The organism is Hephaestia caeni, from assembly GCF_003550065.1.
Lineage (GTDB): Bacteria > Pseudomonadota > Alphaproteobacteria > Sphingomonadales > Sphingomonadaceae > Sphingomonas > Sphingomonas caeni_A.
In genome coordinates this window covers 776,334-831,532 of the sequence record NZ_QXDC01000002.1, presented here as the reverse complement: position 1 = coordinate 831,532, position 55,199 = coordinate 776,334, and the positions used below count along the sequence as shown (strand labels likewise).

The following is a 55,199-nucleotide window of genomic DNA, read 5'->3' as shown; positions in this document are numbered from 1 at the left end:
CGGTGAACGGAATGAACGTCATCAGGCATCCAGCTCAGGATTTGCCTTCTCCCAACAATTCGGGCTCCGCGCTCATCTCAGGAATGCCGAACGTTTTCTCCACTTGTTGCGAAGAAAGCCACTTCCGGCTAGCCAGCCTGTCTCACTGCCCCTCCCTGCAAAGCGTGGAAAGCCAGCAAAGCATGACCGAAGCGACCGAACGCGACAGCACACTCGTCACTTTGACCGCAGACATCGTGGCCGCGCATGTCACGAACAACAGTGTCGCCGTGGGCGATCTGCCATTGCTGATCCATAATGTGCACGATGCACTTAGTCGTCTCGGGAAAGCCGATGCAGTGCCGGAAGCAAAACAGGAGCCCGCCGTATCGATCCGTTCTTCGGTGAAGCCCGACTTCATCGTGTGTCTGGAGGATGGCAAAAAGCTCAAGATGCTGAAGCGGCACCTGATGACGCACTATCAACTCACGCCAGCCGACTATCGCGCGAAGTGGAACCTGCCTGCGGATTACCCGATGGTAGCGCCCAACTATGCCGAACAGCGCCGCTCACTTGCCAAAAAGATCGGTCTCGGCCGCAAGCCGAAGGTGGCGCCTGCCCAGCCGCCCAAGACGAGAAAGGCGCCAGCAAGCAAGAGTGCTACGCCAGAAAACGGTCAAGGCCGAGCGCCTCGTGCAAAGCGCTCGGGTCTCAAACCGACACCTACGCCAACGAGCGACGCCGACACGCAATAAACGAGGAGGTCTAGCCCAACAGCGGGCCGGGGCCATTTCATGGGCGACGGCGGCGGCGCCCGACATGTTCGGCTGATACCTCGAGATCGATCGAACGACGCGATCATCTCCGGGACGGACATTTCAACGACCCATATCGCGGGACGGCATGACCGGCCTCGACCTGCTGACAGGAGAGATCGCCATCCTTGTTCCAGCATTGCAGGATCGGCCGTCCGTAGCGGTCGGTGTCGAGCTGGCGACACATGACATCGCCCTTCGCAACCAGCGCGCGCAGATTGTCGCGGCTATCGTAGGGATCACCCGAGACGCATTTTCTGCCGGGCCGGCAGGAGCCCGGCATTTCCGGCGCGTCGATGCCGTAGAGCCGCGATCGACCGAACGGCTCACACCGGATATAGTCGCCATCGTGGACATATGGCCGGGTGCACGGCACGGCATTGGCCCTATCCCGCTCCGCCGCCTCGGCGCAGCCGGGTAGGATCGCTAGCCCTATCAGCAAGTTCAGGGCGAGACACCGGCCGGTCACAGGTCCAACCCCAATGTCCGCTCGGGCAGTGGGGGCAGGCTGTCAAAGTCGATCTCCTCGGGTTCGGGGGCCTTGAGGTCCGCGCCGGGCTTGGCGCGCTCGCCGTTCTTTTCCGGATTGGGATTGTCAGGCGCCCAGCCATCGAGCGGTGCGGCGAGATCATCGAGCGGGAAATCTCCCGGATCGAAATCCACAACCTCGTGCAACTGCCCTTTCCTGGCGTCGACGTCGATCTTCCCCGTCGTCTCCAGCGACGACGTCTTGTTGCCGGGCGTGTTTTCGATCTGGTTGATCAGCTTTTCCTTGTCATCGACCACGAGCGTGAGCGCGTCGCGCACACGGGTGACCATGACGTTGAACAGGCGCTGGTTCGACAGAAAGCGCTCAAAGGCGGACATTACGGCAATCGCTTTGTCAACGGTGATGCCCTGAGCCATATGCATATTCAGCGAATAGGCGAGGTCGAGACGCGACAGCATCGGATCGGTATGCGGCAGCACGACTTGCTCGCGTGACGCGGTTTCGACGGTCACGCCGTCAGCGTCTATCCCGACGATTTGGGCGAGCGCGCCGTTATCCAGCTTCCGGGGCTTGTCGGTGTCCGTCCAGCGGATCTTGTCGCCGGGATGGATCGCGATGTCCTTGGGCTCGGCGAGGCCGAGCCTGTCATCCTTGGCTTCAGGCGAGAGGCGCTGGGGATCGATCTTGATACGACGCCGGCCATCGGCGAGCTCGATCTTGCCGTTCTTGTAGACCTTCACGACGTCATATTGCCCCTTGTCCAACCCGAGTTCCTCCGTCCTGAACATCACGTCGAGCTTCAGCCCTTCCCGCCAGTTCTGGCTGTAGCGCAGCTCCTCGCGGGTCAGGTTGACTCTCTCGTAGATGGTGAGTGCCAGCTTTTCCGACCCGAGCGTCCCTTCCGCGGCGAGGCCCGCCTGGATCCGCGTGTTGATCTGCTCGCGCGCTTCGCGCCCCGATGCGAAGAGCGCGGTCTTCTCGCGTTCCTCGGGCTCCAGCGCGAGCCACATGTCGGCCGCCCGATCGATATGGTCCTTGTCCTCGATGACATTGTCGCCGAGCGTTTTGATCGCCTGGCCCGCCCGCCCGTGATCGGCGAGCCCCGCGACCGTGCGCAGGGTGTCGGTGCGCTGGCGAAGATTTTCGACCATCCTCGCCATGGCCACGCCGGCGGCCTGGAGTAGCGCGAACGCCTTGCCGGCATCGATCGAGGAAATCTGCTGCCGGTCTCCGATCAGGGCAAGCTTCTCGACGCCGAGGAGATTGGCGATCTGCTCGAGCTTGAGCGTTTGTTCGCTGGAAACCATCGAACTCTCGTCGACGAGGATGACCGTGTTCTTCATCTGCTCGCGCAGCGCCTCGAAGCGCGGCCCCTGGGGATGATGCAGGAAATGCTGATGGCGCAGGATGAAGGACGCGATGGTCTGGCTCTTCACGCCCGCCCCCTCCTCCAGATCGCGCACCATCTTGTTCTGGAACGCGAGCCCGATGACGTTGCGGCCCTCGGCCTTCGCCACGCCTGCGACCGACTGCGCGAGGTCGACCACCGCCTGCAGCATGGTCGATTTGCCCGACCCTGCGATCCCCTGAACCGCAACGATACGGTCGCGCGACGAGACGATCATCGCGGCTGCGGCGAGCTGTCCTGCATTGAGCGTCACCCGCGCTTCGGCCTGGAGCCGGCCGGGCGCGTCGGCCTCGGCGACCATCGGCTCGACCGCACCCTTGCCCTTTTCCATCTCGGAGATGATCGCTTCCTCGGTCCTGAGCGCCTCGGGTGTCGTCGCCATGGTGATCTGCCCGTCGTGGCGATCGGACTTGCCCGGAATGAGCGCGCCCTTGCCCAGCAAGCTCCCTATCCGGTTCTCGACATGCTCTATCGTCACACCCTTGAGGCGCAGGTCGAGTGCGGTCTTCGCCAGAACATTCAGCTCCCAGGCCGCCTCACGCTGAGAGAGGATCCGGACTGCCGAAGCCACGGCCAGCTGCGCACGGGCTTCGACAGGTGACTGGGTGAGACGCGCAAGCCCGCGATCGACCAATGGGTCGTTGGGGCGCAGGAAGTTGGCGACCAGGCCGCGCGCGGAGCTGATCGCCTCGCTGACGGCTTCATACCCCCGCGCCATGATGCCGCGGTCCGGATTGCGCGATACGCGCTCGATGGCCGCCGCCATCAGGTCCTTGCCGTCGAACCCGACCGCTGCGGCCTTGTCGATCCACTCCTGGCCGAGCGCCTGGCGATCGCCCACGCTGAGCTTCGGATCGCGGGTAGTCTTGGTGATTTCCCGCAGACCCTCGACCGTTCGTATACCAAGCTCGAGCGCCTTGCCGAGGATGACCGCACGCCGCTGGCTGAACAGTTCGAGAACCTGCTTGGGCACCCCGGCGATCTCGAATGTCCCGTGCTTTCCCGCCGGCGTGACTTCATAGCCGAGCTTCTCGATCCGCTCGCGAAAGAAGGCGTGGTAGATCGAGCCGATCACGCTGTTGTTCTTCCAGAGCGCGCTATTGTGGTGCGCCTGCCATTTGCCGTCGGCCATCTTCGTCAGGTTCGCGATCACGGCATGGATATGGCCTTGCGGGTCGAGCGCGCGGCTCGTGTCGTGCTGGAACAGCGCATAGACGAGATTGCCTGTCCGGATCGGCACCTTGCGCCCGTCGATGTCCTTTCGGCCCTCGGCGAGGTTCTTCTCGACCCAACTCATGGTTGCCTTGACCGCTTCCATGTGCGCCGCGAGGATTCGCTTGTCGCCGGCGATATAGGCCATGACCGATGCGGACTTCGGCATCGAGAAGGTCATGTCGAGACCGGGTCGACGGTTCTCGACCTGCCCGACCTTTTCGCCGTCGGGCAGCTCGCCGTTGAGGATCTTTTCGAAGGGCTCCTTGGCAACATCGCCGGCGAGGCCAAGGTCGGCACTGCCCTCCCCGGCCCATGCGCTCGCTTCGGAAGACTCCTCCAAAGTGTAGTAATTGTCCTTGGCGAAATAGCCGGCGGCTCCGCCGGCCGAGCGCACGGGCGCGATCGACAGCATGGCCTAAATTCCCATGTCCATATCGTCGCGATCAGCGGAGCGGTCAGGACCGTAGTCCTCACGCAACTCACGCAGCGTCTGATCCTCGATCTCGGGTCCGCGCGACCGCTCGGGCTCAGTGCGATCGCGCGGGCGCTGATCATTCGCGTCGCGTTCGTCGCGCTCTCCTGGAGACTGTCCCCGCCCTCGCGTACCATCGGGGCCGATAGGCCCCTGCCCTTCCGGCCTGGCACGGGCGAGATCGGGATCGCCGCGGTCGCGGCTATTGTCGGGGTCGACATCTTCGGGCGGAACGGAGAGGATGCCGGCAGCAAGGTCACGCGCTGGATTGGGCCGATCGACTTCCTCGATGACCTGCGCAGCGCCGTCACGGCCGCCCGCCTCGCCACCCTCTTCCTCGACCAGATCTTCACTGCGTCGGCGGCGGGTCGGCATGACGTTCTCGCGGATCTGGAACCCCTCCGCGACTGCCGGGTAGTCCTTCCATTCGAGCTTGATACGCGCGGCCGGGAAGCCATCCGCGAACTTTACGAAGCCGTGCATCGACGGCAGGTTGGTGATGTCGTCGGCGATCACCAGCGGCTCGACCTGCTTGCGCGGAGTCAGCGTCGAGGCATCGCGTGTCTGATTGTAGCCATAGCTATATGCCTCGTCCATTTGGCGTACCTCGCGGTTGCCAATGTAGCGTGCGCATTGTTCCGCGGTATCGAGATCGGCGGTTGCCAGAATGAGCTTGGTGCGCGCGAGCGAGGCGAGATTTTTTGCCCCCTGCTCACCATAGACTTCCACCAGCTTCTGGAAGCTGTGGAGGCCGAGGATCATCGCACCACCATAGTTACGGGCCGTCTGGAGGCCCTTTTCAATCGCGGGTATGCGATGAAGCGCACCGACTTCATCGAACATGAACCAAGTCCGCAGCGAGCGCGTGCGGGGCAGTGTCATGAGACTGGTGATCGCCAGGTTCATCCAGAGCGTAAGCAGGGGACGGTTCAGATCGAGATCATCATAGTGCGAAGTGACGAAGAGGATCGACCCGGGCTGCTTTTCGGCCGTGATCCACCGGCGTATCGAGAACGGCTCGCCCTCATCGGGCAGAAAGCGGAGAACCTGTGCGTTGGTATTGAACACCGCGCGGATCGATTCCGCCATACGCGCGGCCTCCGGCGCGGTGAGTGGGTCGGCGATCGTGTTGGCGAGAAAGCGATGCACGCGCTTCAGGTCCGCGGTCATCAGATTGTCCGCCAGATCGGCGTTGGTCGTCTGCCCGCGCCCCTGGAGCTTGATGCACATCTCGATAAAAAGCGTGCGCGCCGCCATCGCCCAGAAGGGCTCGGTCGATCCGCCATCGGACGGTATCAGCGCCGCGGCGGCAGAGGTGAAATTGCTGTAGCTCGAACAATCATTGAAGATCGACCAGGCCGGGCAACGCTCGTCCAACGGGTTCAAGATCGTGTCCCGAGTGGGATCGTAAAAGGCTTCGACATAGGCGCCGGTCAGATCGAAGATGACCGCAGTGTCCTGGCGCGCGCGCATCTGCGTCACGAGGTCCCGAAGCTCCGTGGTCTTGCCCGATCCGGTGGTGCCTATGAGCATCGTGTGCGACTGTTCGAGACGATGCGGATAAGGAATTCCGGCGAGGAAATAAGGGTGATGAATGCCCGCTTGCTTGCGCTCGGCGAACGGCATTGCGCGCACCTGGGTGGGCGTCGATCCAGGCAAGAGCAACGCGGCTTCGGTCTCGAATTCTCGCAGATTGTGGGCTACCACTTCTGCGTGAAGAACATCGCGCTCGACGAGCATGGCGCCCCGTTCGTGGCGTTCCTGAAGGATCGAGAGTCCGCGCTTGCGAGAGATATCGACGAACCAGAGCGCAAGCGGAATGGTGGCTAGGAGCGAGAGAAGGAAGGCCCCCAGAAGACCGCGCACCGCCTTTGCCCATGCTGCGATAATGGCGGGCACATCGGCAACCTGCGCCATCACGATCGCGCGAATGGATCCGTCCGGCAAGGTGACATTGACCCGCTTCATCGGGTCGAATTCCATGAAAGTCCAGAAGAACGAATAGAGCTTCATCCCGATGAGCTCGATCTCGTGTTCTCGCAGTGTCACGGTGAGGATGATCGTGTAAACGGCGGCGAAGCAGAACAGCCAGACGATGATCGGGATCTTCGCACCCGAGGTCCACATCAGAACCTCATGGGTGAGGAGCTGGCTACCCCGCGTGAAGTTGCCGCTGTTTCTCTGGACGGTACCACGAGCGGAGTGATGCCGCACGTGAACAGGTGAGCCGCTGAAGCGGATATCAGCGCGCCGCATGGTACTGCTCCACGCGCTTGTCGGTCTCGGCCAGGAGCTTGTCACGGACGTCCGGATATTGGTCGCGGATGATCACATCGAGCGCGAGCTGCGCATATTCGACGGTGCGGGCCATGCGCCTTTGGCTGGCGCCGGAACTCTCCGCATCGGTCGCGAACGAGCGCAGCGCATGGCGGATCATGGCGGAACGGGTGAGGCCGTTCCGGACAGCCAAGCGATCGATCCGATCACAGAGTGTGTGATCGAGACGAAGGGTTATCTGGGGGTCATTATTGTTCATGCCAGCCTCTCGATGCAGAGGCCGGTCGGGGCTGAGAAAGTGGCCTATACTAGGTCATATCTGTGCCCACGACAATGGTTTTGTATCCCGGCGAGCGCATTGCATTGCATTACAAGGGCATTACTTGAAACTGGCAGAAATCAGCCGCTTTTTGGGCGTGTATCCCGCCGCGATACATTTGCATTCCAATGGGATGCAAAGGTCGATGCCACTAAACCGCTGATATTGCTTGATCCCCATGCACCTTCAGGTGCGTTCGGTGTGCTTAAACGCTATGCTGTCCCCGCTTGCGTCGTTGGGGGTGCGGCTCGACGGTCCCGGAGGGGGACGTTGCCGGTTTCGGCCCGATATGCCGGCCCGTCAGGGCCACCGGGTCGCCTTGCGTCAGGGATCGTCACCCGAAGGGCCGAGACGCGCTCGCGCGGCTCGGTGGAGCTTGGCGCGCACGGTCGCGCAGCGGCCGTGGGTGCCTAGCGGAATAGAGCCCGGCCCCGAAGGGGAGACGCCCGAAACGCTCCGTTCGTCGTGTCGAAGATTGGCCGTTCACTTCATCGGCGAAGTCGGATAGGCTTGATGCCAGCAAACGCCATCAACGCACATTGGAGATATGCGAAATGGCGAAAAAGAGCCTGAAGCCATCGGAGCAATTGCGCGCGCTGGCGGATGAGAAAGCGGCGCTCGACGCGCGCGAAAAGGAAATGCTGGCGCGGATTGCCGGTGAGTTCGGCGGCGCGCTGGTGTCGTCGGGCCTGGCCGATCTGAGCAAGGCAGAGTTTGGCAAGCTGGCCCAAAGAGTCGCGGCGCTCGGTGTCCCTGAAGTGATGAAGCGGCTCGCCTGAGGTGCGATCGCTTGCATGAAAAAGGGGCGCGCGGCGCAAGCCGCGTGCCCCTGAAATGGCGATTGCGATAGTGTGTGCGATGCGCTTCGGCCGCACCAATCAGCGGCCCGCGTTAGCGGGCCGCCGTCACCCTCTCCCCCCTCGATCCCAAGCGCGACAGTTCGGCAAACACGCCAGCCCCGCGCGCCGCCAAAGGCGGCGCGCCTTGCCGGTCAACCGGCCTCCTTCGCTGTTGCGACATATTGCGCCTGAAACTCCGCTGTGGCGCGGCGCTGGCCGGTGCGGTCGTTCCATTCGCGGTTTTTCCAGTATCCTTTGAGAACGACGGTCGCGCCCTCACGCAAGTAATGTGAGAGCACTTCGCAAGCCTTGGGCTTATGCGGGGGTAGCCAATAGCTTGCGGTAAACTCGCCATCGGGTCCAGAACAACGCAGCGTTGCCACATGGTCGCCGCTATGTGTCGAGCGCAATTCGACATCTTCGGTTAGCTGCGCGATGATGGTCTTTTTCGACCATTCGTTGCGGCGCGTGGTGTCGGCGGCGATTTCGGCCTGCACTCTTTCGGCGTCGCGCGCTGCGCGTTCTTCGGGGGTCTCGCGGCCGAGACGGCTAAAGTCGATCATGTCGGTTCCTCCGTGAAAAACTGGCGCGCGCGATAGCGCGCGCCAGCGTTCAGATTTCAAAGCCCTCGTCACGATAAAGGGCGATCCAATCGGCTTCGGTCCAGCCTTCACCGGCGCGTTGCTCGACAAGCAAAGGGCATTCGTCGCCTAGCAGGTCGCGGAGGGTTTCGGCGCTTTCGGGGGTGATTTCGATCATTGTGGGATTCCTTCCTGTGCGGGCCGCGCGGGCGCTCATCGCCGCCACGGGCGCGCATGTGATTGGGTCTGGTTGTGGGGATGCCCGCCGCCGCGAAGCGGGCGGGCATCCGGTCCCTATGCGGCGGATCGCTTGGCTTCGGCGCGAAGGTCGCTAACCTTGGTCGGCCCCTGTCCGGCGTTTTGTTCGGCAAGGCGGAAGATGTGCAGCGGAACGCCTCGCGCGCGTAGGAGGCGCGCAAGATCCTGCTGCACCTTGGACTGTTGGAAAATCATCGCTTCAACGATCTCGTCCAGTCCGTTCCACACTTTGTTGCGGCGATAGGCTGCCTGAAAGTCGTTGATCGCCCGCTTGTTGAGGCTGAAACCGACAATGGGCACGCCCCTATCCTCTGCCCAACAAGTGCTGATCTGCTCGGCCCCTTTGAACCGCTTGCCGGTGAAAAGGACCATGTGCGGGATACGCTCGCGCACCATATCGAGCCGGGCATAGATCATGTCCACATCCTCCCAGTCTCCGCCGCCGGAAACGAGAACGGCGGGACGGCTGGGATAATGCTTTTCGATCTTCGCGGCTTCGCGGGCTTTCAGATAGTCGATCCCGTCGATCTGCGAGGCGGTTAGCCCCGTCGATACGCGGGTGCCCTTGATCGTGTTGAACGGGCGTCCGGTTTCGACGTGATAGACGTTCGCACCATGATCGACGAAGCATTCAAGCGCGGCGCGGGCTTCGGCAAGCGACTGACAACGCTGTGTCAGTTCCTCCAAGCGCGATTGATAGACTTCGCTAGGGTCGAAGGTTCGCACCATGTCGCCTAGCTCGGTGGCTGCGTCATCCTCCTGCCGCTCGGTGCGCTTGGCGACATAGTAAAGGCTGTTCACCAAACCCCATGCAATGGGCTGCGCGTAGCTTTCCATCCGGGTTCCGGCGAGTAGGCGAAAGATGTTTGAGACAATATCCTCGACGCAACCGCGCGCCAGTTCGGGGTCGGGCATAGGTTCTTCGGTGGGGTCGTCCATGATGGACAGCCGGGACTCGATCACGGTTTCCGTGAAGCTGGCGGAAAACGCCTTGGCGCTGGTCATCTCGGCATAGGCTTCACCAAAATCGGCGAAGCTGCTAAAGCGCCCCTTGTTCGTGTTAGCCATTTTCGACACTCCAAGTTGAATGGCTCGCATGGATCGGGCCGGAGCGTTCCCGCGCTCCGGCCCAACCTTTCATCATGCGGCGGGCGTTTCCTCCTGCTGCTTGTCCTGCGCCTGCTCGGCGCGGCGGCCGCGACGGCTCGCCGGTTCTACGGGCGGCATACCGTCACCAACGGGCGCGGTGCTGTCGCCAAGGCCGTCATCGTCGCCTGCGTCCGGTCCGTCGGCGCTATCCGCAGGTGCGCCAAGCTCGTTGCGCGGACGGCGCGGGCGGCTCCATGTGACGTTGTAGCTGCCGTCCTCTTCCATGAAACAGGCGATATAGAGCGGCTTGCTCATCGAAGGGCTGTCGATGGACCCTTGCAGGAACAGTTCGCCGTCGCTCTTTTTCTCGTGCTCGAAGAGGAAACCGACGCGAACCCATGACTTGGCGGCGGTCGCAGCGAGGATTTCAAAGCGCGGGCTGCTCGCCTTGCGGGCTTCCCAATGACGCAGGGCGATGGTCATAACGGTGTCCAAGGTGGCGATGCGGCCCATAAAGACGCCATTGCCATTGGACTTGAGATTACCAAGTTGCATGTTCTTCACTCCAAGTTGAACCGGCGTTCCCGCGCCGGGGTTGATCCTTCCGGGGACTGTCCCCGTCCGGTGATTTTCTTATATCAAACCCTATCAACTTAGCATAACTCATTGTCTTCTTGACAACATTTCATCGTACCTGGTGAACCTGAGCCGAAACCGGCCGCGCAGCGGCCCACAAAAAACGCATTGCGGAGCAATTCCCAATTGATCTTCCGAGGGCGCGGCGGGGGCCGTCGTTCATCGCACCCGGAGCCACCTTCGCCTGTGTCCCAAGACGCAGGCCCGTCTGCCGGGGGCAACAGAAATGACGGAGGCTCCGCCGCGAAGCGGTGGAAACCGTAGGGCCGCTTGCGGCCCGGTATTTCTGTTGAGGCGGCTTCCAGACAAACAAAAACATCGGCCGCTTGCGGCCGATTCCACTTTGCCGCCGACCCCGGCGGGCGGGTCTGCAACGCCGGGACACTGGCGAGGGTGGCGCAGGGTGCGATGAACGACCGCGCGCGAGGAAGATACCGGGCGGTGAGCCCCCGAACCGCCCGGTCAAACGAACGACGTCGGCCCGCCAGGGCCGTCTCATGGAGGCAACGCCGACTGCGTCAGGGATCGTCACCCGAAGGGCCGAGACGCGCTCGCGCGGCTCGGTGGAGCTTGGCGCGCGCGGTCGCGCAGCGGCCGTGGGTGCCTAGCGGAATAGAGCCCGGCCCCGAAGGGGAGACGCCAAGCTTTGTCTGCAATTGGAAACGCGCTAGCCCGCGCCTGGAACGCAGAAGCTCAATTTCGGCCGATGCCCTTCACTGCGCCGGAGGTATTGAGAAAGCTCGGTAGAAGCCGTCCGATCACCTATGCGGCGATTTTCGGCTCAAGGTGATGGCGAACGAAGGCGCGTGTAATGCCGACCTCGCCTGCGGCCACCCGGGCAAGCTGTTCCTCGAAACTGAGCGGGCGGTTCGTTTTTTCGGTGCGCTCGACCCTTCTGGCTTCGCGCCGGATGTCCAGCCAATGCGTTTTCGCTTCCGCGAAAGGCATCGTTATGAGCAGATGACGAAAAGCGAAGATCTCCTTCGGACCGGCAGGGGGCCAGAGCGGATCGGCGGTGACCTGCGGACGCAGCCGGCCGGGAAGTTTTGGAGATGGCAATGAGCGGCCGTCCCGTGCCAACTCTGCGGCAAGTTCATCGCGGATTCTGTAGGCGGTGGATGTGCCGATCGCGAGGTCGAGCGCGGCACGTCGGACAGGCACCCGGTCAAGAAGCATGGCCCGCAGCAAAGCTCGTTGCTCTTCGGTAACGAAGCGCGTGCTTTCCGCGTGAACATGCCTCACGCCGGCGGCGTCGCATCCCGGCAGGCACTGACCCTTGCGGCGCAGGCGCCGGACAAGGTAGTCGCGGATTCGGATGCAGCTGGTTTTCGAGACGCCGCTGCGCTGCGCGGCCTTGGCGGTCCCGAGGCCATCCATGAACAGTGCTTCGACAGTCTTGCGCTGTGCAGTGGTCAATTTGACGCCAGAATAGGCCTCACCGCCTCCTGGCGGCGGAAGGGGCGCCTTGCCGCGCGACAGGAGCTCCCGGTTATAGCGGCGGCGTTGCTCGGATACGCACGCTGCCGAAACGCCGAGCCGAAGCTGGATATCGATGCCCTTGAAGCCCTTCTTGAGCGCATAGCGGAGCCGTTCGATACCGGCGGGCGTGAGGCGGCCGCGCTCGTCGCGCTCGGCGGGCCGATAGCCGCGCCGCACGCACAAGGCGATGGTCACCGCATTGCAGGCGCTCGCTTCGCAGATTCCAAAATGCTCTCCGATCGCGGCGAAGGACCATCTCTCGATCTCGCGCAGGCGGATCGCTTCGTCGAGCGCATTACCTTGCAGCCGTGGCTTCGGCGCGGGGTTGCGGTAGGTTGTTTCGAGGCCGAGTTTGTGGGCCTTGACCTGGATGGCGTGGCGGCTCCTACCGGGGAGCCGGGAGGCGACCTGGGATCCCTCCGTTGGATAGTGAGCGCGCAACAGGGCAAGTTCGTTCGCGGCCCAACGCGCGGTTTTGCGAGTAACCATGGCAGGGCTCCTGATGGAGGGCTGCTCGGCAGAAGTCGGACCTGTGATGGCCACGCTATTCCCCGGAGCATTTTCACCCGGCTCTCGCCCCCTTCCCGTCCTCCGGCCCCGAGGGGCCGGCGGGTGCGAACGGTTCATTGGGATCTGGCGGCTAAGGGCCAGTCCCTCGCGACGGGAGGATGTTTATGTCAGGGAGATTAAGCGCCGCGCCGCGCCGCAACGTTTGCGGGCTGAACTATCGAAGATGGTCGAGAAGATGGTCCGCGCGCTCACGAATGCCGATTTTCGGCAATAGAATCGTTTCGTATCCGAGCGCGTCATAGGCGGCGAGCAGCCGATCATATTCGGCAATCGCATCGGCCAATCCATGCCGTCGTGCATTGTCCGTGGCGAAGATTTCCGGCCAAGGCGGGGTCATGAACACCTGCCGGTGATAGCGCGGGCTTTGGTCCGGAAGGACAAGCGCGCGCTGGCCAGTCGCATGCTGGAGCGCCGCCGCGGCATCAACGAGGCCGCGATCGAAAAAGACCCAGCCTGCGGTGGATGCCTCAGCCTGGCGGTCGTCCACGGCCACCTCGATCGCTCGGCGGGCGAAGGCAGCGAGATCCACCCAAGGGAGTGCCCGACCGCCGCGGCGCAGTTGTTCATCGACGATTCTGCGGCCGGGCTCCGCGATGGTCGGGAAACCTCTGCTGGCAAGCTCTGCCAAGAGCGTGGATTTCCCGCCGCCCGAACAACCGGAGATCACGACGTGCCGGCTCCAAGCGAGATCGTTCATCGGCGAGCTGCTATCACCCGTCTTCGGCGGCGTCTCTGGTGAGCACTTGGGGACGCCAGAGTGCGATAAGCTTCTGCATTTCGTCCCCGCGCCCGAAAGCGTCGGCATAGATCGCGTCGGGGCGGCTACCCAGAAAGGCGAACACTGTAGCCATGTCAGCCGCTATGGCGTGGTCGAGGGAGAACAGGTTCGCAATGTCGAAACCGCCGAGTTCCTCCGCGTTCCACCATGCCAGCAGAAAGTCGGCGACCCGTCGAGCCTGCCCGGTGTCACTTTGCGCGAGATCGAACAGGCGTGCGATCGCTTCTCGGACGTCCGGGTGGATCATGGGGGTGACGCTCATGGGATATGAAGCTCCGTCATGTCGTTCAGCAAGTCAACGGGCCTGACAGGCTCACCATTCAACGACGCGATCTGGAAAGGTGGAAGATCGGGCGTCGCGGACGCAAGGAATTCACGCAGGGCGTCGATCGTCCCAAAGCGTTCGATATCGCTCGCGGTGATGGCAACCTCGTTGCCGTCGGTCGCGAGGAAGTGGAGCGGCTCGCCCTCGCCGCTATAGGCGACGCGCTCCGCATCCCAGTCGCTCGTCCGGGCCTCGCACCAGCGGATGAAGGGAAGCTTGTGGGCGATGCAGAAGGTCTCGAGGTTCGCGAAGCGGCCGCCGATGGCTTCGCGCGCGAAGAGGTCGAGCGGCTCGTTCTCGGGCAAGGTCGCTTCGCTGAACCATTCGCCGTCATAGTCGAGCCTGGCGCGGTCGGCTTCGACGGCTGTGAGGAAAGCGGGGAACAGGTGGCAGGGCAGGATGCCGCCGATACGGATCGTGGCGGCGCAGGCTTCGGCCATGATGGATCTCCTGATATTGGGCCACAGGAAAAGCATGCGGACGCTGCGTGCATCCGCGGGCGGGTGGAACGGGGACGGCGGCGCTGGCGCGCGTATCAGGCGTCGAACGGATTGAAGAGTGGAACGTCGAAGTCCTGAAAGTCTGTGACGTTGCGCGTCGCCACGGTGAAGCCGTGAACGCGCGCGGTCGCGGCAATCAGCGCATCTTCATAGAGATGGTCACCTTGGCCGTGCATGAGCTTTGCCCAGAGTCGGTAGATCGCCGCGTCTATCGGCACGATGTTCCATACGGTCGCAAGCTCGTCGGCCCATGCCTCGATTTCCTCGGCGCGTTGCGGATTTTGTCGGCGCGTAATCTCGATGCCAGCTTGTATCTCGCCGAGCGTGACGGCTGAGATATGCAGGTCTGCATCGTCCAGAGCTTCGAGCCAGGTGAGGACAGCGCCGTGCGGCCGTGCCCGGCGAAGTTCGGACACTATGTTCGTGTCGAGGAGATACATCTAGAGGTTGGGAGCCGGGCGGCGTGAATGTTTTCCCCGACGTGGGATGGCGAGGTCGCCGCGAGCCGTCGGCGAGAGGAGTAGCTCCTTTAGCGTGGGTTTGGCGCGCTGCTGCATCCGGTACCATTCGGCTGCCGGGACAAGCACTGCCGTCTCGATACCGCGCTTGGTAACGACTTGCGGCCCCAGTGCGGTGCAGGCATCGAGCATCTCGCTGAACCGGGCTTTCGCGTCTTGGACCGGCCAAGTCTTCATCACGTCCTCCTGACTAGGCATATAACTAGTCTGCGACTGAGGTTCAATGGATAAGTGGCGCGAGCAAATCACGTCGGCGGCGTGGCGCGTAGCATGAGGTGAACCTCAATGCCGCCCAGTGTGGCCATGGTGTCCAGTGCCATAGCCACCAGCTCGTCCCTCGTCGCGAAAGCTTCGAAGGTATAGGCGCCGCGTGCGAGCATCTCGGGGTCGCCTTGGACATGAGACGCGAATGCGGGCGGCCATTGGGCGAGGAGTATCCACGGCCAGCCAGGCTCGTCGGGTGCATATTCGATGAAGGTGATGGCTCGTGCATCCTGGCGGCTTGGCCGGCGGTCGAGCAGATCGGGCTCAATCAGGCGTGGCCGGTCAAGCACAAGGAATGCGTCGAACTCGCTGAGTTCCTCGGGGGTCTCCGCGACGACGGTGTAATAATGGCCCAGAGCCAGTCCGTCGCCTGCGAGCGACCATGGAATGTCGATGACGATGAGGCTGGGCGTCCCCGTCGCCGGGTAAGTGTATACGAGCCGCTGCGCGGCAAGTTCATCGATGAGTCGCATGGTCGATCTCCTGGTTGAGAATGTCGTCGACTATCGGTGTGTCAATGTGAGGCCGCGTGGATGCCAAGCGCCGGCATGTTCTGCCTAAGGGTGTCGAGTTCGGCCTTCAGGCGCCTGTTCTCTTCGTCGAGGATGGCGATCGCGTCAGCCGGGGAGCCGAGGATCCCGGCGGCATCGCGCGCGAGGCAGACAGCGTCCATGTCGGCAGCGAGCGAAGTGCGTTCGCGCTCCAGCCTCTTGAGGGTATCGCTGGCCCGTCGCAGCAATGTCGCGGTGTAGCTTTCAGAGACGGCCAGCCGCTCGAATTGGTGCGCCTTGGCGAGCAAACTGATGGTGAGTCCGTCGAGGCTCAGTGCCTGGATGGCGGAAAGGTCTTGTGATTTCGTCGCGGTGATTGTCATGTCGGTTTCCCTTGATCGGTGCCCGGAAAGCGTTGCTCCACCATCGGAGCGGTGCTTCTCCAAACTCGTCCCCCTTCGCTGACCGCGGCGCTTATGCGCCTCGTAGGGATGGAGGTGCCGCTTGGCGGGGCGAAGAGTTCGAACCGCCGCGAGGTCGGACCGCTGGGTGGCGGGCAGTGCCGTCGTATTCGTCCGGCGAAGGCTTATTTTCTCAGCGCCGGGTAATGCGCCCATAGTGCAGCGAGTGACGACGGCGCATCGTAGTGGCTGATGAAAACGCCACCCATCTCGATCCAGCGGTGGCGGTGCTGTGGCCAGTCGTCGATCAGCACGTCGCCAGGCTTGGCGTGGTCGCGTTTGTCGGCGCTGCGGCAGGTGATCACGGGCACGCCGGGAAAATGTTCTTGCGCCCAGGCGATCTTTTGCGCTTCGGCCCAATTGCCGCGCGGGCACCCGGTCAGGATCGTCGGATTGAGATGGGCCACCCCGTCGAAGAGGATCCGTGCGTCGGGCATGAGCGGGAGATCGCGATAGAAATTGCCCTTGGCCTCTAGCATTTGCCAGAATCGCGTCGAGCCAAGTGCTTTCTCGATCTCGCGGGGATGCTGCCCGAAATAGGCGAGCGCATAGGTGTCGAAGTCGGCGAGAACGCCATCGCAATCGAGGAAGACATGGGGAGAGTTGGCAGCGGCCGGTGTCGGCATGATGGATCGCAGGGAGAGGATCGGTTGGGGCATGACGGCTCCTTCGGATCATAGGATGATAGGGGCGTGCCGATCCGAAACCGGCCCGGCCCGCTCCTGTCCCCTCCCCCTCCCCTTCCGGCGGCGCTTCAGCGCCTGAGAAGGAAGTCGCAGGTGTTCCGGCCGGCTTTCGCCGTAGCGTTCAGTGTCACCGGCATTCGGGCGGCAGCATATCGGCCTTGATGAGCGCCACGAGCGCCGCCTCGTAGGGGGCATCGGCTTCGGTGCGGACGCCGCGTCCGCTTGCGCCCTGATCGGCGGCAAGGGCGTAGAGAGCGCTCAGCACTTCACCGAAGAGATCCTCTTGTGCGAGGCGGGGGGCCGCGTGGCCGCAATGGCGACCATAGCTCGAATAGGAGTCGGCCAGTTGGGTTTTGATCGTTTCGGCCGCAGCGCCGAGGCCGGGTTGCTCGATGAGGCGGAAGAGGTGGGTGCCGCGAGCAGTCATCAGCATGTCGTCGCGGATGATGACGGGACCGCGCGCATAAGCGGCTGAATCGTTCATGGGAAGGATCCTTGGTGGTTCCCGGCCCGCCGTGGCGGGCCGGGGATTGGTGCGAAGGGTGATCAGTCGACCTGGTCGACGGTGCCGGTGAGCGTATCGGCCAAGGCCGCAGCTTCGGGATAGCAGGTCGTCAGGTGGGTGAGCGCGGGTGGCATGATCTCTTCGCCAGCCCGCAGTGTTGCGATGGCCTTGGCGATCAGATGATCGGTGTTCTCGAAATGCCGCTCTACGATACTGCCGCGTTCGCCGTAGCTGTAGGGCGCGGAAAATCCGGCTTGCTCCCAAAGGGAGAGGCCTTGTTCGACGGTGAACGCATAATCGACGGTTGCGGAGATCTCGGTGTCGTAGAACACGTAGAGCTCGTAATAGGTGCCGAAATCGTGCGGATTGCCGACCACGCGCAGCCGTGCACCTTCGGGCGGAACTCCGTAATAGGCTATCAGCGCAGCGCGATAAGCTCGGCATTCGGCGCGCGCGACGTCTTCGAAGTCTGGCGTGAAGCCGAGCGAGGCACAGCTTTCCTCATAGGGAACGGGTCCGATGTTCAATTTTTCGGTGGCCATGGGGTATCTCCGTTGTCCGACCGCGACAAATGCGGCCTCAACGCCCCTCCCCCTCCCCTTCATACTCTCGCGTACGCGTTCTCAATGGAGCCCGGCTTAATGCCGGGCGCGAACGGGGTGTTGCTGTCTTACTAGCTGGATATGGATTGAAGGTAGGGCTGGGTTCTCACCCGACAACATTGGAAGCCCAGGGGCTTTCGCTGTCGACCAACTCAACCTCGAAAGGGCCGGACCAATCCTGAATCCATCGGGGTGCCGCCTTCTCGAACCGCAGGTCGTCGCGGTCATAGTGGCGGTCGTTCCAATCTTGCTCGGTCGGAAAGCGTTTGAGGAGTAGTGAAACGGGCATTTCCCATACGTCGGGATGATCGGTGTCGACGGAGATGGCCCAGTCGTTAACCCAGGCTTGTGGTCGAAAGCGCAGCTTCACCTGTCGCTGCGGGGCGGGATTGGCCGGGTCCGGCTGGTCATTGGCGTTGTCGGGCGCGAGCTCGTGAAAAGAGCGTCGCAGTTCCTCGTCGGTCATGCCGCTCCAATATTGGCGTAGGATAGAGCGCATATAGCCCTCATCCTGACGGCACGTGTCGGCGCCGTCGTCGACCAGCCAATCGACCATGCGTTCACGGGTATCGACCATAGCGGGTTTCCTCCTTCTGAGCCCATACGGGGTTGTCCTGGTGGCCTGCGGCGCTCATCCCTCTGCCGCGGCCTTTGGGATGCGAGCGAGCGCGATACGGGCGATGGCAAGGACCGCCTCGTCGTTCGGCGCGGCCTCAATGATCCGGGCTATGTGGAAGGCCTCGCCCGGCGGTAGATCATCGCGTGTCGACAGTTCGGTCGCATAGTGGGTGAGCTCGTTCCGCGCCCCCCAGTCATTGAGAGCGTAGTCGAGTAGCACGCCGCAGGTCATGCAGTGCTTGCAGGTGTCCTCGCTATGGCAGTTAGTTGGGGAGACTCGGTGGTCGTCGCGTTCGACTTTGGGCAACAGCGGCAAGACCTGGGCAAGCAGGGTGTCCGCGCAGGCTTCGCAATATTCGTGCGCTTCGTCGCTGTAGAAGACATGCCCTTCCTGTTCGACGCGAAACTCACCCCAGATATAATAGGCTTGGACTGGCTTCACGCCGGCGGAGCGCGCGTAGCGGTCGAGTGCCGCCTCAATCTCGTACGCTTGAACGGTCATGGTCTGGGTGTTCCCTTCGCGGTGAGGGATTGGTGGGCCGGTCGCCCGGGCGTGGACTACGATCCAGGAGATGCGGGGCCAGATAGACCTTTTGGTCCTGAAAGAGCTGGCTGCGCGACCGGCAGGCCGTATGATTGTCCGTAGCGGACGAAGGCATGGATGGATGCGTGGATGTTCGCGGCTATCGATGGGAAAGCCGCGCGCTTACGGCTGAGGCGGCTCGGACAGCCATAACACTTCAAGATGGCGGGGCATGACCAGTTCGACCTTCTTGACCCGTTCGCGGGGCGTCATGTCCAGGTTGACATAAAAGCCTTCTAGGCTGTTTTCACGGACCACGATGCCTTCGCGGTCCTTGAAGCGGTCGCCGCCAATAAGCCGCCGATCCCGGATGCGAACCCGCGCACCGATCATCACAGGCAGTTCGGCCTCAGGATCGACTGCAATCCATTGCACGATATCGATGCCTTCCACGTTGCAGGTATCGCAGAAGAAATTGGGTTCTTGCGTATCGTCGAGTGCCCACTCGCTCGTGCTTCTTTTCCAATGCACGCTGGCATCGCGGACGATTCGGTCCCCGCCACAATGGGCGCAGACGGGCTTTACCGCAGGCGACCCTTGCGTGGCGGCAGTGTTTGCATCCTTATTCATGGGTTTCGTTTTCCGGTTGAGATACGGCTTGAGCGTCGTCAGACGTTGGTGGTTGCCGGTTCACGGAGACGAGCGGCCGCCAATCGCAAAGGTCGTCACTCTCGGAGGTGCAGGCCTGACAGGTCGTAGAATCGTAAACGCCGCAGAGGTTCCATCGCTGACCATCAATATCCCACACAGCTGAGGCGTCACGCGAGAGGTCGGTGCTGCCGCAGCGCTTGCAGACGGGTTCGAATGCCGGGTGTGGCGTGGATGCCGCTTTTGCGAGTCGGGCGCAAACGGCTCGGAATCCGTCTGGGTCGATGGACATGCCGACGGCGGCCACTGCGGTCGCAATGCGCTGGCGGGCGTCCTCGGTCTGGAAATCGGTCCCGATCCCGTTGACGATTTCATGAAAGCCGCGGGCAAGGGCTTCAGGGTCGCCGAGCACGATATCGGCGAGAGCCTGGAGGTGACTCATACGCATCTCGAATCTCCGATACGGTTTTGAAAGGGTGCTGCCGGTGGGCGAACTGTGATGGATCAGGCGAAAAGGGGCACCGAGGCGGTCGGCTGTGCCGTCAATCCGAGCTCACGGCGAATGCGCTCGGCGAAGTGATCGGGATCGAGCAGTTCGGTGAGCGAGGCCCAGTGATTTTGGCCTCCGGCATAGTCCCTGCGGCCATCGACGCGCCGGAACATGACTTCGTGGCCGGGCCTCGTGCAGCCAATGGTGAGCTGGACGTAGATCTCGTTAGCGTGGAGGAGGATCTCACCGGAGACGGCTATCCCGCCGAGGCAGCTTCGCACTTCGTGTTCGGTGCGCACGAGGCCGAGAGCAGCCGCGAGACGCTTCATCGCCTTGCGACCTTCGCTGTGAAAGGCGGCCTTGGCTTCAGCGTCGTAGGCGACACCGCGCTCCGCGAGCATGAGGAGAAGCGGGGTTCGTGCGACCGCTGCGGCCGCTTCGATGCAGTTCCGGCGCAGATCCGCCTGTTGGGGGCGGTTCTCAATTGCAAGGTGGCCGAGATGGCGTGCGAGGAGCAGGACGGCGGGATCACGTTCGATATCGGCGCGCGTACGCTTGCAGTCGTCGATCGCGCCAAGGAGGGCGCTAAGCGCCGCGGCGAGCGATGTTAGCCCATCGGGCGAGAGCGCTTGGGTAAAGCGGGAAGCAGGGTCGAACATAGAGGCTCTCCTTCATGGACATCGCCTCCTTCATCCCCCTGCACTGTCCGCCGGCCTTTAGGCCGTCGTGATTTTTTGGGCGACGCAAGCGTCGTCCGTGGTGCGCAGGACCAGCTTCCACCGCCAAGGGGCTTATTTGATATTGGTTCGCAATAAGGTAGGTGTTACCTTGTGGGGATGTGATCATCATCGGAATTTGGGGAGCGGCTGCGGGTGTCTAAGATGGATACCCTTCATGTCTTCCTTGCGGCCCAGGCGGAATTACTCCGCTACGCAACAAGGATTACGGGGGATTCGATCGAGGCGGAAGATGTAATGCAGGAGGCTTGGCTGCGCTTCCGGGCAGTCGCTAACGAGCGCGTACTTGAGGAACCCAATGGCTATCTGTTTCGGATCGTCCACAATCTCGCTTTAGATCGGCAACGACGCCTAGGGCGGGAGAGCCAAATTTTCGCGGCGGGAGCTGCTATGGCGTCGGCCGTGGAGTTCGTGCCGAGCGACCAGCCATCACAACAGGCTGGCGCGGAGGCGAAGGAAGAACTGGTGATGCTCCGCAAGGCGATAGCGCAACTGCCCGCGCGGACCCGTCGCGCATTTGAAATGCACCGCTTCGAGGACATGAAGCTCACTGAGATCGCTGCCGAACTCGGCATATCGAAGAGTGTTGCCTCCGAGCTGGTGATCGAAGCCGTTGAGTTCTGCAAGAAGGCTCTACGTCGCCGTCATTGAACGATTTCGCAGAAAATTCCGGAATTGTGGGGGTCCCGTTCGTTGAATGCATGAAGCCAGAGAAGATGCTCGCCGATCGCCGGCGCGCAGCAAAATGTGGAAACAGGGATGAGCGGGGGAACGGAGGTGGACTGGATGCAGGGCGATCTCAGTCGCCAGGCTACTGCGTGGTTGGTGCGGCTTGATGACGAGCCGGACAATGAGAATCTGCGTGTGGAATTCATGGACTGGCTTGCCACCAGTTCTGCTCACTTCGCGGCGTGGGAGGAAACGTCGCGTGTTTCCCATCTGATGACGGTAGCTGGTCCTTTACCGCGGATTGGTCCGGACATATCGGCTAGGCCGGTATTGTCAGCTTGGCTGCGAAAAGTTCCGTCCTTCAAGGCGGTTGCTTCCTTTGCGATGATCGCCTGTCTGGCATGGGTCGCCGTGCCGTATCTCGCGCTCCAGTTTCGATCGGACGTCATCACTGGGACTGGCGAGCTTCGTATCGTCAAGCTCGAGGATGGTAGCACCGTTCACCTTGCGCCGACTACGGCTATCGCCTTCGCGAATGGAGCAAAGGGTCGGACCCTAAACCTGTTCCAGGGAGAAGCCTGGTTCGATGTCGCACGTGATGAGACACGGCCATTCAAGGTCATAGTGGGTGACAGCACTGTAACCGTGCTCGGCACCGCCTTTTCGGTGCGGATGACCGATACAGGGACCGACGTTGCTGTCGAGCGCGGCCGGGTCGCGGTGAAGACGCCGGCCGGCGCGCAATCCGAGCGGATCGAATTGATTGCAGGTCAATCGCTTTCGGTGAGCGAAGGTGCTGCGGCTCTGCAGAGGGAGATACGTCCCGATCGGGTGGCAAGTTGGCGCGAAGGCGTCGCGATTATCAACGATCAGCCGATTGGTGCAGTGATCGATCGCATCCGCCCTTGGTATGGTGGATATATCATCGCTAGGGGGCCAGGGCTGAAAGACCGCCGGGTCAGTGGGATATACAATCTTCGCGATCCCGATCAGGCGCTTGAGGCACTGACACGCGTGCATAGGGTATCGGTGTCCCAAGTCTCACCTTGGTTACGGATCGTGACGATCCGCTGAGCACAAGATTTTTCCACTCATTGCATTTTTTTCCGGAATTCGTCTGCGCCCACACGTTGAGGTTATGCAACTGACTCGCAATAGCGATTCAGCCTGAGCATTGAACTTCGACGAGAGGAACACGCTAGGTGATTTCGGGGGGCATTTTCAAAAAGATTGGAAATCGTAGGCTTTGGGCAGGTGCATTGCTCGCCTCGGTGTCGGTCGGCGGGCTGAGTTTGCCGATGACCGCTCGGGCGCAAGAGGTTGCTACGGAAGCAACACGGTCTTTCGACATCGCGCCGCAATTAGTGGTGGATGCGCTAGCTGATTTCGGCCGTCAGTCGGGGCTTCAGGTCAGCCTGGATGCCGATCAGGTGCGCGGGCTTTCGACACAGGGCGTCAAGGGCACAATGACACCGGCGCAGGCGCTCGATCGGCTGCTCGCTTCCACCGGCTTTGCGGGACGCATCGAGGGCAGGATCGTCTCCCTCCAGCGGGTCTCGATTACGGCTGCGGAGCAGAGGCGATCGGGCACGGTCGAGCTGGGGCCGTTGCGGGTCGAGGGTGAACAGGCCGGCGGAAGTGGGGGAATAGGCCGCAATGGCCGTGTCGGCGCGGGTGGTGTGGCCGGTGGAGCCGATGAGATCTTCGCAGCGCCGCGTGCGGTCAGCATCGTAACTCGCGAGGAATTGGATCGTACGCCTGCACGGCATGCGGCTGACCTCATCACCGAGGTTCCCGGCGTTACCAGCGCTGTCAACCGGCTCAATCCCGGCCTCTCGGTCAATATCCGCGGGATGCAGGATTTTGGCCGCGTCAACATGATGATCGACGGCATGCGCCAGAACTTCGTCCAGAACGGTCACCAGCAGCGCAACGGGCAAATGTACGTCGATCCCGAGCTGATATCGGGCGTCACTATCGAGCGCGGTCCGCGCACGAGCGTGCATGGCATGAGCGCGATCGCAGGCAGCGTGAATTTTACCACGCTTGGCTTCGAGGATCTTCTGGACGGTGAGGCCGACCGTATTGGAGTGCGACTGCGGGGCAACACCGGCCTTGGCGGCGAGGGAAACGGGGTGAACTTCCTCGGCAGTGCTGCGATTGCCGGTAGATTGACGGACAATCTGGAAGTCCTCGCGGCGTATTCACGCCGTGACATCGGTGATTATGACATCGGGACCAAAGGCGGTGTCGGCAATTCGGCCTTTGAATTTCTTGGCGCGAACGGTCTTCAGTCTATCGGCCGCATTCGTTACGCCAGCCAGCTACAGAATTCCGCGCTAGCCAAGGCGCGGCTGACGTTAGCGGAAGACCATGTCTTCCAGCTCAGCTACATCGGAACCTGGATCGACTACGACAATGTTTCGGATAGCCGTAGCCATGCTCTTGATGAGAATGAATCGCCTTGGAGGCGATTGGGCGAATCCAACATTTCCTCGGAGAATTTCGCCTTCGACTATAGTTGGAAGCCGGACAGTAACTGGATCGATCTGAGGCTCAAGCTCTATCACGTCAACACCCGCAACCGGAACTTTACGGAGCCACGCGAGCATCCGACCACCCCGGCATTAACGGATACCGCTTGGCGGCTCGGCTATTGTGAGCAGACACCGATTCCGGCGAGTTGGCAGACCGCTTGCCAGTATGGCTACAGCACTGATCATACGATCCGAACGAAGACATATGGAGTCCAGATCGACAACACGTCCTCGTTCGATATCGGTCAGGATCTGAAGCTAAATGTCAATTATGGCGGAGAGTACTTCCAGGATCGCTCCAATTCCGATGTCGTAGCGGCGCGCGACGGCCGGGAGGTGCTCTACAATCAATATGGTCAGGGCGATCCGCTCAATCCACGTGGTCGTCGATCCATGGGGGGATTGTTCGCGAAGGCCACGTTGGAAAGCCCGCTCTATACGCTTTCGGCTGGCCTGCGTTACGATCATTGGTGGCTGAAGGGTGAAACCCAAGTGCTGGGCGTTGTCACCGAGTATCAGGACCGCTTTGCGCGCTTCCTATCTTACATGTGCTCGCTCAACACGGCGGCGGCCATCGCCAATTGTCAGGGAGCAAGGGCTGGGGGAGAGGCATGGGCACGTGCGGCCCTTCCCTCCTGGTTCACCGGCAATGCCCCTGTGCAGCGGCCAGGATGGGTCGATCGTCGCGACTTCTACGACTACGATGTAGATCGCTCCGAAGGCCGGTTTCTGCCGTCGATCGAGGCGGCCATCCGACCAACATCATGGCTGGAATTCTATGGAAGCTGGGCGAAGTCCTGGCGTCCACCCGCTATAAATGAGAGCCTGATGGTCGGAGGTCATCCGGGTGATCCCCTCGCCAATATGTTCCCAAATCCGTTTGCGGACCCCGAGAAGACAACCACTTGGGAGCTAGGCGCCAACCTCAGTTTCAATAACCTGTTCAAATCCGACGACGTCTTTTTCGCTAAGGTCGGTTACTTCAACACTCGGGCCCGGGATTACCTGTTCACGTCGATGAACAATAATCTGCCGGGACACGGCATGAACATCCCGCTCGGCCTGGGCAACGTGATGTTCGTCAACAATCGCACGCCGATGCGCTTCCAGGGTTTCGAGATCGAGGCGCGCTATGACGTCGGCTTCCTTTATGGGGGGGTGGCGGCGACACTCTACACCGGCAAGAGGAACCGCTTCTCGCAGGATCTCTATCCGGCGGGCTCAGGCACGAGCCGCTTTGACCAACCAAATGAGGATGGGTCGATCACGCCAGAGCGCCAGATGGCGCTCGATGCGGGGTTTCCGTCTTGGCAGGCCTGGGCGGAAGCACAGGTGTTCGATCAGGCAGCGGTGTTCAACAGTGTATCAGGTGCGATGCTCGACAAGGTATCGGCAAATATTGGCGTGCGCTTGTTCGACCGCAGGCTCGATACCGGGATTCGGTTGATCCACAGCGGAAGTGGCGGACTGCTCACCTGGAGTGATGACGAGACAGGGAATGCCTGGGAAAGTTATACGACCTTCGATTGGTACGGCAGTTTCACGCTGAACGACCGTTTCCGTTTCTTCGCCTCGATCGAGAACCTGACCGATCGCCGATACATCGATGCGCGAGGCGATATATTCTCGCAGACTTGGGCACCTGGCCACACCGTTACTGGCGGCCTTCAGGTAAAGTTTTGATGGCGACGATGGCCATCACCAAGAACATGCGAATATCTCGCATGTGCATTGGGTATGTCCAATGCCGATCAGCCGGCTGATTTAGTTCGGCATTATAGCAGGAGTTGTATCATGTCTTCCGTTTGCATCACATACGACGACGCGAATTTCCCTCTGGATGATTTTTTCGTCCAAACCACGGTGAATAATACGCTCCGCGAAATCCTCTATGCGTGGCAGGATAACGGTCTGGCCGGATCGCATCCTATCACGACAGGCGGCTTCTCGGGTTCGGTGCCTGGCGGGAATCCAACTTTCAGCGGAACGCAGTACACTTACTCGATCGGCGGCTCCGGAACGTCTTTCCATGTGACGGGCGAACTTTACTATTACTTCGCGGGCGTCAGCCAGCCTGCCGTACCGGGAGCCACCGATCATACGCTTTATGGTCGGATCGACTCGATCACCATCGGCGCCGGCACTGACTCAGGTGGCGTGACCGATCAGGCGATCACCTTCGATTTCAGCTGTGACCCCATCTACGGTGCTTTGCTGGATGGGCGCACCAACGATGTTCACGACGCCATTTGGGGCCTGATGAACGGGTCTGTCACGGGTGCGACCGATGGTCTCCTCACGGTCTCGACGGGTGGCCTGATCGATCGGCTCGAAGATCGTGACATCGATGTCGACGATGTGTTTGCGACCATCGTTGGCGCCCCTTGTGGATGCGACAGCGAACTACTGCTCGCCGCCTGATCCCCCAACAGGCGCGAACGGAAGGGATGGCGGCGTCGGTCGCCATCCCGACCTTGCCTTTCTCGAGAGCGTCCGATGCAGCATAAAGACACACCGAAGGACGAAATCCGCGCGGTTGTTCTGAACTTGCGTGGCAGCATTCGCAGCATCGCTGCGTTCAGCGCGGCCACCAACGTACTTATGCTCGCACCTTCGCTCTACATGCTGCAGGTTTATGATCGGGCCGTCGCTTCGGGCAACGTTTTCACGTTGGCCATGCTGACCGTCATACTGGTCGGACTGCTCGGCCTCATGGGGGCTCTCGAATATGTCCGTAGCCGCGTGGTGATCCACGCGGGCTCGCGGATCGATGATTTGCTAGCGCGCCGTGTCCATCAGGCTGCGTTCGAGCGTGGTCTTGCTGGGGGACAGGCCAACGCTGCGCAGGCAGCGCGCGATCTCGATAGTATCCGCCAGTTTCTGACCGGCAACGCGGTGTTTGCCTTTTTTGATGCTCCCTGGACGCCGTTGTTCCTGATCGTTCTGTTCCTCTTCCACCCATGGATCGGTCTGCTGGCGCTGGTCGGTATCGTCATTCTCGCTGCTCTCGCTTGGCTAAACGAACGTCTGTCGCACGACTTGTTGAAGCAGGCAGGCAAACTTTCGGTGCAAGCAACGCAAAGCGTCGAGATGCAACTCCGCAATTCGGACTCGATCGAGGCGATGGGCATGCTTGATCGCCTGTTCCACCTTTGGCGCATCCCGCATCGCGGCTATGTGCGGCGCCAGTCACAAGCCAGCGAGCGCAATGCGCTCATTAGCGCGATCTCGCGTACGATCCGTCTTGCACTACAATCGTTGGTGCTTGGCCTCGGTGCTTGGCTAACCATCGACGGCCGAATGAGCGGCGGGATGATGGTTGCAGGGTCCATCCTGATGGGCCGAACGCTCGCCCCTGTCGACCAGGTGATTGCCGCATGGCGGCAATGGGCCAACACTCGTCTTTCATGGGAACGTCTGAGCGTATTGCTTGCTGCTTACCCGGAACGACCCGAGCGCCTGCCCCTGCCTGAGCCCAAAGGTGTGTTGCGTGTCGAAGGAGCGTCCGCCCTGCCGCCAGGGGTCAAGGCGACAGCGCCTACCTTGGTAGGCGTCACCTTCGCGCTGGAGGCGGGCGATATGCTTGGCATCATCGGGCCCTCTGGGTCGGGCAAATCGACACTCGGTCGCCTGATCGGCGGCGTCTGGGCTGCGCGTGCTGGCAAAGTACGGCTTGATGGTGCCGATATCACCCAATGGGACCGGACAAGGCTCGGCCCGCACATCGGCTATCTGCCGCAGGAAGTGGAACTGTTCGCCGGCACGGTCGCCGAGAATATCTCGCGCTTCGCAGATGCCGATGCCGCTCCCGCTTTGGTCACGGATGCCGCCGTCATGGCGGGCGCGCATGACATGATCCTGACCCTGCCGCAAGGCTATGACACACGGCTCGGCCCTGGTGGACAGGGCCTGTCAGGCGGGCAGCGGCAGCGGATCGCCCTGGCGCGTGCGCTCTACGGCAATCCCTGCCTCGTCATTCTGGACGAACCGAATGCGAGTTTGGACGAGGCTGGCGAGGAGGCATTGGTTGAAGCGCTTAGGCGCCTGCGACAGAGGAAAGTCACGACGGTCCTCATCACGCACCGTCCCAAGGTTCTGGAAGTCACAACGAAGCTGCTCGCGCTGAGGGGTGGTCAGGCGCAAGCCTTTGGTCCGACCGTCGATGTGATTGCACGGATGCGCGAGGCGGCTTCGCCGAAGTCGGCTGGCCAGCCCAATGGCCAGATGCCGTCTATGCCGGAAACGATCAGCGCCGGCATTGCTAGGCCGGGCGGCGCTGTCATTTCGAGCTTCGGCTTTGGCGGCAAGACGGGGGTATAGCGATGATGGACACTGGCCAGATAGAGCCAAAAAGCCGTGCCTGGACCCAATGGCGGGAATTCCCGCGCAACATCGGCAGGGATCAGTCAACCGATCACGAACTGACGGCCGATGATCTCGACCGCGAAGACGCGGCGGAGAGCCGAACGTCTCTCCGTCCCGCGCGCTTCGGCTGGTGGCTGCTTATCCTTGGCTTCGGAGGTTTTCTCCTGTGGGCAGCCTTTGCCCCGCTCGACAATGGGGTGCCAATGCCTGGTGTTGTTGTCGTCACCGGCAACCGCCAGGCCGTGGAGCATCAGGCTGGCGGGATCGTCTCGGCACTGCATATCCGCGAAGGCGACCGGGTTCGGGCCGGTCAGGTCCTCGTTCGCCTCGATCCAACCCGTGCTGGTGCTGAGGCGGAAAGTGTCGCCATCCAGCTTGCCACCGCGCGCGCGAAGGAGGCCCGGCTTCTGGCCGAACGCGATGGCCTCGCATCTCCCGTATTCCCTGCTGATCTGGAGCACAGCGAAAGCCTCGATGTGGTCGGTGCAGTCGCCCTGCAGCGCCAGCATTTCACAAGTCGGCGCGCCGCGTTGCAAGGGGAACTGACGGGGATCACGCAATCGATAGTTGGTCAGCGCGCGCTGATCGCCGGACTCGAAGCCTCCATCAGCGACAAGCGCCAGCAGCTTGGCGCGATGAACGAGCAGCTCGGCAATATGCGGCAGTTGGCGAACGAGGGCTATATTCCGCGCAACCGCCTTCTAGAGACAGAGCGGCTGCGCGCCTCGATCCAGTCGGACATTTCCCGCGATCTCGGTACAATCGGCCAAGCGCGCGGACAAGCCGCGGAGCTTCAATCCCGCCTCTATCAGCGGCGTGAGGATTGGCAGCAGGATGTCCGCGGCGAACTGGCTGACACGAAGCTTCAGGCGCAGTCGCTGGCCGCGCGGCAGGAGACTGCTCGTTTTGATCTCCAGCATACTGACATCCGCGCTCCCGCTGCCGGCCGGATCGTAGGATTGGCGGTGCATACTGTTGGCGGAGTGGTCCAGCCCGGCGGTCGTCTCATGGAGATTGTGCCTGATGCCGCGCCGCTGATCGTCGAGGGTCATTTGCCAGTGGGGAGTGTCGACAAGGTGCATGGGGGGCTCCCGGTCGACCTCTTGTTCACCGCGTTCGACCGGAGCTCGACGCCACGACTCTTGGGGCGAGTAGAGCAAGTTTCGGCCGATCGGCTCCAGGATGAGAAGGACGGGCTACCCTTTTATCGTGTTCGCATCCGAGTCGGCGCCGACGAGCTGGCCCGACTGAGGCTGGGCGATCAGCCGTTGCGTGCGGGCATGCCGGTCGAAGTGTTCGTGCGAACCGGCGAGCGCACCCTGCTCAACTATCTTTTCAAGCCGCTCATCGACCGTTTGCGGACAGCTTGGGGGGACAAGTGAAGCGCATTGCCGCATCGGCCGTCGTCATTGCCCTCTGCCTAATATCCGGCTCCGCATTGGCGCAGACTGCCGCCCTTGGCGGCGATGGTGGCAACTCCATCGACTTTCTGCGCGCCTATGAACTCGCGCTGGAAGCCGACCCCACATGGCTAGCCGCGCAGGCCCGCCAGCGCGCTGACGCACAGGCACGGGCGATTGCGCGTGCCGGCCTGCGTCCCAATCTCAACTACAGCTACGACCGGGCACGCAACTGGTCGGACATCACTGAGGCGCTGCCGAACGGTGATGTCACGAGCAACACGATCTACAATAGCTATTCATCGAGCTTCGTGCTGTCGCAGCCGCTGTTCAACGCTGCGGCAGGCGCACGCTACCGTGTGGGTCGCGCGCAGGCCGAAGCTGGTGAGTTCACCGAAGAGCGCGCACGCCAGGCGCTCGCTGTTCGAGTTCTCCAGGCTTATAGCGACCTTCTCTTCGCCATCGACGATCTGAAGCTGGCAGAATCCTATGTTACGGCGCTCGATGAAGATTTGCGCCGCGTCGAGCGCTTTGTCGTGTTGGGCGAAGGCACCCGCACGGATCGGGCGGAAGTCGAGGCGCAGCAGCACCTTGCCGCCGCGCGCGTGTTGGAAGCGCGGGATCGCTTGCGCGCGGCCCGTAACGGCCTGCGGATCCTCGTCGGCCCCTTGCCGATGGGAGATCCGGTATCGCTCAATGAGCGGTGTCTGCCACTGGTCGGACCAGCCGAACCGTTGGATATGTGGAGGGAGCGCCTACTTGCACATAATCCCGAACTGGCTGCCCAGCGCAGCATGGTTCAGGCTGCTGTGGCACAGGTCGACCAACAGCGGGCCGGGGGCCTTCCTACGGTCGCGGCTTTTGCCCGCCATCGCACGTCGGATTCCGATGGGGAGAATGTGATCGGCCAGCATTTCAGAACGGCCACGGTCGGCATCCAAGTGCGTGTGCCGCTTTATTCGGGCGGGGGCGTGTCTGCGTCCACGACACAGGCGCGAAATGCGTTGGAAGAAGCGCGCCATAAGCTCGACGCGGCGATCTTCGAGCTGATCGATGATCTCGAGAAGCAGTATAGTCTTGTTGAGATGAGTCCGTCGCGGATCGATGCCTACGCGCGTGCCGCGTCGGCGTCGGCCGAGCGTGTGCGGGCTACGCAGCGCAGTATCGTGGGGGGCGAGCGCACCAATCTCGACGCGCTCGATGCCGAGCGCCAGCGGCTCGAAGCGCAGCGCGATCTGGCCCGCGCGCGCTACGACTATCTGCTGGGCTGGCTTTCGTTGCGTTGGCAGGCCGGGACGCTCGACGATGCCGACATCACTCGCGTTGGCACCTGCTTTCAGGCCACGCGGCCCTGATCCTCTTTTCACTACAGAAGGAATTCCGCATGACGACTGACATTCTAGAACCTTCTCGTGCCAAGCGTCTCAAGACGTTGACACATGACACGCATGACCAGCTCGATAGGTCGATCATGTCGGCTGCGTCGTTCTCCAGCGTCGAGGGCTATGGCCGGTTCGTGATTGTCCAAGCGCTGTTCCATCGGGATATCGACGCGCTTTATGACAATGCGGTGCTTCAGGCGGTGCTGCCTGGTCTTGCCGAAAGGCGCCGTCTGCCATTGATCGCTGCGGATCTCGACGATCTCGGCCTCGCCTTCCCCGAGGACGACACGCCGCTGGCGTTCGTGGCCGATGGTGCGGTGGATGTCCCCGCTGCGCTTGGCTGGCTATATGTTGCCGAAGGCTCGAACATGGGCGCGGCACTGCTCCGCAAGGAAGCGGCGAAGATCGGTCTGTCCGATGAGCATGGCGCGCGGCACCTTGCACCCGCTCCCGAGGGACCGGCGGCGCACTGGCGAGCCTTCACTGCCGCGCTCGATGGCGCGGTGCTGACGAACGAGGAAGAAGCGCGCGCGGTGGAGGGGGCTCAGGCCGCCTTCGCGCGCGTGCAGGCGCTGGTCGATGCGCGCATTGGCTAATCCTTTGGCAGCGGCCCTATTCCGGCACACTGCTGCTGTCTGTGCCGGATGGTGCCCCGGTTGCCGGGGATGACCTATGACACATGACCTGCAAGGGACCATCAACGACGAGGGCGAGCTGATGTCGGGCATGGTCGTCATGACCTCCTACTATTGGGATCGCTTACCCAAGAGTCCGACCACCAACGTGCCGGCTTCCGCAGAATATTTACCCCATAACTACACCCGCTATTGTGATCGGCCGATGGACTGGCGAACCCGCCTTTTTGGGATTGGCGGCACGGCGGCGGTGATAGCGCTAGTGCTGAGCTGCGCCCTCTTCTCCTGGCGCGTGGTAAAGCCAATGATCGTTTCGTCATCGGCACCGCTGGTGGTGGAGCTGCGGCCGCTCGCCGCGCCGCCGGAGCCGGTCCGCGAGGTGGCGCCTGGGCCTGAGCAGGTTGAGCGGCAGGAGGCCAAACCCGAACCGAAGCCGGACATCGTCGTGCCGCCACCGCTGATGCAACTCCCCGTCCTTTCCATGGCGCCGCGCGAAGCACGCGAGCCGGTGGAGGAACTGGTCGATCCCGGTCCTGCCGTTCCCGAGACGACGGCGCCCAAGAGCATCGCGGCTCCCTCGTCCGCGAGGGTTTCAAGCGATGCGAAGCAAAGTTGGGAAGCCCGGCTGCTCGCGCATCTGGAACGCTATCGCCGGTTTCCGGCGCGCGCGCGGGCGGCGCGCCAGCAGGGCACTGTCTATGTCCGATTCCAGATGAACCGGAGTGGCGCCGTTCTGTCCGCAGCGGTGGTGCGAAGCTCGGGGTTTGCCACGCTGGACCAGGCCGCGCTCGATACGCTGAATCGTGCGCAACCGCTCCCCGCCATTCCAAATGACAAGCCGGACACTGTCGAGCTGACAATTCCCGTCGAATTTTTTCTGAATCGGAGAGGCTGAAAAGAGCCTCTTCCTAATCGTCTATTCCATAGAAAGCCACACATGAATACTTTCCTCGTTCCGCATCGTGGCCGCCGCGAGTTTCTCGCGGGGGCATCTCTTTTCTTTCTTGTCGCTCCTGTGCGGGTGTCGGGCGCCGCGCCTGCGGCCGGGACACAGACTCGCGTCGTCTGCATCGGTGGGGCGATTACGGAAATCCTCTATGCGCTCGGTCAGCAGGCGCAGATCGTGGCGGTCGATACGACCAGCCAGTTTCCATCCGCCGCTCTCAAGGAAAAGCGGAATGTGGGCTATATGCGGGCCGTGTCCGCCGAGGGTGTGCTGTCGATGCGCCCGACCCTTATCCTCGCCATGCGCGATGCCGGGCCGCCGCAGGCGCTCGATCAGTTGCGTGCCTCCGGTATCCGGTTCGTCACCATCGACAACACTTTGTCGCCCGAGGCTGTGACAGCGCGTGTGCGCCAGCTCGCCGCCTTGTTCAAGGTGGATGCGCAAGGCGCACGGCTCAACCGGACGATCGATGGGGGCTTTCGCGAGCTTGCGGCCTATCGGCGTGCGCACCCGGCCCGCAAGCGCGTGCTGTTCGTTTTGTCGCTCCAAAACGGACGGCCGATGGTGGCAGGCAAGGGCACGGAGGCGGACGCGATCATCGGCCTCGCCGGCGGCATCAACGCCGCGGGTGCACTTGACGGCTACAAGCCGGTCAGTGATGAGGCGTTGGCGGCACTGGCGCCTGATGCCGTGCTGGCAATGGACCATGCGGGTCCCGGCATCGATGTGCACGCGCTTGACACACCGGGCTTTCGCCTGACCCCGGCAGGCCGGCGACGGGCACTTATCAAGATGGACGGCAGCTATCTGCTCGGACTAGGCCCACGTACGCCGGCGGCTGCGCTGGACCTGGCACGGCGCCTGCAAGCCATCTGACATGCCAGAGCCGCGCAATAGTCCGTCCGCTCGTCGCCTCGGAGCAGCGGCGCTGTTTCCGTTGCTGGTAGGCGGGCTGCTTGCCGTGAGTTTGCTCGCCCTCGACCTGGGAGCGACTGATACCGGCCTCGCCAGCCTGCCGGGCCTGCTGGACATGCTTTGGTCCGGGCGGGCAGCCTCGCCCGACGAAGAGGTGGGCTGGCTTGTCATGAGCGGCATTCGTCTGCCGAGGCTGGTGCTGGGACTGGCGACAGGGGCCGCGCTCGGGACATCGGGTGCGGTTATGCAGGGGCTGTTTCGCAACCAGCTCGCTGATCCCGGTCTCGTTGGCGTGTCGGCGGGCGCGGCGCTGGCTACCGCGATCATCATCGTGCTTGGTGCGGGCGCGCTTGCCTCGGTGTTGGAACCGCTCGGCCGTTGGGCGCAACCGTTCGCCGGATTGATTGGTGCGTTGCTGGGCACTGCTATTCTCTATGCGCTTGCCACTCGCGAGGGCGTGACGTCGATCGCAACCGTGCTGCTCGGCGGGATCGCGCTCGCCGCCTTCTGCGCGGCATTCACCGGGTTGCTCGTCTATATGGCCGACGACCGGGCTTTGCGCGATCTCAGCTTCTGGACGCTCGGGAGCCTGTCTGGCGCTTCGTGGGCCGGGATCGGCGCGGCCTTGCCGTTCTTGGGGGTCGGCGCGCTGTGCCTCTGTTTCTTGGCGCCTAGCCTCAATGCGTTGCTGTTGGGCGAAGCCGACGCCTTCCACCTCGGCGCGGATGTGCAACGTGCAAAGCGCCTCGCGCTGCTCGGCGTGGCCTCCATGACGGGCGCGGCGGTGGCATCGGTCGGCATCATCGGTTTCGTCGGTGTGCTAGTGCCCAACCTGGTCCGTCTGCTGTCGGGGCCGGACCATCGCGTCGTGCTGCCAGCGAGCGCCTTGCTCGGCGGTATCCTGCTGGTGTTGGCGGACACACTCGCGCGTACGGTTGCCGCGCCCGCGGAGGTGCCGGTGGGGATCATCACCGCGCTGCTCGGTGCGCCCGTCTTTTTGTGGTTGCTGCTTCGCGATGGCGGCAGGATGGCGCGGCTATGATCCAGATCGAACAGGCCAGTTTGGACGTCGGCTGTCGCACGTTGCTGCACGGCATTGACCTTACGATCCGGGCGGGTGAGACGACGGTGCTGATTGGGCCGAACGGCGCCGGCAAATCCTCGCTCGTCCGCCTCATCAGCGGCACTATGCGGCCGAGCTTCGGCCGGGTGCTGATGGACGGCGTGGCGGTTGAGAAGCTGGGGCCGCGACGGCTCGCGCAGCGACGCGCCGTGCTAGCGCAAAGCCATGAGGGCGGTGAGAGCTTTACGGTCGGGGAACTGGTGCGGCTTGGTCTGAGGCTTGCGGTTCGGCGGGCGCCGCCTCTGGCCCAACGTGCCTTGGTCGACGTTGCACTCGCCGATGTTGGGCTGGAGGGATGGGGCAGCCGCATCGTCGGCACGCTCTCGGGCGGTGAACGCCAGCGCGTCCATTTCGCGCGCGTACTGGTCCAGCTCCGCGCCGGTGCTGATGGCGGTCAGCCCGGCGCACTGTTGCTGGACGAGCCAATCGCCGCGCAAGACCCCGCCCAGCAGCTTCGCGTGCTCGATGTGGCGCAGGCCCATGCGGCGGCGGGTGGAACGGTGCTGCTAGTGCTGCATGACTTGAATTGGGCGGCGCGCGTCGCGACAAGGATCGTCGCCCTGAAAGACGGCTATGTCATCGCGGACGGCAGGCCTTCAGCCGTCCTTACCGGACCGTTGCTCGCCGAACTATTTGAAGTCGATCTGGTCCCATGCAGTACGCCGGCCGATCGCCCGTTTGTGCTACCGCAAATGGCGCGGCCTCTTGCCACCCTTTGACAGGAAGAAGTGCCTATAGCTATTGCTCTGGCGATCGCTGCTGAACGAGCGTGCGGTCTAGACGCAGTGGGCGTATGTCTGCGCTCAGTTTAGGGGTGGAACCAGGCTGAGGTCTCAGGTTGAGGGCAAATATAACGGCTTCATCACCGTTCATGCCGAAGCGCGCCGCATTCTGCAGGAATTGCTGTTCGTCAAACTGTGATGTTGCAAACAGGCGAACGCCATAGTGGCGTCCCTGTTCGGCTATGAGCACCATGGCTCGGCCAATCGGTTTGCCGGCTAGCAATAGGCGAAGCTCTATGAGGGCTTCGGGAGTTCCTTCTACGGAAATGCCGTATTCGGCTAGCAAACCCGGCCGACCACCATCCTGCAAAGCCTGCGACAGACCGGTTGTCTCGTGCATCCTGTAAAGTTGGCACATTTCCGGGCGCAATTGAACATGCTCTCAATCATCGCCGGACCGGTGGTGATCAGGCGGCCATCCGCACGTCGCGAAGCTCGTCGTTGAAGTCCTCGAACACTTCAGGCGGGAAATGGGGTTTTGTGCGACGATTCTGGGCGGAATAGGTTTCGCGCGCGCGTCTCACCGCGATCCGGCCCGGGGCATTGTTATCGCCGCCAAGGATTACTTCGCGTACGATGTCCGGCAGGACGACATAGGGAAGGCCACCGGTTCCGAGCGCGACCCATACCGGCACGTCGGGATAGCGCATCGCGAGAGTGAGTCCGTCTTCCGGACCTTCACAGAGGATGATGCTCTGAGCTGCGGGACCGAGGCGCAGAGCGCCCGCTCGTATCTGTCCGATATTGCGTTTTGGGCGGGGAATAGCCGCCTTAGCACCGGTTCGATCGAGGAAGATGCGCTGGATGCCTGTGACGCGGTCATCGGGGTTTTGGCACGCGCAGATGATGCCCGGCATGCGTGGACCGGTCCGGCCCGTCTTGAGATTGTGCCAAAGCGGCGTCCAGGCAAAGCGCAGCGATAGCGGGATGCTTCCCAGGATCCCGCGGCCGCGCAAATAGCGTTCTCCTAGTGTGCCGGCAATCGGTCGGGCCTCGTGCCATATTCGCCGCGCGAGATCGATGGAGGCTTGCTTTTCGGGATCGGGCGGTCGTGGTCCAGGCGGTTTACGTTCGCGGGGCGGGAGTTCGCCGCCCAAGCGAGCCACGGCCTCAGGAAATGTCAGCCCTTCGACGCGCCTTAGGAACTTGATGACATCGCCGGATGTATTGCAACCGAAACAGTAATACAGGCCCTTTTCGTCGTTTACATGGAAGCTCGGGGTCTTCTCTTCATGGAAAGGGCAAAGGCCGCGCAGCTCGCGTCCTGCGCGTCGCAGGACCACGTGATCGCGGACGATGTCGCTCAGGCGAATGGCGGCCTTGGCGTCGGAAACAGACACAGTAAAGGCTCCGGGAGATGGATTACCGCGTCCCCTCCCCCTTCTCTCAGCCAACGGCGGATCACCATGGAATTGAGCTGCGATCATAGTCTTCAAGGTGAATGCCAATCGCAGCCGCTTGCTCGTAGTCGAGATTGCGGTGATCATCGGTGTCCGGGCCGCTGGCCATTTCGATGACCGGATGGACGGATACGATCTGACCGCTGGGCAAGCGGATCAGGTTTTCCGAACCGGGCATGAAGGCTGAACCCTTGGGCAGCGTAAAGCTGCCGTGAATGCTGTATTGAACGCGCATCGTATGTCTCCAAGAAAGTTGCCAGGAGGCTTGGGGTCTCATGGGGTGCGGTGTGCCGAAAGGTCAGGCCGGTTCGACGGTTTCGTTCTGGAGCTCCCAGCGATCTTCCCAGCCGGGAAGCGAGGAGCAAGGTGCCTCGTCGGACGCACAGGTTTCGATGGCGCCGTCCGCATTATCGGCATCGACATCGATGGTGATCCATTTCTCGACGCGATAGACCTGTGTCACTTTCACGCGGAACGTCGGCAATGCTCGTCTCCTCTGGTGGGTGCTGGCGGTGCGTCGCCGGGGGACGCGCCCGGTCAGGGCTCGGGATCATCACGCAGCGCGGCATAGATGTCCTCGCCATAGCGGCGTGCGACCTCGACGTCGGCGTCCCAGAAATGCGTGCCCGCGCGCAGTCGGGCGGCGACTGCCAGTCCATCGTCGAGCCTGCGCCAGGCGCCGATGCTGGTCCAAAGGCCGTGTGGGGAATATTCGAACCAAAGGTAGCGGCCGAGCTGGTTGCATTTCATTTCGAACGCCCAAAGGCGATCATTGCGTCGCTCGGCGCGGACCTCGCCTCCGGCGTATAAGCCGGGAAGCAGTCGCTTCATGCTCTCGCCATAGCGTTCCACAAACCCTCCCGAGCGGTCGTGCTTCAAGTTCGGGCTAATCGTAGCGCTGCAGGCCCTCGACGATCATGCCGTCTCGCCCAATCAGCAGATGCTGCGCACCGGCGACACGGGCGCAAGTCATGGCGCGTTCAAGATCGTCGGGAAGTTCTTCGAACGGACAACCGGGTTCGTCCGACAGGAGCCAGCCCACGGGAGTGTCCGTGACGAACAGCGGGGCCTCCATCCGGCCGATGTTAGCCCATTCGAGAAGGTGGCTGTCGGTCTCCGAGCTGATATGGCGATTATCGAGAAGCAGAACCTTGTCAGTACCCAAGAGGCCGGGTGCGATTGCCGGCTCGGGCGCGAGATGCTCGACGTCAGTGCTGTGGACCTCGTTGGGATGCTGTCGGAAGTATTCGCGCACGACAGTCTCATCGTCGAGATGTGAGGGGTCGCAAGCGTCGTCAATCTCGAACCAGAATTCGCGGCAGTAATCAGCGATCTGGCGGGTCAACGCCTGGTCTGTGACGGCGATATAGTGATTGACGCCCTCCTCGTGCTCGATCGAGCCGACATGAACCATGAGCGGCCATGGGAGCGGGCATGTCGCAAGGCGGGTGGTCGCTGCGTCAATGTCATCGATGAGGGTATTGCGGACGTCGTCGTCGAGTTCGCCGGGTGTCTCGATTGCCTTTCGGGCTCGGCTGAGCAGCGCGAGATGGGCGGATCGCGTGAGCAGGTCGGTGTCCATATCACCTACCCGAGGATGCATTGCTGTCGGCGCGCGGGCATGCGGATAGGCGGTAAGCAGATTGGCTCGCATGGCGGCGAACTCCTCGCTTTCGGGAAACTGGCCGAGCGTGGCGACCGCGGCGCGAACCGCCGAGGCAACGGTTGGATGGACGCATGAGACAAGGATTCCCAATTCGTCATAGACGAACGGCGGCGTGAAACCGGCATCTTGCCAGTACGACAATGGCTCGAGTTCAATGCGGCGGGCATACGCTGTCGCCACTGGGGCCGCGTCGTCGAAGTGGACCATGAGATTGTAGAATGTTCCCAGGGTGCTGATTGTCTTAACGGCTTCCATTTTGATACCGGGAGGTGGATATCCAAACTTCGCGTCGAGGGCGGCACGGTGGATGGCGCATTCGACTGCGCCGATGCGGTCGAAGTCGAAGGTTGCTCCGTTCTGTGCGCACCTCTCGTTGAGCGGCACGGGTGCGATGCTGATGGATTGGGATGTCATTGGGGGTCTCCTGCCCGGCCGCGGCTCTGCGGCCCCAACCTCCATCACCCTCTCCCCTGCGCGTGGGCGCCCCGCGCCCTGATCGCAGCTTTGTCCAGTGTGCATGGTGCGTCGCGGTGCAGAATGTCGTTGGAAACGAGGTGCAGCCTGTCAGCGGATCAAAGGCGATCTTGGGCGGCTGCCCTCCTGAAGCCTATCAGCCGTTAGTTCAGCAGCAAGGCCGTTTCGGATCACCGCGTATGGCCGTAGCGCTTCGATTGCGGCGTCTGGGTCGGCGATTTCGCCATAGCGAGTGCCGATCCAGAGGAGATCGCGATGTTCGTCGTCGACATCGTCACCGTCGCGCAGAACCATCGCGAAATAGGTGTTTAGGGGGGCGTCCCATCCGATAGCGATGGACAGTGCCCCGTGGTCCGCGACGGCCTCCGAAAGCGGATCGAGTTCGTATCTGCTCATTGGGTGTCCTTTCCGTTGTCGGGAGGCAAGTCGCGGTTGCCCCACATCATTTGCTGAAACTGGCGCAGCAGTTCGGCTTGATCAGGGTATCGTTCTTCCCATTCGGCGCGGGGGATCAGAAAACCGATGTCGATCAGCCGCTGGCGCAATCCTTCGGTCACCGCGTGCTTGACGGTGTCCGGGATCGCGAGCGGAAACGTATGGAACTGGCACAGCCAGGAGGCGTCATCGGGCTCCTGGTGGCGCTGAAAGTAATCGGCATCGAACAGCAGATCGCTGCGGAGTACTGTAGCGTTCCTGACCTCGATGACGAATTGTCCGCCAGGCGGGGTTTTCGTGCGCGTGGTCGCAATCATGCGGTCGTACCAAGTGCGTGCCGCTGCCAACGCGACGCCATAGGCGCGACCATAGACGGCGTAGAGGGTCCAGCTGACTGGATGGCCGGCCGCGCCGAAGTGAAAGGTGGTTTCCATCTTGGGACTCCTGCGTGGGTGTGTCGAAAGAGGCAGGTGGCGAGTTACCGGCTGGCAACTGCGACGGGGAGGCACGGTCAATGATCAAGAATATCTGCTTTCCCAATTGCCAAGCGGGCATAGTGCGCAATGGCGGTACGGGCTGTTGCACTGCTCGTTTCGCCATGGTGCGGATCGCCGCAGTGGAGCCAGTGGCCTTTGTGCAGAACCTCAACATAGGTAAGGGTCCGGCACCGCCGGTAGGGGCGAATGGTGCGAAGCCGCAACGTCAGCCCGTCGATGGTTATTTCACGCGACATGGCAATCTCCGATCGGCGATGGAGGGTGCATTGGCGTCAATGGTTCTCCGCCTCGAGCCGGGCGATAAGTGCGCGGGCTTCCTCAGCGGTGCGAGGATCGTCGACTAGCCGCTTTAGTAGATCGAGGAGTTCCGGCGCGGCGTCCCGGATACGTTTGCGTGTTTGGGCCTGAGCTTTGTCGGCGGCACGTTTTGCTTCCCGCTTCAGCTTCTGGGCGAGTTCGAACCTTTCGCCGGTGCGCTCAAGATGCAATTGCCAGCGCTTACGCATTTTACCGGCATGGGCCTTCAAGTTGCGCGGCTCGTGTCCTTGCCAATAGCGGTTGCCTCGCCAGGCGATTTCACCATCGGCGTCGAACTTCACGACGGCGCAGATCGTCGGTCTGATCCTGCCGGAGTTCAAATCGATTGCCTGGCCGACTTCTATTTCGACGACATAAGTGCCATCCATGATTTTTCTCCCGAAGTATGGTGGAAAGGAAATCGGGTGCTGCTGACGCAGATTTTGCGTTTTGGCTTCATGGGGGCGCGCCGCCACAGCGGGTTGTGCCGGATATCGGCGGCCTATCGGCGAGGGTGTGCTTGGCCACCGTTAGTTCTGTCCGCGCCGGACGGACGGGAATAGTGATCACACTCTTTGTGGCGGTTGGTCTGCTCGTTCATTCGGTCTTTTCCGCGACTGCCACCCTAACCTTCTGAATCCAGGCTTCGCGATTGTTGTGGTGTTCGAGAAATTCGTGGGTCCACTCGAACACGGTCTCGGGGTCCGCTTCGACCCTGCTAAGCGCGTCGCCGTAGTCGGGATGGTGAGCGCCCTTGCAGCTGTTCTTCATGAAAATGAGCGCCCCCGCGCACATCGCGCGTGCGTCGGTGCCGTCACTCGGAATCGTCTTGTGACAAGGTAGCGGTGGCCCATCAAACTGGACCTGCTGGGTAAAGTCTTCCGCGCTATAGCCCCCGAGCCAGCCGGCTGGGTGGTTGCGGCGCCATGGACACTCATTGCAAGGCCGCGTGAGGACAGCCTCAGTCATGTCGGGCTCCGAACCTATCCGCTCCGTGCTCGTCACCATTCGTCACAAAAAGCAAATACTGGTCTTCGGAGGATTGGGGAGCGATCTCGGCCGCACTGTCTTCGATCTGGACGCCGGGTGGGCTTTCGCCCGGATCGAAGATCATGCGGAGGCATTCCCCGATATCGGGTTTATCGCGAGGACCGCACAGTTCCATGAACTCGCGGTGAAGTTCATGGCCCAAGCGGGTCGGATCGGCCGAATCGTAGACCTTGTAGCGAAGCTGTGGCCTCGCATAGGCCCCAAAGGCGTGGTCCCACATAGCCTGCGGATCGAACACCTCGACATGGAGCGTGACGCTCGCGTCGATGCCGCCCGCCACGGTCACGTTCCTGCCCGCAAGGTTTCGAGCGTCTCTTCCATCAGCCACCGCGTCGAGCCGCCGAAGATTTCACTATCCGTGATGACATAGTATCCGCCTCCGAAGCCGCCGGGGACGTCTTTGTCGGCGACCTCGGCCCACTGGAAAGCGAACGGTAGGGCGGTCTTGCAGACCTTCTGGATCAGCGACGCGAGCGCGGAGACATCAGCTTCGTGACCGCTTATGAATGCGACTTTTCCCTTGCCGTCGGGATCATCACGAATGGTCAGATCGGCGTTGAATTCGGGAAAGTCCGGATCGGACCATAGATCGAAAAAATCAGCGAAGGGGTCTTCCTCATCTGGCCTTTTTGGGAAAGTGGCCCTGAAAGCGTCGCTGCAGGAAGCGTAGTACGCTTTCACCGTCTCGATGCCCACGTCAGGAAGTTCGGCGACATCGGTGGATAGGACAGCCGATACGGCGAAGCACTCTTCGAGCACTGCCCTTTCTTGCGGTGTCGCTGGTATGGTGAACACTGTCTGCGAATAGTAGTTAGCCATCTTATGTCTCCTCGATGGCAATGGTCATGATCTGGTCATGGCCGGGCCCGGTTGGCGATCAACCGGCGGCAGGGATCCACTCGTAGAGTAGGTGCTCGTCGGGATTATTGTCGTTCCCGTTGGCAATCCGGATGAGACGGCCGTCGCAGGCGAAGGCCGAGGCACGCGGCAGCGTGAGATAGGATTTGCCCTCGAGGATGATATCAGCCGATCGCACAGCGGTGATGGCTCGGATCGAGCCGAGCATGCGGTGTCCCTCGTGCGCAGCGATAAGCTTGAGCTGATCGCCCGGTTTCACGCGGCGCTTGAACTGGGCGAGGGAAACGGTCGCCTGGACGGGGTTGGCGGCACCGCGCTTGGCAGCCAGGGCGGCCCAGTAGGTCGTGCCGATGCGGATATGGGTGAAGAAGGAGCAACTCAGATAGTCCTGGTGGAAGTTGCCGTGGGCGTTGTTGAACCGTTCGACTTCGTCGTGGAGCATGGTTTCGAATGCTCGGCGTTCCCCCTCGTCGGACAGGTCGTTTGGCGCGTCCAGCAGTTCGACGACGACACGGCGCCCGCCCGTGAAGCGTTCGCCGCGCAGCGCGAAGCGGCCGCCGGCAATCGTTTTGGTCAGGTGGGTCTCTATACGACGGCAAAGGTCCGGGAGGCTTTCGCCGGGCCGATAGAGTTCGCCTTCATGGGAGAAATTGCCGCGGTCGTCATACTGCATTTCGCTGCGCAGACGCGCCGGTTGGGCCGCTGGGGACGGCTGTGTCATGATCGGTCCTTTCGGATAGGGGCTGTGCGGAGCTGCTATTGCGGTCGCACAGACCCGAACCGCTTAGCTCCGCCCTCCCCCCTCCCCCTTCCCTTTGTCCACCTGGTGTTTTGAGGCTGGCCCCTCGTGGGACTGATAACATTCGTCATAGAAGCAGCTGTTCTCGAAATCGGGATCATCGGCTTCGTCGACGAGATAGCCGGTAACCTCTTCCGCTGGCTCAGCCTCGAGGACACCTGCGGCGTACGGAAGTAAGCGGACCGGGAAGCGACCCTTTCCGATGACGTCATCGGCTTGGCGCATCGCGTGGGTATGATCATCGGCGGTGACCGCCACCTTCACCCGGATCGTCGTGTAGACATGGACGTGGTGAAGCTTGCTCATTCGTCGATCTCCTCGACAGCGCTTTCACCATCGATCGCAAACGGCCCCGTCTCGGTGCCGACCGCGTCGTGGTCGGAATTATAGTCGTTGATCTGTTCTATTGTGGGTGAGAGCCATTGGACAAAGGATTCCGCGCGCTTCCGCGCTTGAACGGCATTGTCCGCATCGACGAATACCGTGATGAACGCTTTTACGTCGACCGCATGTTCTGGCATTGTTGTACTCCCGTAATCTAAATAAATGCTGGAAGGTCAGGCGTGGCTAGATTGACCGCAACCTGGGGAATCATCGCTTGCGGACACGTGACGATTGTCGACGTGTCGTTCTGGTCGTGAGCATCGTTCCTAGATTGTCGGGCCGTGCGGCAGGCGGTCTGCTATCTCGTCGTCGGTCAGGTCTTCGAGAAGCTTCAACACTGTTCCGCCGGGGCGCTCCAGGACCATGATAGTGCGCTTGCCCAGATGCTCCGCTGGCCAGGCGTCGGGGTTGGCCTCGCCGGCGAGGCCACGATAGTCGCGGGACGTGCTCGACCAGATCAGCTGTAGTTTCTCTTCGCGCGTCATGTTTTCGGCGACAGCTCGTTCATGCTCGATAATCGCAGCGCGCAATCTCTCGGGGCCGTCGCCGTCGTCATGATCACAATAGGCGTGGAACCAACGATTGCGCCCGTTGATCATGATCTCGAAGAAGACCGATCCGACGGAGCCGGACTTGAGTTCCGAGAACGCGAACATCCCGGCTCGCATGAAGAGGGGCGGAAATAGCTCGAACATAGACTCATAGGAGTCGCGTTGGATTTCGAACCACTGATTTTGATATGCTATTCCGGAGATGAGTTCCTCCGGCGAACAGTCGGGGACACGGTTGAACAATTCGAACATCTTTTTGCGCGATGCGACGCTCTTGAATATCTTGCGGGCAGGCGGTGCTTCGGTCATTTCGGTTCCCTTCTGTCAATGTTCGGTTGAGGAGAGGCCGATCTTCGATGGAGATGTGGCCTGGAGCATCCATCGTTGGCCCTTGAGGCGACGGAGGAGATCAGGCGCGGCGGGCAAGCGCCCGAGCAACGAACGGACATGTTGCTCGGCCACCACTCGCGTTGGCGCGCCGGCGTCTCCGTTCGGGAGCGCGGGACCGAAGCGGTGTTCCGCCTCGTAGATCCCGAAGGCATGGTGCCGGAACAGAAGGTGTGCCGCGCTATCGGCCCACGCGCTCGTAGCGAGGAACCAGCGGTGCAGCGGGAGATAATGCGCGGCTTCGCCGCCAAAGCGCCTCGCGCTGATACGAGCGAGATCGTCTACGTGAGGGATCGGTGCGAGGAGCCAATCCGGCAGGTCGAAATCGACCAACCAGTCCGCTGCAGCAGGGAGGTATCGGCAATCCTCCTCGACGTGCTGCCGCGCGATTGCGAGGACAGGGATGGTCGCACCGTCGTTGTTGGTAATCGTATCTCCGAACACCACGACAGCGTCGGCTATGCCTTCATGGTGGTGACGCAACGCACGGTGGGAGAAATGGCAGTGGGCGGCCTTGGTCGCGTCGAACCAGGCGTGGATCGGATGGTAATCCGACCAGCAGCCGCCATGGATACGCGCCGACGAACGCGCATGGTCATATGGGTTCATGAGATGTCGCTCCGAACTGGGAGAGGTCAGCGTTTTGTGGGCAAGGTCGCGATCGCGTGGATAATCTTGTCCAAGGCACGTGCCACGCCGGACTGCTCGGCCCATTGGTCGAAGGTGTCCGGTGTGCCTTTGGGTAGCAGTACACGATAGAGCGGCCATGCTTTTCGCGCATGGCTGATCGGGAGGATTTCGCGGTGCCAACCGCAATCGCCGCTACGCATGATCTCGCGACGATGTCTGAGCAGCTCTTGATGGGTGATCGGGTGACGCTCATGTCGTAGATCAGCGAGGAATTGCCTCAGAACGGGGCTGAGCTGCGGAGGTGGTCGGGTGTTGCCTCGGGCCTTGAACTGGCCGGGCGCGATCGTCAGCGATTTTCCCTGCTCGTAGGTGAGAGTCATTTCGAGGGTCGCGAGCCGTATTTCATTGCAGCGTAGCGAAAAGATCTGCGTGTCACCGCGACGGCATTGGGGATAGTAGCCACCTACACAGTGCTGAAGCGCATTGCCTTCAAGAACGAGATCTTCTGCGCTGGTGAGCGGGACGATCTGATGATGACCGTCGCGCGCCGTCCATGCCGGGCAAAGCGCGGGCCATCCTGGCTTGTCGGTTTTCTGCTCATGCCGCACGGCGGCGATCGTCGCGGAGCGGCGATGCCACAGGCCGATAGCCTCATGGAAGGATTTGAGCCCACGCGGACCGACGACGGCCTCGCGAAGCGCCCGTAGCCATGCTCGATGCTGCGGACCATGCATCAGCATGGAATGCATGTAGAAGCCCCGGATGAACTCGCGAACGCGATAGTCGTCGAGCAGATCGGCTTTCATCGCGCGACTTGCAGCGAGAGGATAGAGGAGATCTTCCCGCAAGGCATTAATCGCATCACGGCGCTCCGTGTCGTCGCCAACATAATCCGGGCGGAACAGGCTGTGGTTCAGAGAATCCCGCCAGAGCCCGGTAGTCCAATCCTTGCCGGTGGGCCATTGGCGGAGCGGCACCTCGTGAAGAAGAAGCGTCTGGATCGGACCGAGCAAGTCTCGAAAAGACGCAAGCGCTTCAGTAGCGGGATGGATACCTTGCAGGCGGTGCAAATGCGCTTTGGTGACGCCTAGCTCTAGACAGAGGTGCGGGTTTAGCGGTTCGCCCTGATCAATCGTGGCGGTGATGCTATCCCGCATCAAAATGCTGGCTATGGCACCGTAGACGTCGAGCGCTTGCATCCGTCGCTCGATGATCTGCGGGCGTTCTGGCCGTCCAGCCAGCATCGGCACTAATGCCCAGTGGAGAACCCGGCTGAGGGCGTTCTGGCCGTCCAGCGGCTTGTGATTGAGATCGCGCTGAAGGACTGCTGCGATATGGCTTACGGCGAGAGCATTGAGATGCGTGACGAGGCGTTGTGTCGCATCCGCAACGCACCCGACAAGGGCCGTAATCGCATCGTGAGCTATGCCACCTTGGACTAGCGATACGATCAGGCGTAGGAGGCCATTGTTGTCGAGCCATATATCGATGCCGAATGAAGGGTGCCGGCCATGGGTCCGGAGCGGCTTGGCGAGCGCGCTGGCGCAGTGGTCGAGCAATGCCCGACCAGGGCTATCGGGCGGGGGCGCAGGTCGGCAGCTCAGGTATGCCGCAACATCGTTGGCTTCCTGCCGCGCGACGATGTGACACCGCGAAAGCGCAACAACAGCGGTGATCGCGTTGAGGGTATCGATCGGGTCGAGCTCGTCGATCTGCGGAACGATTGCCACGAGTTGGACCTGGCAGGCTGCGGCAAGCGCGGCGAATCCATCGGTGCCGCCGGTCACGGGCGAGCATCCGCATGGACGACGATCTCAAGAGGAAGATCCGCGTCGTCCGGGTCATCGGCAAGGTCGAGATCGTCGTCGTCATCGCCGTAGTCGCCATCTTCGCGATAGGTCATATCGCATTCGACGCGCTCGTCGGGCTCGACCGCGAAGGGGAAGAAAGTGACGGATCCGAAACCTCCTTCATTATTGACCCAGTCACCTTCGGGCACATCCGCGGCGCGATCGTGCAGATAGCCGTCGAGCATGAAGATCTGTCCGGTAGGCCCGATACGGACCGGGACGGTGGGGAGTTGGAATTCTTCGCGTCCATCGCGATAGCGCACGAGTTCGATCGACGCTTCGCCGTCGTCGCCGCCCCCGCTCAATCCAAAGCGAGCCTCCTCAACGCCGAGGGTTCGCAACAACTCGGCGATTCCGCTGAAATAGTCTTTTGTGCCGGTCAGGTCCTGACCGTCGACGTTCGTCGTGTCTGGCATGGGATGCCTTTCAAATGCGCGGAGGTCGAGCGCCGGCGCGAACCTTCAGAAGGGTGGGAGCGAGGCTGCGCGGCTCGGATCGACCGGAAGCTGTAGCCTCATCCCATCAGCTTCCCCCTTCCCTTTTTCCGTCGCTGAAAGCGGCAAGTCTGGTGAGCGAGCAGCAACGGGGAGCGAATGCGCGATGCGCCAAGGGTGGCCTCGTCGCGATCACTGTAGGCTGCAATGGTTTGGCCGCAACGCGCGCACCGGGCGGTTCCCGCGGCTATGCGTACAAGCGGGTCGCCGGTTCGATTATATCGTTCGTCGGAGGCGGAGCGTTGCTGTCATCCATGGGGAGTTCGATGGACGACGGTTCGTCATCGTTTCCAGGGTCGAATTCTCCCTTGGTCGTCGCGAGATCGGCTTCGAGTTCGGCGAGCTCACGGAGCTTTTCGTCGAGCAGTGTCGTGTCGGGGAAGTCTTGTCCGAGGCGAGCTTTGAAGGCCGGAAGGCGTCGTTCATCCGCTTCGAGGTTCGCTTGTGCCTCGGCGAGATCGGTGTCGAGATTGCGAATGGAGGACTCGATACGGCCGACAACGGTGCTCCATCGTGTCTTGTCGGTGGTTTCGAAGCTGGGGTGCTCCCCATGGTGCAAGGCTGTGATCACCGTGCTAAGCGCGGGTTCGCCATCGTCGCCTCTGGTCTCATAGCCCGAGAGTTCGAGTTCGATTCCGTTGAAGGTGCCGAGGATCTGACGCGCGGGCGCGCCGCGCAGCCGCATCTGGCGAGCGTGCCCGAGGATGCGTTCGCCGACGGCTTTGCGGTCCGTGAGGATAGGGCCGCCGGGGTCGAAGACGACTTCGTCTCCATTGGGCAGGATGCGCCGGGCGATGTCGGACTCAAGTCTAGCGATACGCCCTCGCCACTTTTCGATCGCCTCCGTCGTGCGCCGGATGGTCCTTCGGATATTGTGCTGGTCGTCGATATGGGCATCGCGCAAGCGCAGAAGTCTCGCGACCTCGGCGTCGAGACCAGCCTTCTTCATCAAACGATCGTCGCCGGACGCGAGGGCTTTCGCCAACGCGAACTGGCTGACATTGGAGCCGACATCCTCAATGCGCCGAATGGAGCGGTCGCCGGACATGGCCATATTGATGAAGCGTGCCTTGCGCTCGAGCATTTGCCAATTGGTGGCGTCCATCGAGCCGCTCGTCGCGTAGCCGTAGAGTTCGATTTCATTGTTCTGGTTCCCTTGACGCTCGATCCGGCCTTCGCGCTGCTCGATGTCGGAGGGAAGCCAAGGGACGTCCAAATGGTGCAGGGCTATCAGGCGCTGTTGGGCGTTGACGCCGGTTCCCATGGTCGCGGTCGACCCGAGAATGATACGCTTGCGGCCCTGGTTGAGGTCGTTGAACAGGCGCTGCTTCGCGCTGTTCTTCTTATAGTGCTGCATGAACGCGATCTGGTCCGCGGGCACGCCCATCTCGATCAGTCGATCGCGGATCCACACATATGCGGAGAAGCCCCGCGTTTCGAGGGCTGCCTCGGTGCCGAGGTCGGAGAAGACCATCTGCGTGGCGCCGAGAAGTGGATAAGGCCTCCCGGTCTCCGGGTCAGTGTAGCGATAATCGGCCGTCTCCTGCCAGATACGATGGACGTTCTCGATCAGGAGGTTGAGCTTGTTCCCCTCTTCGTTCCCGACGTTCGCATCGACGAAGCGCAGATCAATGGCGGAGTGCCTACCGTCGGTGATCACCGACAGGAGGATGTCGTCGCCTTTTTGTGGCCGGCGGTTGCGCTCCTCGATGGTCTTGATGCGCTGGGCGAGCACGCGCTGATAGGCCTTGAACGGCGCACCGGATTGGGCAACGACGATCTTGCGCTTACCGCCTTTGACCGTTGGCAAGCGGACATACTGGCGCAGGTCGTCCTTCAGCACGACGTCCGCTACGCTGCGGTACATGGCCATCAGGTCAGCGACGTTGACGAACTCGCTGAACCGGGTGACGGGTTTGTAGTTGCCGCTGGGCTGCAATTCGAGTTCGGTGCGTGTGTCCCCGAAGTTCGCGGCCCATGCGTCGAATTCGTGCATGCCCTTGGCATGGAGCTCATCGGGCTGAAGGAACCGCTGTAGCGTGTACATCTCGCCCAGGGTGTTCGTTATCGGGGTCCCGGACGAGAGGACGAGTTCTCGACCGGGATTGATGCCGGCGAGGTATCGGCTCTTCACGAAGAGATCCCAGGCGCGTTGCGACCCTACCGGATCGACGCCCTTGAGATCGCTGAGATTGGTCGCGAACGTCAGCTTGCGGAACTGCTGGGCTTCGTCGACGAGCAGCTGATCGATGCCAATCTCGCCGATATGGACGAGGTCGTCTTTGCGGGCTGCAAGATTTTCGAGCCTACGCTTGAGTCCTTCCTTGAGTCGTTCGACACGCTTGCGGGAAACGCGGTCTTCGCTTTCGATACCTGTGATCAGTGTTTCGTAGCTCGCGAGCTGGTCCTCGATGAGTTCCTTTTCGAACGAGGTTGGCGTTGGGATGAACTTGAAAGCATCATGCGTGATGATGATCGCGTCCCAGTTGCCGGTCGCGGCACGCGCAAGGAACCGGCGACGCTTGTCCCCGATGAAGTTCGTGTCGTCGGCAACGAGGATGCGCGCCGTAGGATAGAGCATCAGGAACTCGCGTGCGATCTGTGCCAGACAATGATTTGGCACGGTGATCATCGGCTTGTTCGCAAGGCCGAGACGGCGCTGCTCCATCACGGCGGCGCACAGGCTGAAGGTTTTGCCAGCGCCGACGGAATGGGCGACATAAGTCGAGCCGGCGGCGACGATACGCCAGACGGCGCGCTTCTGGTGGTCACGCATCTGGATTGCCGAGGACGCCCCCGGCAGTGTCAAATGCCGGCCGTTGAATGTCCGTGGCACGAGGTTGTTGAAGGCGTCGTTGTAGATCCTGACCAGCCGGTCGGCACGTACACTATCCTGCCAGACCCAGGTCTCGAAGGTCGACTTGATCGCCGCGAGCTTCTCTTTCGCCGCTTCGGTGTCGGTCGTGTTGAGTTCGCGGCGCTCGGATCCATCCGCTTCCCTGGTGACATCGTAGATCTTGGGGATATGGGAGTTGAGGGCATCCTCGATCAGGTCGGCGGCGGGGCGGCGCGGCGTTCCCCAGGTTGAGGTTGAGCTGACGTGCCCGGCAAATGGGGTCTTGTCGACGGTCCAGCTCGCGAGTGTCACGGTGTGATAGATTCGCGTCTTGACCTCCATAACCTCGGCGATGAAGGTCTCGATCACATCGGTCGGAATCCAAGGCGCGCCGAGACGGGCCGTGATCTCGCTGGGTTTGAGATCGACCGGTTGAACCGCTTCCAGTGCAGTGGCTGTGGCATTGAAACGCGGGTCGATTTCGGTCTTCGCGCGCGCGAGGGCGAGTTTTGTTCGCACGGCTCCCGAAAGCGCCTCGTCCGCCGTGACCCAGTGATCGAAATGGGGCGTGGTGCGGATCGGATCGAGAAAGACGTCGTCGGCGAGTTCAGCGAGTGTTTCGGCTTCGGTGACGCCAAGAAGTCCCGCGATCAGCGGGACATCGACCCGGCCACGCTCGTGCAGCGACAAAGCCAAGGCGTCTTGGGCTGAGTGGATTTCCTGGAGCACGGGCGGTTTGACGACGCGCTCGGTGAAAATGGCGCCCGGCGCACCGGCGTCGTTTCCCTCATCGTAATTCTCGATCGAAGCGACCAGCCAGACATCGGGATCGTCGAGGAAGGGCTGGAGGTTCGGGCGGCGTTGGTATTCGCGTTCGGCGCCGGTCTCCGGGTCGGTGCGGATAGTGGTGATGGTTCGGTTGATTGGCCCGTGCTTCTTCGTGAATCGCCAATAGTGGGTGCGCAGTTTTTCCTGGAGGTCGGCGTAGGGCCGGTCATTGAGCTGCGCGCGCAGGATCGCGCGAACCGTATCCCGGATGGGGATCAGCCCTTTGATGATGCCCGCATGCTTTGGAAACAGGCCGGTGCCGCCGCGTCCGGTCTTCACCCCGACGATCGTTGGACTGCCATCGACGACCTGATGCAGGATGCCGCCGGATTCGAAATAGCTGCCTTCTTTGAACTCAGCTTCGTCGGCGGCCGTGCCGATCTCGAGGTCGAAGGAGACGTCGAGCCGGTCTCGGAGCGACGTCGTGCGCAATGTGGGGCTGAAGGTGCCTTCGTATTTCGTCGCGATCGCCGACAAGGTAGCCGTGAGTGTTCCCGCTAGATCGAGGCCGGGCTCGGCCGCGCAGGAATATTCCATCCCGAACTGGCCGTTGCGCCATTCATGGGTCCCGAGCACATGGTCGGGATGATCAAGGAAGTAGCGGTTGATCTGGAGATCCCCGAACCCTTCGTCGCTAGCAGGAATGGGGCCGAGCTCGACCCAGTTCTGCTCAGGCCGAGGTGCAGCGGACGCGCGTTTCTGGAACAGCAGGATATCGACGACGACATCGGTGCCGGCATCTTCTCGCATGGCCTTGCTCGGAAGGCGAACGGCGCCGAGGAAGTCTGCAATGCTGTCGATATGGAGGCGCGCTTTGGGATCGCTCTTGTCCAGCGTGTATCGCGACGTCACGAATAGCGCGATGCCGCCCGGTCGAAGATGCTCAAGCTGTTGATTACCGCTGAGAAGTGACCCGGGATTTTCACCGAGAAGTGACCCGCCTGTAGCTTATGTTTCGGATGTCATTGCTGGGTCAAGATGGTGTTTCTCCTTTTGGGGTTTGGCCTGCTGGGCCGAGCTGTTTTTGAAGCGGAAGCTGTCGTTGCCGGTTTCCAATATGTGGCAGTGGTGGGTGAGCCGATCGAGGAGCGCGGTGGTCATCTTGGCATCGCCGAACACGCTGGCCCACTCACTGAAGCTGAGGTTGGTGGTGATGACGACGCTGGTGCGCTCGTAGAGTTTACTCAGCAGATGGAAGAGCAGCGCGCCGCCTGATGCGCTGAACGGCAGATAGCCGAGCTCGTCGAGGATCACGAGGTCGGAGTGGATCAGACGATTGGCGATCTGCCCGGCTCTTCCCAGGGCCTTTTCCTGTTCGAGGGCATTGACCAGTTCGACCGTGGAGAAGAAGCGGACCCGCTTTCGATGATGCTCGATGGCCTGGACACCGAGCGCCGTGGCGACGTGGGTCTTTCCGGTGCCGGGACCACCGACCAGCACGATATTGTCGGCGCCGTCGATAAACTCGCAGCGATGGAGCTGGCGGACCAGCGCCTCGTTGATTTCGCTGCTGGCAAAGTCGAAGCCCGCCAGATCCCGATAGGCGGGAAGCCGGGCTGCCTTGAGCTGATAGGCAACGGAGCGCACCTCTCGTTCGGCCGTTTCGGCCTTCAGAAGTTGGGACAGGATCGGAACAGCCGCTTCGAACGCCGGCGCGCCCTGAGCCATCAGATCGGTGACCGCTTGCGCCATGCCGTGCATTTTCAGGCTGCGCAGCATGACGACGATGGCGCCGGTGGCGGGGTCATGACGCATGGCGCTTCTCCCGGCGCAGGGCGTCATAGCGTGCGACATTGGCCATCGGTTCGCTGACCAGCCTCAGGGCCTGTGGCGCCGTGACCGGCGGCGTTGCGAGGGGCTTTCCATCAAGCAGCCGGTGCAGCAAATTGAGGATATGGGTCTTGGTCGGAACGCCCGCATCCAGCGCCATGGCGACAGCGGTCAGGACAGCCGCTTCGTCATGATGCAGGACCAAAGCCAGGATCTCGACCATTTCCCTGTCACCTCCCGGATTGCGGAGCAGATGCCGTTGCAGCCGCTGGAAGTCCTCGGGAAGCTCAAGGAACGGTGCTCCGTTGCGCAAGGCTCCAGGCTTGCGCTGGACGACCGCCAGATAATGCCGCCAGTCATAGACCGTGTGCCCGGGGCCATCATGGGATCGATCGATGATGCGCTGATGTTCGCATATGACCTGCCCCTCGGCGACAACCAGGAAGCGATCGGGATAAACGCGCAAGCTGACGGGCCGATTGGCGAAGGACGCCGGCACGCTGTAGCGGTTGCGTTCCAGATGCACGAGGCAGGTCGGCGAGACCCGTTTGCCATATTCGACGAAGCCATCGAACGGCCTGCCCACCGGCATCAGGCATTCCGCCTCATCGGCCCAGGCATCGGCGACAGACCCGGGTTCGATGCCATGCGGGATATCCTGCCACAGCGCCTTGCAACGCTGTTCCAGCCACAGATTGAGGGCGTCCAGGCTCTCGGCCTGCGGCGTGGGCTGCCACAGGCGATGACGCGCATCCTGAACATTCTTCTCGACTTGCCCCTTTTCCCAGCCTGCCGCGGGATTACAGAACTCGGCTTCGAACAGGTAATGGCTGACCATGGTGAGGAAGCGGGTGTTGACCTTCCTTTCCTTGCCGCGCCCGACCTTGTCCACGGCGGTGCGCATATTATCGTAAATCCCCCGGCGCGGAACGCCGCCCAGGACGCGGAACGCATGATTATGGGCATCGAACAGCATCTCGTGGGTCTGAAGGAGATAGGCCCGCACGGTGAAGGCCCGGCTGTGGCTGAGCTTGAAGTGCGCCACCTGAAGCTTGGTACGCACGCCACCCAGGATCGCCCAGTCCTCGCTCCAGTCGAACTGGAATGCCTCCCCCGGCGCGAATGACAACGGCACGAATGTCCCGCGGCCGCTCATCTGCTGCTGACGGCGATACTCATCGCGCCAGGCCCGCGCGAAGGCGGCGACACGGCCATAGGAACCGTCATACCCCAGGCTCGCCAGATCGGCGTGCAACTGCTTGACCGTGCGCTTCTGCTTGCGCGAGCGAGCCATCTCCCGTTGCAGCCACGCCGACAGCCGGTCCGCGAACGGGTCCAGCTTGCTCGGCCGCTCGGGCACCTTGAACAGCGGCTCGATCGTCTCTGACCGCAGATATTTACGGATCGTATTACGTGACAATCCCGTCCGCCGCACAATCTCGCGGATCGATAGATGGTCGCGATAATGCCAACGCCGGATTACGCTCAATAACGCCATGTCCATCACTCCATGATCCCCTGCTCCTCAAGGCCAGGGGCGAGTTCAACATGGGTCACTTCTCAGTGGAAATTTATGCCCCTACCGGGTCACTTCTCAGCGGTAATCAACAATCCGGCCCTTGGGCAGATCAGGCGGCCTGCGACAGGGCTTCGGCGATCTGATCCTTGATCGCGAGGCGGCGCTTGCGAAGTTCGGTCTCGTGATCTTGCGAGGTCGGTTCGATATTGGTTTCAGCCACGTGGATTTCGTCATTCACGACATCATAATCGAGAAGAAGCTGCGCGAAGCGAGAGTCCGAAGCCTTCAAGGCGTGAATCTTGTCCATCTGACCGGGGAATTCCTCGCTCAGGGTGTGGGGGGTATTCGACATAATTACTCCTTTGATGAAACTATGATATATAGCGAATTCGCGGGTGGCCGCACCCGTTTATGTCTGGGGCTGGTCACTTTGTTTTCGCCGATCAGCTCGATCGGCTCTTACGATGCTCGCGATAGGCCTGATAGGAATGCAGAATCTCGGCCATGCGGGCGAGTGCCTCGCGCCGGCCCGACGCGCTCTCGATATTCTGCAGTTCTTTTTTCAGATGGGTCGAAAAATCCGCATAGTCATTCTGCCAATCGCGGCCGACAGCCTCCTGTAGTTCCGGCTTTCCGGTCTTCAGGCGCTTGGACGGGGCGCGTGACGGCAGTGAATAGGTTTCCCCGATCTTCGGCGTGACAATCGATGCCGCGGCATCGTCCGCCTGCATCAGGCGGCGGAACGTCTCGATCGAGCCCTCTTCGCCGTGTCCCAGGAACAGGCTGCCATCGATCGGCTTCCGCGCCCTTATCCAGCGCTGCAGATCCTTCTGGTCGGCATGCGCCGAATAAGTGTCGATCCGCCGGATCTGCGCGCGCACCGCGACGTCCTGCCCCCAGATGCGCACGCGGTTCGCGCCATCGAGGATTGTCCGGCCAAGGGTGCCTGCGGCCTGGAAACCGACGAACAGGATCGTCGATTCACGGCGGCCGAGATTGTACCGCAGATGGTGACGGATGCGTCCCGCTTCGCACATGCCGGATGCCGCCATGATGATGGCTCCGGACATGTCGTTGAGCCGCATCGATTCCATCGTGCTGGCAGTGTAGTGGAACGAGGGGTGACGGAAGATTTCACCCGAGCCCA

Annotated in this window: 63 protein-coding genes (1 of these 63 only partly in view); 14 read left to right on the top strand and 49 right to left on the bottom strand. The window is 61.9% G+C overall.

The window, feature by feature from the left end:
• The first annotated feature begins 182 nt into the window (after positions 1-182).
• Positions 183-734, top strand: a complete 552-nt coding sequence (locus tag DFR49_RS03825; protein ID WP_119034475.1) for a Ros/MucR family transcriptional regulator — start codon at positions 183-185, stop codon at positions 732-734.
• Between the two features lie 103 nt (positions 735-837).
• On the opposite strand, the gene DFR49_RS22445 is transcribed toward DFR49_RS03825, so the two are convergent.
• The 4 genes from DFR49_RS22445 to DFR49_RS03805 all read right to left on the bottom strand — a co-directional run bounded on the left by DFR49_RS22445 (position 838) and on the right by DFR49_RS03805 (position 6,915).
• Entirely contained in the window at positions 838-1,077 is a 240-nt protein-coding gene (locus DFR49_RS22445) for a thermonuclease family protein (RefSeq protein ID WP_342768466.1), read from the bottom strand.
• Between the two features lie 182 nt (positions 1,078-1,259).
• Positions 1,260-4,319 carry a MobF family relaxase gene (gene mobF, locus DFR49_RS03815; protein WP_119034474.1) on the bottom strand — a complete coding sequence of 1,020 codons (3,060 nt, stop codon included), beginning with the start codon at positions 4,317-4,319 and terminating at the stop codon, positions 1,260-1,262.
• Positions 4,320-4,322: 3 nt separating this feature from the next.
• Positions 4,323-6,635 (bottom strand): type IV secretion system DNA-binding domain-containing protein, encoded by a 2,313-nt coding sequence (locus DFR49_RS03810; RefSeq protein ID WP_119034473.1) that lies wholly within the window; start codon positions 6,633-6,635, stop codon positions 4,323-4,325.
• Positions 6,622-6,915 (bottom strand): ribbon-helix-helix domain-containing protein, encoded by a 294-nt coding sequence (locus tag DFR49_RS03805; protein WP_119034472.1) that lies wholly within the window; start codon positions 6,913-6,915, stop codon positions 6,622-6,624. Before DFR49_RS03805 ends, DFR49_RS03810 begins: the two co-directional genes overlap by 14 nt.
• Before the next feature lie 614 nt (positions 6,916-7,529).
• Between DFR49_RS03805 and DFR49_RS03800 the strand changes: the two genes are divergently transcribed.
• Positions 7,530-7,754 (top strand): DUF6437 family protein, encoded by a 225-nt coding sequence (locus tag DFR49_RS03800; protein WP_119034471.1) that lies wholly within the window; start codon positions 7,530-7,532, stop codon positions 7,752-7,754.
• A gap of 212 nt (positions 7,755-7,966) precedes the next feature.
• Here DFR49_RS03800 and DFR49_RS03795 read toward each other — a convergent pair whose 3' ends face one another.
• The 20 genes from DFR49_RS03795 to DFR49_RS03705 all read right to left on the bottom strand — a co-directional run bounded on the left by DFR49_RS03795 (position 7,967) and on the right by DFR49_RS03705 (position 20,495).
• Positions 7,967-8,449, bottom strand: coding sequence for a single-stranded DNA-binding protein (locus tag DFR49_RS03795; RefSeq protein ID WP_170150906.1), 483 nt, complete (start codon positions 8,447-8,449; stop codon positions 7,967-7,969).
• Positions 8,427-8,573: a hypothetical protein gene (locus DFR49_RS21835; protein WP_170150905.1), complete on the bottom strand. Its 147-nt coding sequence runs from the start codon at positions 8,571-8,573 to the stop codon at positions 8,427-8,429. Before DFR49_RS21835 ends, DFR49_RS03795 begins: the two co-directional genes overlap by 23 nt.
• Before the next feature lie 116 nt (positions 8,574-8,689).
• Positions 8,690-9,721, bottom strand: coding sequence for a DUF2493 domain-containing protein (locus DFR49_RS03790; protein ID WP_170150904.1), 1,032 nt, complete (start codon positions 9,719-9,721; stop codon positions 8,690-8,692).
• A gap of 72 nt (positions 9,722-9,793) precedes the next feature.
• Positions 9,794-10,297 carry a DUF736 family protein gene (locus DFR49_RS03785; protein WP_119035251.1) on the bottom strand — a complete coding sequence of 168 codons (504 nt, stop codon included), beginning with the start codon at positions 10,295-10,297 and terminating at the stop codon, positions 9,794-9,796.
• A gap of 843 nt (positions 10,298-11,140) precedes the next feature.
• Entirely contained in the window at positions 11,141-12,346 is a 1,206-nt protein-coding gene (locus DFR49_RS03780; protein ID WP_119034468.1) for a hypothetical protein, read from the bottom strand.
• A 235-nt stretch (positions 12,347-12,581) separates the two neighbouring features.
• Positions 12,582-13,124 carry an AAA family ATPase gene (locus tag DFR49_RS03775; protein WP_119034467.1) on the bottom strand — a complete coding sequence of 181 codons (543 nt, stop codon included), beginning with the start codon at positions 13,122-13,124 and terminating at the stop codon, positions 12,582-12,584.
• 13 nt (positions 13,125-13,137) lie between these two features.
• The gene (locus tag DFR49_RS03770) at positions 13,138-13,467 is read right to left on the bottom strand and encodes a DUF7673 family protein (RefSeq protein ID WP_170150903.1); all 330 of its coding nucleotides are present in this window, start codon (positions 13,465-13,467) and stop codon (positions 13,138-13,140) included.
• Positions 13,464-13,970, bottom strand: coding sequence for a hypothetical protein (locus DFR49_RS03765; protein ID WP_119034466.1), 507 nt, complete (start codon positions 13,968-13,970; stop codon positions 13,464-13,466). The genes DFR49_RS03770 and DFR49_RS03765 overlap by 4 nt, the downstream gene beginning before the upstream one ends.
• Before the next feature lie 95 nt (positions 13,971-14,065).
• The gene (locus DFR49_RS03760) at positions 14,066-14,470 is read right to left on the bottom strand and encodes a type II toxin-antitoxin system VapC family toxin (protein WP_119034465.1); all 405 of its coding nucleotides are present in this window, start codon (positions 14,468-14,470) and stop codon (positions 14,066-14,068) included.
• Complete coding sequence (locus DFR49_RS03755) at positions 14,471-14,725, bottom strand: type II toxin-antitoxin system Phd/YefM family antitoxin (protein WP_119035249.1); 255 nt, start codon at positions 14,723-14,725, stop codon at positions 14,471-14,473. It abuts the gene before it with no gap.
• 68 nt (positions 14,726-14,793) lie between these two features.
• Positions 14,794-15,285: a hypothetical protein gene (locus DFR49_RS03750; protein ID WP_119034464.1), complete on the bottom strand. Its 492-nt coding sequence runs from the start codon at positions 15,283-15,285 to the stop codon at positions 14,794-14,796.
• Between the two features lie 41 nt (positions 15,286-15,326).
• Positions 15,327-15,686 (bottom strand): hypothetical protein, encoded by a 360-nt coding sequence (locus DFR49_RS03745; RefSeq protein WP_119034463.1) that lies wholly within the window; start codon positions 15,684-15,686, stop codon positions 15,327-15,329.
• Positions 15,687-15,889: 203 nt separating this feature from the next.
• Complete coding sequence (locus DFR49_RS03740; protein ID WP_211325796.1) at positions 15,890-16,423, bottom strand: 5' nucleotidase, NT5C type; 534 nt, start codon at positions 16,421-16,423, stop codon at positions 15,890-15,892.
• Positions 16,424-16,577: 154 nt separating this feature from the next.
• Entirely contained in the window at positions 16,578-16,934 is a 357-nt protein-coding gene (locus DFR49_RS03735) for a hypothetical protein (protein ID WP_119034461.1), read from the bottom strand.
• A 62-nt stretch (positions 16,935-16,996) separates the two neighbouring features.
• Entirely contained in the window at positions 16,997-17,497 is a 501-nt protein-coding gene (locus tag DFR49_RS03730; protein WP_119034460.1) for a hypothetical protein, read from the bottom strand.
• Positions 17,498-17,663: 166 nt separating this feature from the next.
• Complete coding sequence (locus DFR49_RS03725) at positions 17,664-18,134, bottom strand: hypothetical protein (RefSeq protein ID WP_119034459.1); 471 nt, start codon at positions 18,132-18,134, stop codon at positions 17,664-17,666.
• A 54-nt stretch (positions 18,135-18,188) separates the two neighbouring features.
• Complete coding sequence (locus DFR49_RS03720) at positions 18,189-18,677, bottom strand: hypothetical protein (protein ID WP_119034458.1); 489 nt, start codon at positions 18,675-18,677, stop codon at positions 18,189-18,191.
• Positions 18,678-18,881: 204 nt separating this feature from the next.
• The gene (locus DFR49_RS03715) at positions 18,882-19,328 is read right to left on the bottom strand and encodes a hypothetical protein (protein ID WP_147373629.1); all 447 of its coding nucleotides are present in this window, start codon (positions 19,326-19,328) and stop codon (positions 18,882-18,884) included.
• On the bottom strand, positions 19,321-19,794 hold the full coding sequence (locus DFR49_RS21615) for a hypothetical protein (protein ID WP_147373628.1): 474 nt from the start codon (positions 19,792-19,794) through the stop codon (positions 19,321-19,323). Before DFR49_RS21615 ends, DFR49_RS03715 begins: the two co-directional genes overlap by 8 nt.
• A gap of 56 nt (positions 19,795-19,850) precedes the next feature.
• Entirely contained in the window at positions 19,851-20,495 is a 645-nt protein-coding gene (locus DFR49_RS03705) for a hypothetical protein (protein ID WP_119034455.1), read from the bottom strand.
• Positions 20,496-20,717: 222 nt separating this feature from the next.
• Between DFR49_RS03705 and DFR49_RS03700 the strand changes: the two genes are divergently transcribed.
• The 12 genes from DFR49_RS03700 to DFR49_RS03645 all read left to right on the top strand — a co-directional run bounded on the left by DFR49_RS03700 (position 20,718) and on the right by DFR49_RS03645 (position 35,264).
• Positions 20,718-21,224: a sigma-70 family RNA polymerase sigma factor gene (locus tag DFR49_RS03700; RefSeq protein ID WP_170150902.1), complete on the top strand. Its 507-nt coding sequence runs from the start codon at positions 20,718-20,720 to the stop codon at positions 21,222-21,224.
• A gap of 135 nt (positions 21,225-21,359) precedes the next feature.
• Positions 21,360-22,316, top strand: coding sequence for a FecR family protein (locus DFR49_RS03695; RefSeq protein WP_245968220.1), 957 nt, complete (start codon positions 21,360-21,362; stop codon positions 22,314-22,316).
• Positions 22,317-22,444: 128 nt separating this feature from the next.
• Positions 22,445-25,462, top strand: a complete 3,018-nt coding sequence (locus DFR49_RS03690) for a TonB-dependent receptor (RefSeq protein ID WP_147373627.1) — start codon at positions 22,445-22,447, stop codon at positions 25,460-25,462.
• A 111-nt stretch (positions 25,463-25,573) separates the two neighbouring features.
• On the top strand, positions 25,574-26,200 hold the full coding sequence (locus tag DFR49_RS03685; protein ID WP_170150901.1) for a heme acquisition protein HasA: 627 nt from the start codon (positions 25,574-25,576) through the stop codon (positions 26,198-26,200).
• A gap of 75 nt (positions 26,201-26,275) precedes the next feature.
• Complete coding sequence (locus tag DFR49_RS03680; protein ID WP_119034450.1) at positions 26,276-28,099, top strand: type I secretion system permease/ATPase; 1,824 nt, start codon at positions 26,276-26,278, stop codon at positions 28,097-28,099.
• A 2-nt stretch (positions 28,100-28,101) separates the two neighbouring features.
• Positions 28,102-29,526 (top strand): HlyD family type I secretion periplasmic adaptor subunit, encoded by a 1,425-nt coding sequence (locus DFR49_RS03675; protein ID WP_211325795.1) that lies wholly within the window; start codon positions 28,102-28,104, stop codon positions 29,524-29,526.
• Positions 29,523-30,899, top strand: coding sequence for a TolC family outer membrane protein (locus tag DFR49_RS03670; RefSeq protein ID WP_170150900.1), 1,377 nt, complete (start codon positions 29,523-29,525; stop codon positions 30,897-30,899). The genes DFR49_RS03675 and DFR49_RS03670 overlap by 4 nt, the downstream gene beginning before the upstream one ends.
• A gap of 29 nt (positions 30,900-30,928) precedes the next feature.
• Positions 30,929-31,522, top strand: a complete 594-nt coding sequence (locus DFR49_RS03665) for a biliverdin-producing heme oxygenase (RefSeq protein WP_119034448.1) — start codon at positions 30,929-30,931, stop codon at positions 31,520-31,522.
• Positions 31,523-31,598: 76 nt separating this feature from the next.
• The gene (locus DFR49_RS03660; RefSeq protein WP_245968219.1) at positions 31,599-32,456 is read left to right on the top strand and encodes an energy transducer TonB; all 858 of its coding nucleotides are present in this window, start codon (positions 31,599-31,601) and stop codon (positions 32,454-32,456) included.
• A gap of 42 nt (positions 32,457-32,498) precedes the next feature.
• Positions 32,499-33,383 carry a heme/hemin ABC transporter substrate-binding protein gene (locus DFR49_RS03655; protein ID WP_119034447.1) on the top strand — a complete coding sequence of 295 codons (885 nt, stop codon included), beginning with the start codon at positions 32,499-32,501 and terminating at the stop codon, positions 33,381-33,383.
• Between the two features lie 85 nt (positions 33,384-33,468).
• Positions 33,469-34,464 carry a FecCD family ABC transporter permease gene (locus DFR49_RS03650; protein ID WP_211325794.1) on the top strand — a complete coding sequence of 332 codons (996 nt, stop codon included), beginning with the start codon at positions 33,469-33,471 and terminating at the stop codon, positions 34,462-34,464.
• Entirely contained in the window at positions 34,461-35,264 is an 804-nt protein-coding gene (locus DFR49_RS03645) for an ATP-binding cassette domain-containing protein (RefSeq protein ID WP_119034445.1), read from the top strand. The genes DFR49_RS03650 and DFR49_RS03645 overlap by 4 nt, the downstream gene beginning before the upstream one ends.
• Positions 35,265-35,283: 19 nt before the next feature.
• Here DFR49_RS03645 and DFR49_RS03640 read toward each other — a convergent pair whose 3' ends face one another.
• The 25 genes from DFR49_RS03640 to DFR49_RS03530 form a co-directional block, all read right to left on the bottom strand.
• The gene (locus tag DFR49_RS03640) at positions 35,284-35,667 is read right to left on the bottom strand and encodes a hypothetical protein (RefSeq protein WP_147373626.1); all 384 of its coding nucleotides are present in this window, start codon (positions 35,665-35,667) and stop codon (positions 35,284-35,286) included.
• A gap of 67 nt (positions 35,668-35,734) precedes the next feature.
• A complete protein-coding gene (locus tag DFR49_RS03635; protein ID WP_170150899.1) occupies positions 35,735-36,667 on the bottom strand; it encodes a CHC2 zinc finger domain-containing protein in 933 nt (310 codons plus the stop codon).
• Between the two features lie 61 nt (positions 36,668-36,728).
• Entirely contained in the window at positions 36,729-36,962 is a 234-nt protein-coding gene (locus tag DFR49_RS03630) for a hypothetical protein (RefSeq protein WP_119034442.1), read from the bottom strand.
• A 63-nt stretch (positions 36,963-37,025) separates the two neighbouring features.
• Entirely contained in the window at positions 37,026-37,211 is a 186-nt protein-coding gene (locus DFR49_RS21610; RefSeq protein ID WP_147373625.1) for a hypothetical protein, read from the bottom strand.
• 53 nt (positions 37,212-37,264) lie between these two features.
• Positions 37,265-37,558 carry a hypothetical protein gene (locus DFR49_RS03625; protein WP_245968218.1) on the bottom strand — a complete coding sequence of 98 codons (294 nt, stop codon included), beginning with the start codon at positions 37,556-37,558 and terminating at the stop codon, positions 37,265-37,267.
• A gap of 55 nt (positions 37,559-37,613) precedes the next feature.
• Entirely contained in the window at positions 37,614-38,807 is a 1,194-nt protein-coding gene (locus tag DFR49_RS03620; protein ID WP_147373624.1) for a DUF5983 family protein, read from the bottom strand.
• Between the two features lie 150 nt (positions 38,808-38,957).
• Positions 38,958-39,263, bottom strand: coding sequence for a hypothetical protein (locus DFR49_RS03615; RefSeq protein ID WP_119034439.1), 306 nt, complete (start codon positions 39,261-39,263; stop codon positions 38,958-38,960).
• A complete protein-coding gene (locus DFR49_RS03610) occupies positions 39,260-39,736 on the bottom strand; it encodes a hypothetical protein (protein ID WP_119034438.1) in 477 nt (158 codons plus the stop codon). Before DFR49_RS03610 ends, DFR49_RS03615 begins: the two co-directional genes overlap by 4 nt.
• A 77-nt stretch (positions 39,737-39,813) precedes the next feature.
• Positions 39,814-40,035, bottom strand: a complete 222-nt coding sequence (locus DFR49_RS21605; protein ID WP_147373623.1) for a hypothetical protein — start codon at positions 40,033-40,035, stop codon at positions 39,814-39,816.
• A gap of 36 nt (positions 40,036-40,071) precedes the next feature.
• Positions 40,072-40,485, bottom strand: coding sequence for a hypothetical protein (locus DFR49_RS03605; protein WP_119034437.1), 414 nt, complete (start codon positions 40,483-40,485; stop codon positions 40,072-40,074).
• Between the two features lie 208 nt (positions 40,486-40,693).
• Positions 40,694-41,065, bottom strand: a complete 372-nt coding sequence (locus DFR49_RS21600; protein ID WP_147373622.1) for a hypothetical protein — start codon at positions 41,063-41,065, stop codon at positions 40,694-40,696.
• Positions 41,058-41,426, bottom strand: coding sequence for a hypothetical protein (locus DFR49_RS03595; RefSeq protein ID WP_147373621.1), 369 nt, complete (start codon positions 41,424-41,426; stop codon positions 41,058-41,060). The genes DFR49_RS21600 and DFR49_RS03595 overlap by 8 nt, the downstream gene beginning before the upstream one ends.
• A gap of 2 nt (positions 41,427-41,428) precedes the next feature.
• Positions 41,429-41,965 (bottom strand): hypothetical protein, encoded by a 537-nt coding sequence (locus DFR49_RS03590; protein ID WP_119034434.1) that lies wholly within the window; start codon positions 41,963-41,965, stop codon positions 41,429-41,431.
• Between the two features lie 58 nt (positions 41,966-42,023).
• Positions 42,024-42,725, bottom strand: a complete 702-nt coding sequence (locus DFR49_RS03585) for a hypothetical protein (protein ID WP_119034433.1) — start codon at positions 42,723-42,725, stop codon at positions 42,024-42,026.
• Between the two features lie 63 nt (positions 42,726-42,788).
• Complete coding sequence (locus tag DFR49_RS03580; RefSeq protein WP_211325793.1) at positions 42,789-43,109, bottom strand: hypothetical protein; 321 nt, start codon at positions 43,107-43,109, stop codon at positions 42,789-42,791.
• Complete coding sequence (locus DFR49_RS03575) at positions 43,106-43,324, bottom strand: hypothetical protein (RefSeq protein WP_119034432.1); 219 nt, start codon at positions 43,322-43,324, stop codon at positions 43,106-43,108. The genes DFR49_RS03580 and DFR49_RS03575 overlap by 4 nt, the downstream gene beginning before the upstream one ends.
• Positions 43,325-43,453: 129 nt before the next feature.
• Positions 43,454-44,047 (bottom strand): DUF1419 domain-containing protein, encoded by a 594-nt coding sequence (locus DFR49_RS03570; RefSeq protein ID WP_119034431.1) that lies wholly within the window; start codon positions 44,045-44,047, stop codon positions 43,454-43,456.
• 15 nt (positions 44,048-44,062) lie between these two features.
• On the bottom strand, positions 44,063-44,734 hold the full coding sequence (locus DFR49_RS03565; protein WP_119034430.1) for a DUF6915 family protein: 672 nt from the start codon (positions 44,732-44,734) through the stop codon (positions 44,063-44,065).
• Between the two features lie 26 nt (positions 44,735-44,760).
• The gene (locus tag DFR49_RS03560) at positions 44,761-46,542 is read right to left on the bottom strand and encodes a PcfJ domain-containing protein (protein WP_119034429.1); all 1,782 of its coding nucleotides are present in this window, start codon (positions 46,540-46,542) and stop codon (positions 44,761-44,763) included.
• The gene (locus DFR49_RS21830) at positions 46,539-47,021 is read right to left on the bottom strand and encodes a hypothetical protein (protein ID WP_119034428.1); all 483 of its coding nucleotides are present in this window, start codon (positions 47,019-47,021) and stop codon (positions 46,539-46,541) included. The genes DFR49_RS03560 and DFR49_RS21830 overlap by 4 nt, the downstream gene beginning before the upstream one ends.
• A 265-nt stretch (positions 47,022-47,286) precedes the next feature.
• Positions 47,287-51,615 (bottom strand): helicase-related protein, encoded by a 4,329-nt coding sequence (locus DFR49_RS03550; protein WP_245968217.1) that lies wholly within the window; start codon positions 51,613-51,615, stop codon positions 47,287-47,289.
• Between the two features lie 96 nt (positions 51,616-51,711).
• Entirely contained in the window at positions 51,712-52,518 is an 807-nt protein-coding gene (gene istB, locus DFR49_RS03545; RefSeq protein WP_119034427.1) for an IS21-like element helper ATPase IstB, read from the bottom strand.
• Positions 52,508-54,031 (bottom strand): IS21 family transposase, encoded by a 1,524-nt coding sequence (gene istA / locus DFR49_RS03540; protein ID WP_119035246.1) that lies wholly within the window; start codon positions 54,029-54,031, stop codon positions 52,508-52,510. The genes istB and istA overlap by 11 nt, the downstream gene beginning before the upstream one ends.
• A gap of 130 nt (positions 54,032-54,161) precedes the next feature.
• On the bottom strand, positions 54,162-54,404 hold the full coding sequence (locus tag DFR49_RS03535) for an HP1242/YdcH family protein (RefSeq protein ID WP_030091400.1): 243 nt from the start codon (positions 54,402-54,404) through the stop codon (positions 54,162-54,164).
• Between the two features lie 91 nt (positions 54,405-54,495).
• Positions 54,496-55,199, bottom strand: the end of a protein-coding gene (locus DFR49_RS03530; protein ID WP_030091401.1) for an MBL fold metallo-hydrolase. Its footprint extends 898 nt past the window's final position; the window shows 704 of its 1,602 coding nt (coding positions 899-1,602); its start codon lies off the right edge, out of view; it ends in the stop codon at positions 54,496-54,498.

Excerpts from the sequence above, each read along its gene's own strand:
- DFR49_RS03825 (WP_119034475.1), top strand. The coding sequence starts at position 183 with ATGACCGAAGCGACCGAACGCGACAGCACACTCGTCACTTTGACCGCA.
- DFR49_RS22445 (WP_342768466.1), bottom strand. The coding sequence starts at position 1,077 with ATGCCGGGCTCCTGCCGGCCCGGCAGAAAATGCGTCTCGGGTGATCCC.
- mobF (WP_119034474.1), bottom strand. The coding sequence starts at position 4,319 with ATGCTGTCGATCGCGCCCGTGCGCTCGGCCGGCGGAGCCGCCGGCTAT.
- DFR49_RS03810 (WP_119034473.1), bottom strand. The coding sequence starts at position 6,635 with ATGCGGCGCGCTGATATCCGCTTCAGCGGCTCACCTGTTCACGTGCGG.
- DFR49_RS03805 (WP_119034472.1), bottom strand. The coding sequence starts at position 6,915 with ATGAACAATAATGACCCCCAGATAACCCTTCGTCTCGATCACACACTC.
- DFR49_RS03800 (WP_119034471.1), top strand. The coding sequence starts at position 7,530 with ATGGCGAAAAAGAGCCTGAAGCCATCGGAGCAATTGCGCGCGCTGGCG.
- DFR49_RS21835 (WP_170150905.1), bottom strand. The coding sequence starts at position 8,573 with ATGATCGAAATCACCCCCGAAAGCGCCGAAACCCTCCGCGACCTGCTA.
- DFR49_RS03790 (WP_170150904.1), bottom strand. The coding sequence starts at position 9,721 with ATGGCTAACACGAACAAGGGGCGCTTTAGCAGCTTCGCCGATTTTGGT.
- DFR49_RS03785 (WP_119035251.1), bottom strand. The coding sequence starts at position 10,297 with ATGCAACTTGGTAATCTCAAGTCCAATGGCAATGGCGTCTTTATGGGC.
- DFR49_RS03780 (WP_119034468.1), bottom strand. The coding sequence starts at position 12,346 with ATGGTTACTCGCAAAACCGCGCGTTGGGCCGCGAACGAACTTGCCCTG.
- DFR49_RS03775 (WP_119034467.1), bottom strand. The coding sequence starts at position 13,124 with ATGAACGATCTCGCTTGGAGCCGGCACGTCGTGATCTCCGGTTGTTCG.
- DFR49_RS03770 (WP_170150903.1), bottom strand. The coding sequence starts at position 13,467 with ATGAGCGTCACCCCCATGATCCACCCGGACGTCCGAGAAGCGATCGCA.
- DFR49_RS03765 (WP_119034466.1), bottom strand. The coding sequence starts at position 13,970 with ATGGCCGAAGCCTGCGCCGCCACGATCCGTATCGGCGGCATCCTGCCC.
- DFR49_RS03760 (WP_119034465.1), bottom strand. The coding sequence starts at position 14,470 with ATGTATCTCCTCGACACGAACATAGTGTCCGAACTTCGCCGGGCACGG.
- DFR49_RS03755 (WP_119035249.1), bottom strand. The coding sequence starts at position 14,725 with ATGAAGACTTGGCCGGTCCAAGACGCGAAAGCCCGGTTCAGCGAGATG.
- DFR49_RS03750 (WP_119034464.1), bottom strand. The coding sequence starts at position 15,285 with ATGCGACTCATCGATGAACTTGCCGCGCAGCGGCTCGTATACACTTAC.
- DFR49_RS03745 (WP_119034463.1), bottom strand. The coding sequence starts at position 15,686 with ATGACAATCACCGCGACGAAATCACAAGACCTTTCCGCCATCCAGGCA.
- DFR49_RS03740 (WP_211325796.1), bottom strand. The coding sequence starts at position 16,423 with ATGCCCCAACCGATCCTCTCCCTGCGATCCATCATGCCGACACCGGCC.
- DFR49_RS03735 (WP_119034461.1), bottom strand. The coding sequence starts at position 16,934 with ATGAACGATTCAGCCGCTTATGCGCGCGGTCCCGTCATCATCCGCGAC.
- DFR49_RS03730 (WP_119034460.1), bottom strand. The coding sequence starts at position 17,497 with ATGGCCACCGAAAAATTGAACATCGGACCCGTTCCCTATGAGGAAAGC.
- DFR49_RS03725 (WP_119034459.1), bottom strand. The coding sequence starts at position 18,134 with ATGGTCGATACCCGTGAACGCATGGTCGATTGGCTGGTCGACGACGGC.
- DFR49_RS03720 (WP_119034458.1), bottom strand. The coding sequence starts at position 18,677 with ATGACCGTTCAAGCGTACGAGATTGAGGCGGCACTCGACCGCTACGCG.
- DFR49_RS03715 (WP_147373629.1), bottom strand. The coding sequence starts at position 19,328 with ATGAATAAGGATGCAAACACTGCCGCCACGCAAGGGTCGCCTGCGGTA.
- DFR49_RS21615 (WP_147373628.1), bottom strand. The coding sequence starts at position 19,794 with ATGCGTATGAGTCACCTCCAGGCTCTCGCCGATATCGTGCTCGGCGAC.
- DFR49_RS03705 (WP_119034455.1), bottom strand. The coding sequence starts at position 20,495 with ATGTTCGACCCTGCTTCCCGCTTTACCCAAGCGCTCTCGCCCGATGGG.
- DFR49_RS03700 (WP_170150902.1), top strand. The coding sequence starts at position 20,718 with ATGGATACCCTTCATGTCTTCCTTGCGGCCCAGGCGGAATTACTCCGC.
- DFR49_RS03695 (WP_245968220.1), top strand. The coding sequence starts at position 21,360 with ATGCAGGGCGATCTCAGTCGCCAGGCTACTGCGTGGTTGGTGCGGCTT.
- DFR49_RS03685 (WP_170150901.1), top strand. The coding sequence starts at position 25,574 with ATGTCTTCCGTTTGCATCACATACGACGACGCGAATTTCCCTCTGGAT.
- DFR49_RS03680 (WP_119034450.1), top strand. The coding sequence starts at position 26,276 with ATGCAGCATAAAGACACACCGAAGGACGAAATCCGCGCGGTTGTTCTG.
- DFR49_RS03675 (WP_211325795.1), top strand. The coding sequence starts at position 28,102 with ATGATGGACACTGGCCAGATAGAGCCAAAAAGCCGTGCCTGGACCCAA.
- DFR49_RS03665 (WP_119034448.1), top strand. The coding sequence starts at position 30,929 with ATGACGACTGACATTCTAGAACCTTCTCGTGCCAAGCGTCTCAAGACG.
- DFR49_RS03660 (WP_245968219.1), top strand. The coding sequence starts at position 31,599 with ATGACACATGACCTGCAAGGGACCATCAACGACGAGGGCGAGCTGATG.
- DFR49_RS03655 (WP_119034447.1), top strand. The coding sequence starts at position 32,499 with ATGAATACTTTCCTCGTTCCGCATCGTGGCCGCCGCGAGTTTCTCGCG.
- DFR49_RS03645 (WP_119034445.1), top strand. The coding sequence starts at position 34,461 with ATGATCCAGATCGAACAGGCCAGTTTGGACGTCGGCTGTCGCACGTTG.
- DFR49_RS03640 (WP_147373626.1), bottom strand. The coding sequence starts at position 35,667 with ATGCACGAGACAACCGGTCTGTCGCAGGCTTTGCAGGATGGTGGTCGG.
- DFR49_RS03630 (WP_119034442.1), bottom strand. The coding sequence starts at position 36,962 with ATGCGCGTTCAATACAGCATTCACGGCAGCTTTACGCTGCCCAAGGGT.
- DFR49_RS03625 (WP_245968218.1), bottom strand. The coding sequence starts at position 37,558 with ATGAAGCGACTGCTTCCCGGCTTATACGCCGGAGGCGAGGTCCGCGCC.
- DFR49_RS03620 (WP_147373624.1), bottom strand. The coding sequence starts at position 38,807 with ATGACATCCCAATCCATCAGCATCGCACCCGTGCCGCTCAACGAGAGG.
- DFR49_RS03615 (WP_119034439.1), bottom strand. The coding sequence starts at position 39,263 with ATGAGCAGATACGAACTCGATCCGCTTTCGGAGGCCGTCGCGGACCAC.
- DFR49_RS03610 (WP_119034438.1), bottom strand. The coding sequence starts at position 39,736 with ATGGAAACCACCTTTCACTTCGGCGCGGCCGGCCATCCAGTCAGCTGG.
- DFR49_RS21605 (WP_147373623.1), bottom strand. The coding sequence starts at position 40,035 with ATGTCGCGTGAAATAACCATCGACGGGCTGACGTTGCGGCTTCGCACC.
- DFR49_RS03605 (WP_119034437.1), bottom strand. The coding sequence starts at position 40,485 with ATGGATGGCACTTATGTCGTCGAAATAGAAGTCGGCCAGGCAATCGAT.
- DFR49_RS21600 (WP_147373622.1), bottom strand. The coding sequence starts at position 41,065 with ATGACTGAGGCTGTCCTCACGCGGCCTTGCAATGAGTGTCCATGGCGC.
- DFR49_RS03590 (WP_119034434.1), bottom strand. The coding sequence starts at position 41,965 with ATGGCTAACTACTATTCGCAGACAGTGTTCACCATACCAGCGACACCG.
- DFR49_RS03585 (WP_119034433.1), bottom strand. The coding sequence starts at position 42,725 with ATGACACAGCCGTCCCCAGCGGCCCAACCGGCGCGTCTGCGCAGCGAA.
- DFR49_RS03580 (WP_211325793.1), bottom strand. The coding sequence starts at position 43,109 with ATGAGCAAGCTTCACCACGTCCATGTCTACACGACGATCCGGGTGAAG.
- DFR49_RS03575 (WP_119034432.1), bottom strand. The coding sequence starts at position 43,324 with ATGCCAGAACATGCGGTCGACGTAAAAGCGTTCATCACGGTATTCGTC.
- DFR49_RS03570 (WP_119034431.1), bottom strand. The coding sequence starts at position 44,047 with ATGACCGAAGCACCGCCTGCCCGCAAGATATTCAAGAGCGTCGCATCG.
- DFR49_RS03565 (WP_119034430.1), bottom strand. The coding sequence starts at position 44,734 with ATGAACCCATATGACCATGCGCGTTCGTCGGCGCGTATCCATGGCGGC.
- DFR49_RS21830 (WP_119034428.1), bottom strand. The coding sequence starts at position 47,021 with ATGCCAGACACGACGAACGTCGACGGTCAGGACCTGACCGGCACAAAA.
- istB (WP_119034427.1), bottom strand. The coding sequence starts at position 52,518 with ATGCGTCATGACCCCGCCACCGGCGCCATCGTCGTCATGCTGCGCAGC.
- istA (WP_119035246.1), bottom strand. The coding sequence starts at position 54,031 with ATGGCGTTATTGAGCGTAATCCGGCGTTGGCATTATCGCGACCATCTA.
- DFR49_RS03535 (WP_030091400.1), bottom strand. The coding sequence starts at position 54,404 with ATGTCGAATACCCCCCACACCCTGAGCGAGGAATTCCCCGGTCAGATG.